The organism is Anatilimnocola aggregata (genome assembly GCF_007747655.1).
Lineage (GTDB): Bacteria > Planctomycetota > Planctomycetia > Pirellulales > Pirellulaceae > Anatilimnocola > Anatilimnocola aggregata.
In genome coordinates, this window is the sequence record NZ_CP036274.1 from 5,650,232 (window position 1) to 5,707,902 (window position 57,671).

General features: G+C 57.5%; 47 protein-coding genes (2 of these 47 running past the window's edge). 34 read left to right on the forward strand and 13 right to left on the reverse strand.

Features of this window, described 5'->3' with window-relative positions:
* The 8 genes from ETAA8_RS21125 to ETAA8_RS21160 form a co-directional block, all read left to right on the forward strand.
* Positions 1-17, forward strand: partial view of a hypothetical protein gene (locus tag ETAA8_RS21125; RefSeq protein WP_145092936.1) — the 3' end only. It extends 904 nt beyond the left edge of the window; only the last 17 of its 921 coding nucleotides appear in the window; its start codon lies beyond the left edge, outside the window; its stop codon occupies positions 15-17.
* 66 nt (positions 18-83) lie between these two features.
* Positions 84-557: a fasciclin domain-containing protein gene (locus ETAA8_RS21130; protein WP_202921151.1), complete on the forward strand. Its 474-nt coding sequence runs from the start codon at positions 84-86 to the stop codon at positions 555-557.
* Between the two features lie 84 nt (positions 558-641).
* Positions 642-851: a hypothetical protein gene (locus ETAA8_RS21135; RefSeq protein ID WP_145092939.1), complete on the forward strand. Its 210-nt coding sequence runs from the start codon at positions 642-644 to the stop codon at positions 849-851.
* 2 nt (positions 852-853) lie between these two features.
* Positions 854-1,102 carry a hypothetical protein gene (locus ETAA8_RS21140; protein WP_145092942.1) on the forward strand — a complete coding sequence of 83 codons (249 nt, stop codon included), beginning with the start codon at positions 854-856 and terminating at the stop codon, positions 1,100-1,102.
* A gap of 73 nt (positions 1,103-1,175) precedes the next feature.
* Positions 1,176-2,690 (forward strand): SDR family oxidoreductase, encoded by a 1,515-nt coding sequence (locus ETAA8_RS21145; protein ID WP_145092945.1) that lies wholly within the window; start codon positions 1,176-1,178, stop codon positions 2,688-2,690.
* Between the two features lie 194 nt (positions 2,691-2,884).
* A complete protein-coding gene (locus ETAA8_RS21150; RefSeq protein ID WP_202921152.1) occupies positions 2,885-3,631 on the forward strand; it encodes an SRPBCC family protein in 747 nt (248 codons plus the stop codon).
* A 9-nt stretch (positions 3,632-3,640) separates the two neighbouring features.
* A complete protein-coding gene (locus ETAA8_RS21155; protein WP_145092948.1) occupies positions 3,641-4,882 on the forward strand; it encodes an NAD(P)/FAD-dependent oxidoreductase in 1,242 nt (413 codons plus the stop codon).
* Positions 4,879-5,322, forward strand: a complete 444-nt coding sequence (locus tag ETAA8_RS21160; protein ID WP_145092951.1) for a hypothetical protein — start codon at positions 4,879-4,881, stop codon at positions 5,320-5,322. The genes ETAA8_RS21155 and ETAA8_RS21160 overlap by 4 nt, the downstream gene beginning before the upstream one ends.
* A 148-nt stretch (positions 5,323-5,470) precedes the next feature.
* Here ETAA8_RS21160 and ETAA8_RS21165 read toward each other — a convergent pair whose 3' ends face one another.
* The 3 genes from ETAA8_RS21165 to ETAA8_RS34820 all read right to left on the reverse strand — a co-directional run bounded on the left by ETAA8_RS21165 (position 5,471) and on the right by ETAA8_RS34820 (position 7,428).
* Complete coding sequence (locus ETAA8_RS21165; protein ID WP_145092953.1) at positions 5,471-6,550, reverse strand: NAD(P)/FAD-dependent oxidoreductase; 1,080 nt, start codon at positions 6,548-6,550, stop codon at positions 5,471-5,473.
* Positions 6,551-6,859: 309 nt separating this feature from the next.
* Positions 6,860-7,114 carry a hypothetical protein gene (locus ETAA8_RS21170; protein ID WP_145092956.1) on the reverse strand — a complete coding sequence of 85 codons (255 nt, stop codon included), beginning with the start codon at positions 7,112-7,114 and terminating at the stop codon, positions 6,860-6,862.
* On the reverse strand, positions 7,114-7,428 hold the full coding sequence (locus ETAA8_RS34820) for a hypothetical protein (RefSeq protein ID WP_202921154.1): 315 nt from the start codon (positions 7,426-7,428) through the stop codon (positions 7,114-7,116). The genes ETAA8_RS21170 and ETAA8_RS34820 overlap by 1 nt, the downstream gene beginning before the upstream one ends.
* 9 nt (positions 7,429-7,437) lie before the next feature.
* Between ETAA8_RS34820 and ETAA8_RS34825 the strand changes: the two genes are divergently transcribed.
* The 4 genes from ETAA8_RS34825 to ETAA8_RS21190 are packed head-to-tail and all read left to right on the forward strand — an operon-like array spanning position 7,438 to position 14,035.
* Positions 7,438-9,129: an amidohydrolase family protein gene (locus ETAA8_RS34825; protein ID WP_202921155.1), complete on the forward strand. Its 1,692-nt coding sequence runs from the start codon at positions 7,438-7,440 to the stop codon at positions 9,127-9,129.
* Positions 9,130-9,169: 40 nt separating this feature from the next.
* Complete coding sequence (locus ETAA8_RS21180; protein ID WP_145092959.1) at positions 9,170-11,641, forward strand: DUF1588 domain-containing protein; 2,472 nt, start codon at positions 9,170-9,172, stop codon at positions 11,639-11,641.
* Positions 11,642-11,657: 16 nt separating this feature from the next.
* Complete coding sequence (locus ETAA8_RS21185; RefSeq protein ID WP_145092962.1) at positions 11,658-13,067, forward strand: DUF1552 domain-containing protein; 1,410 nt, start codon at positions 11,658-11,660, stop codon at positions 13,065-13,067.
* Between the two features lie 17 nt (positions 13,068-13,084).
* Positions 13,085-14,035, forward strand: coding sequence for an amidohydrolase family protein (locus ETAA8_RS21190; protein ID WP_202921156.1), 951 nt, complete (start codon positions 13,085-13,087; stop codon positions 14,033-14,035).
* Between the two features lie 77 nt (positions 14,036-14,112).
* On the opposite strand, the gene ETAA8_RS21195 is transcribed toward ETAA8_RS21190, so the two are convergent.
* Together ETAA8_RS21195 and ETAA8_RS34830 are read right to left on the reverse strand one after the other, a co-directional pair.
* Positions 14,113-15,522: a transposase gene (locus ETAA8_RS21195; RefSeq protein ID WP_145090236.1), complete on the reverse strand. Its 1,410-nt coding sequence runs from the start codon at positions 15,520-15,522 to the stop codon at positions 14,113-14,115.
* A gap of 1,626 nt (positions 15,523-17,148) precedes the next feature.
* Entirely contained in the window at positions 17,149-17,292 is a 144-nt protein-coding gene (locus tag ETAA8_RS34830) for a hypothetical protein (protein WP_202921157.1), read from the reverse strand.
* 332 nt (positions 17,293-17,624) lie between these two features.
* Between ETAA8_RS34830 and ETAA8_RS21200 the strand changes: the two genes are divergently transcribed.
* The gene (locus tag ETAA8_RS21200; protein WP_145092968.1) at positions 17,625-17,975 is read left to right on the forward strand and encodes a RidA family protein; all 351 of its coding nucleotides are present in this window, start codon (positions 17,625-17,627) and stop codon (positions 17,973-17,975) included.
* 11 nt (positions 17,976-17,986) lie between these two features.
* On the opposite strand, the gene ETAA8_RS21205 is transcribed toward ETAA8_RS21200, so the two are convergent.
* From ETAA8_RS21205 to ETAA8_RS21215, 3 genes are all read right to left on the reverse strand, one after another.
* Positions 17,987-20,131: an SMP-30/gluconolactonase/LRE family protein gene (locus ETAA8_RS21205; protein ID WP_145092971.1), complete on the reverse strand. Its 2,145-nt coding sequence runs from the start codon at positions 20,129-20,131 to the stop codon at positions 17,987-17,989.
* A gap of 103 nt (positions 20,132-20,234) precedes the next feature.
* A complete protein-coding gene (locus tag ETAA8_RS21210) occupies positions 20,235-21,095 on the reverse strand; it encodes a purine-nucleoside phosphorylase (RefSeq protein WP_238397457.1) in 861 nt (286 codons plus the stop codon).
* Between the two features lie 89 nt (positions 21,096-21,184).
* The gene (locus ETAA8_RS21215; RefSeq protein ID WP_145092973.1) at positions 21,185-22,015 is read right to left on the reverse strand and encodes a purine-nucleoside phosphorylase; all 831 of its coding nucleotides are present in this window, start codon (positions 22,013-22,015) and stop codon (positions 21,185-21,187) included.
* Between the two features lie 168 nt (positions 22,016-22,183).
* Between ETAA8_RS21215 and ETAA8_RS21220 the strand changes: the two genes are divergently transcribed.
* From ETAA8_RS21220 to lepA, 8 genes are all read left to right on the forward strand, one after another.
* Positions 22,184-22,804, forward strand: a complete 621-nt coding sequence (locus ETAA8_RS21220; protein ID WP_145092976.1) for a sigma-70 family RNA polymerase sigma factor — start codon at positions 22,184-22,186, stop codon at positions 22,802-22,804.
* On the forward strand, positions 22,801-23,052 hold the full coding sequence (locus ETAA8_RS21225; protein WP_145092978.1) for an anti-sigma factor family protein: 252 nt from the start codon (positions 22,801-22,803) through the stop codon (positions 23,050-23,052). The genes ETAA8_RS21220 and ETAA8_RS21225 overlap by 4 nt, the downstream gene beginning before the upstream one ends.
* Positions 23,053-23,289: 237 nt before the next feature.
* Complete coding sequence (locus ETAA8_RS21230) at positions 23,290-23,895, forward strand: (2Fe-2S)-binding protein (protein WP_145092981.1); 606 nt, start codon at positions 23,290-23,292, stop codon at positions 23,893-23,895.
* A gap of 2 nt (positions 23,896-23,897) precedes the next feature.
* Entirely contained in the window at positions 23,898-26,114 is a 2,217-nt protein-coding gene (locus ETAA8_RS21235) for a xanthine dehydrogenase family protein molybdopterin-binding subunit (protein WP_145092984.1), read from the forward strand.
* Between the two features lie 49 nt (positions 26,115-26,163).
* On the forward strand, positions 26,164-27,153 hold the full coding sequence (locus tag ETAA8_RS21240) for an FAD binding domain-containing protein (protein WP_145092987.1): 990 nt from the start codon (positions 26,164-26,166) through the stop codon (positions 27,151-27,153).
* Positions 27,154-27,249: 96 nt separating this feature from the next.
* Positions 27,250-27,489 carry a hypothetical protein gene (locus tag ETAA8_RS21245; protein ID WP_145092990.1) on the forward strand — a complete coding sequence of 80 codons (240 nt, stop codon included), beginning with the start codon at positions 27,250-27,252 and terminating at the stop codon, positions 27,487-27,489.
* Between the two features lie 255 nt (positions 27,490-27,744).
* Entirely contained in the window at positions 27,745-28,785 is a 1,041-nt protein-coding gene (locus tag ETAA8_RS21250; protein WP_145092993.1) for an ROK family protein, read from the forward strand.
* 61 nt (positions 28,786-28,846) lie between these two features.
* Positions 28,847-30,655 carry a translation elongation factor 4 gene (gene lepA / locus ETAA8_RS21255; protein WP_145092996.1) on the forward strand — a complete coding sequence of 603 codons (1,809 nt, stop codon included), beginning with the start codon at positions 28,847-28,849 and terminating at the stop codon, positions 30,653-30,655.
* A gap of 94 nt (positions 30,656-30,749) precedes the next feature.
* On the opposite strand, the gene ETAA8_RS21260 is transcribed toward lepA, so the two are convergent.
* Positions 30,750-31,226, reverse strand: coding sequence for a VOC family protein (locus ETAA8_RS21260; protein ID WP_238397459.1), 477 nt, complete (start codon positions 31,224-31,226; stop codon positions 30,750-30,752).
* A gap of 245 nt (positions 31,227-31,471) precedes the next feature.
* Here ETAA8_RS21260 and ETAA8_RS21265 point away from each other — a divergent pair, with 245 nt between their 5' ends.
* The gene (locus ETAA8_RS21265; protein WP_145092999.1) at positions 31,472-32,560 is read left to right on the forward strand and encodes a catalase family protein; all 1,089 of its coding nucleotides are present in this window, start codon (positions 31,472-31,474) and stop codon (positions 32,558-32,560) included.
* Between the two features lie 70 nt (positions 32,561-32,630).
* Here the strand turns inward: ETAA8_RS21265 and ETAA8_RS21270 are convergent, their stop codons facing one another.
* A complete protein-coding gene (locus tag ETAA8_RS21270; protein ID WP_145093002.1) occupies positions 32,631-32,891 on the reverse strand; it encodes an EF-hand domain-containing protein in 261 nt (86 codons plus the stop codon).
* A 205-nt stretch (positions 32,892-33,096) separates the two neighbouring features.
* Here ETAA8_RS21270 and ETAA8_RS21275 point away from each other — a divergent pair, with 205 nt between their 5' ends.
* Positions 33,097-33,909, forward strand: a complete 813-nt coding sequence (locus ETAA8_RS21275) for a sialate O-acetylesterase (RefSeq protein ID WP_145093005.1) — start codon at positions 33,097-33,099, stop codon at positions 33,907-33,909.
* Positions 33,910-34,086: 177 nt separating this feature from the next.
* Here the strand turns inward: ETAA8_RS21275 and ETAA8_RS21280 are convergent, their stop codons facing one another.
* On the reverse strand, positions 34,087-34,515 hold the full coding sequence (locus ETAA8_RS21280) for a nuclear transport factor 2 family protein (RefSeq protein ID WP_202921158.1): 429 nt from the start codon (positions 34,513-34,515) through the stop codon (positions 34,087-34,089).
* A 530-nt stretch (positions 34,516-35,045) separates the two neighbouring features.
* On the opposite strand from ETAA8_RS21280, the gene ETAA8_RS35380 reads away from it, so the two are divergent.
* The 7 genes from ETAA8_RS35380 (at position 35,046) to ETAA8_RS21310 (ending at position 44,442) form a co-directional block, all read left to right on the forward strand.
* Entirely contained in the window at positions 35,046-35,387 is a 342-nt protein-coding gene (locus ETAA8_RS35380) for a hypothetical protein (protein WP_238397470.1), read from the forward strand.
* Between the two features lie 199 nt (positions 35,388-35,586).
* Positions 35,587-39,666 carry a PVC-type heme-binding CxxCH protein gene (locus ETAA8_RS21285; protein WP_145093010.1) on the forward strand — a complete coding sequence of 1,360 codons (4,080 nt, stop codon included), beginning with the start codon at positions 35,587-35,589 and terminating at the stop codon, positions 39,664-39,666.
* Positions 39,667-39,758: 92 nt separating this feature from the next.
* A complete protein-coding gene (locus ETAA8_RS21290; RefSeq protein ID WP_145093013.1) occupies positions 39,759-40,895 on the forward strand; it encodes a c-type cytochrome in 1,137 nt (378 codons plus the stop codon).
* Positions 40,896-40,904: 9 nt separating this feature from the next.
* The gene (locus ETAA8_RS21295) at positions 40,905-42,638 is read left to right on the forward strand and encodes a glycoside hydrolase family 88 protein (protein ID WP_145093015.1); all 1,734 of its coding nucleotides are present in this window, start codon (positions 40,905-40,907) and stop codon (positions 42,636-42,638) included.
* On the forward strand, positions 42,638-42,820 hold the full coding sequence (locus ETAA8_RS21300) for a hypothetical protein (protein ID WP_145093019.1): 183 nt from the start codon (positions 42,638-42,640) through the stop codon (positions 42,818-42,820). Before ETAA8_RS21295 ends, ETAA8_RS21300 begins: the two co-directional genes overlap by 1 nt.
* Before the next feature lie 127 nt (positions 42,821-42,947).
* The gene (locus tag ETAA8_RS21305) at positions 42,948-43,964 is read left to right on the forward strand and encodes a DUF1559 domain-containing protein (protein WP_145093022.1); all 1,017 of its coding nucleotides are present in this window, start codon (positions 42,948-42,950) and stop codon (positions 43,962-43,964) included.
* A 73-nt stretch (positions 43,965-44,037) separates the two neighbouring features.
* Complete coding sequence (locus ETAA8_RS21310; protein WP_145093024.1) at positions 44,038-44,442, forward strand: hypothetical protein; 405 nt, start codon at positions 44,038-44,040, stop codon at positions 44,440-44,442.
* Positions 44,443-44,475: 33 nt separating this feature from the next.
* Here ETAA8_RS21310 and ETAA8_RS21315 read toward each other — a convergent pair whose 3' ends face one another.
* Both ETAA8_RS21315 and ETAA8_RS21320 read right to left on the reverse strand, forming a co-directional pair.
* Complete coding sequence (locus ETAA8_RS21315) at positions 44,476-45,156, reverse strand: tetratricopeptide repeat protein (protein WP_145093027.1); 681 nt, start codon at positions 45,154-45,156, stop codon at positions 44,476-44,478.
* 72 nt (positions 45,157-45,228) lie between these two features.
* Positions 45,229-49,119 (reverse strand): hypothetical protein, encoded by a 3,891-nt coding sequence (locus ETAA8_RS21320; protein ID WP_145093030.1) that lies wholly within the window; start codon positions 49,117-49,119, stop codon positions 45,229-45,231.
* A 105-nt stretch (positions 49,120-49,224) separates the two neighbouring features.
* Here ETAA8_RS21320 and ETAA8_RS21325 point away from each other — a divergent pair, with 105 nt between their 5' ends.
* The 4 genes from ETAA8_RS21325 to ETAA8_RS21340 form a co-directional block, all read left to right on the forward strand.
* Complete coding sequence (locus tag ETAA8_RS21325) at positions 49,225-50,415, forward strand: DNA-binding transcriptional regulator (protein WP_145093032.1); 1,191 nt, start codon at positions 49,225-49,227, stop codon at positions 50,413-50,415.
* A gap of 122 nt (positions 50,416-50,537) precedes the next feature.
* A complete protein-coding gene (locus tag ETAA8_RS21330) occupies positions 50,538-55,568 on the forward strand; it encodes a hypothetical protein (RefSeq protein ID WP_145093034.1) in 5,031 nt (1,676 codons plus the stop codon).
* A gap of 45 nt (positions 55,569-55,613) precedes the next feature.
* Positions 55,614-56,654 (forward strand): sialidase family protein, encoded by a 1,041-nt coding sequence (locus ETAA8_RS21335; protein WP_145093037.1) that lies wholly within the window; start codon positions 55,614-55,616, stop codon positions 56,652-56,654.
* Positions 56,655-56,701: 47 nt separating this feature from the next.
* Positions 56,702-57,671: the 5' portion of a hypothetical protein gene (locus ETAA8_RS21340; RefSeq protein WP_202921159.1), read on the forward strand. The gene runs 341 nt beyond the window's last position; 970 of the gene's 1,311 nt are visible here — the first part of the coding sequence; its start codon is at positions 56,702-56,704; its stop codon lies beyond the right edge, outside the window.

The window sequence follows — 57,671 nt, forward strand, 5'->3', positions numbered from 1 at the left end:
ACTCGACCACCAACTAATCGCCCATTTCGGCAGATTTCAAATTATTCGGGTTAATTCAGGGCCCGCGTCTCGGGTTAGAAGACATGAACGATTTGGACGTTTTTTGTAAAGCGTTCAACGACTACCTATTTCTTCAAGGAATTAGCGAGATGCCAGACATCGTAGACACAGCAGTTGCCGCCGGCTCATTCAAGACCCTCGTGGCCGCGGTCAAGGCGGCGGATTTGGTGGACACGCTCAAGGGGGCGGGACCCTTTACGGTTTTTGCGCCCACCGACGCGGCCTTCGCGCAATTCCCGGCAGCGGTCATTCAGGACCTGCTCAAACCCGAAAACAAGGGGAAGCTCCAAGGCATTCTCACTTACCACGTCGTCCCCGGGAAAGTATTGGCGGCCGACGTGGTCAAACTGAAGGCCGCGAAGTCGGTCCAGGGACAAAATCTGAAAATTGACACTACGGACGGTGTGAAAGTGGATGACGCCAACGTAGTGAAGACGGACATCCAGTGCAGCAACGGGGTGATCCACGTGATCGACGCCGTCATGCTGCCCAAGTAGCCCTCCACCGTCATTGTTCGACTCCGGTCCACTTCTGAAGTGGACTGGAGTTTCATGTAATCAACAACTAACTGCGAGATACACATGCCCTCTGAGCACACGAATAACTGGCCTGATCTGGCGATCGGATTGTACGACCGTTTGACCGGCAGAAACGCCGAGATCGCCTACGAGTTTGTCGATATGCATGTGAAGATACCCAGCGGAACCGGTTCCAATGCCGAACACGCCGAATGGGTTCTCAGCGGTACCGTGAAAATTCAAACGGCGGGTAAGGCGCAGCGCCCAAACTGACCATGGCCGGTCGACTGGATGGTTTCCTGAACGGCCGGCCGGTTAGCCTCATCGCCCAGGACGGCAACGTCACTTTCAACTCCGACATGCGGAACCTATTCGGGCTGCGGCGGGGCTGGAAATCCATGGTGCAGCCGCTCCTCGCCATTCTGGGGCGCGAGGATATTCGACTGTCTGTCCGGGTAAGATGGCTGGGAGAGGTCGAGGTGTTCCCTCGGCCGCACTACCTGGTTCGTCTGTTTCTCCCGTGAACGCAGTTTCACCACGACGCTCACGGTCGTTGGTGGGAGTTCCAGTTCGGGACCGTCGGGGAGGAAATGTGGAATGCCGGGACTGATCTTGCTTACCGGCGGCACCGGTTACGTGGGCGGACGATTGTTATCGGTGCTGCAAAACCGAGGGGTGCGAGTGCGCTGTCTGACTCGCCGCCCCGAAGTTCTGAGCGACCGGACGAACGCGACCACCGAAATTGTCGCCGGCGATGTCTTGGATCGCGAATCCCTCGCTAGGGCACTCGCCGATGTCGATACGGCTTATTATTTCGTGCACTCGATGGGAGCGAGCCGAGACTTCGAGCAGCAGGATCGAGTCGCCGCTGCGAATTTCGCTCAAGTGGCGGCTGCCGCAGGCGTGCGGCGAATTATCTATTTGGGGGGCCTGGGAAATCCCGACGAAAAGCTTTCGAAGCACCTTCGCAGTCGTCAGGAAACGGGAGACGTGTTGCGCGAGCACCATCCTCAGGTGATCGAGTTCCGAGCTTCGATCGTGATCGGTTCGGGGAGTCTGTCGTTTGAAATGATCCGCTCGCTCGTCGAACGGCTGCCGATCATGATCTGCCCACGTTGGGTGCAAGTGAAGGCTCAACCGATCGCCATCGAAGACCTCTTGGCTTACCTCATCGCGGCTTTAGATCTGCCGTCTGGTTCATCCCTGGTTTACGAGATTGGCGGACCAGATCAAGTTTCCTATGGCGAGATCATGCAAGAGTACGCGCGACAGCGGGGACTCTCGCGCTGGATGATTCCCGTCCCGTTACTGACACCTTACCTCTCCAGTCTGTGGCTCGGTTTGGTCACGCCGCTCTATGCCCGGATCGGCCGAAAACTGGTGGAAAGCTTACGGAACCCCACGCTCATTTCGAACAATCTCGCTGCCAAGACATTTCCTGTCCGTCCGCGCTCGCTGCGCGAAGCCATCGCCCGGGCTCTGGTAAACGAGGATCGCGAGTTTGCGGAGACAAGTTGGTCGGACGCCCTGTCTTCGGCGGGCGCGCCACGCGACTGGGGAGGCACCCGCTTCGGTTCTCGCCTCGTTGATTCTCGCACGATCACGTTGAAGGTTCCGCCGGAACAGGCGTTCGCACCGATCCGTCGGATTGGCGGACGGACCGGTTGGTACTACGGGAACTGGCTGTGGTCGCTGCGCGGTTTCTTGGATTTGATCATCGGCGGCGTGGGTGTGCGCCGCGGGCGGCGCGATCCGGAGAATCTACATGTCGGCGATCCGCTCGACTTCTGGCGTGTCGAAGCCTGCGACCCGCCCCACCGTTTGCGACTGCAGGCGGAAATGAAACTGCCGGGCCGCGCCTGGCTCGAATTTGAGGTCACTCCCTGTGAGCAAGGGAGCACCATTCGCCAAACAGCGATTTTCGATCCTCTAGGACTCGCAGGGCTGCTGTATTGGTACGGCATCTATCCGCTTCACCAGTTCGTCTTCGCCGGCATGTTGCGAAATCTGGGCCGCGCCGCCGAATCGTCCGCTCTCGATTCAGCACCCCAGCGCGTCGTCGTGGGCGAGTCAGTCGCGCCGAAGACCCAAGCAGAGGAATCCTCGCCATGATCGAAAGCAAAGAGAGTGGCATGAGTTTCTCGCAAGAGTTGGCCCAATCGCCATGTTGGGCAAGTCGTTGGCTCTGGGCTGCAGGCATCTACAACCTAGCGTGGGGAGCACTTGCGATCGCGTGGCCCCACCTCTTATTCGACCTCACCGGTGCCGAACGGATCAATTACCCCGAAATCTGGCAGTGTGTGGGGATGATCGTCGGCGTTTACGGGATTGGTTATCTCATCGCGGCCAGTGATTCGCGCACGCATTGGCCGATCGTACTGGTTGGGCTGCTGGGAAAAGTATTCGGACCAATCGGGTTCTTGGTGGCGCTGCTGCGCGGGACATTTCCACCTCTCTTTGGATTGACGATTCTGACCAACGACCTGCTGTGGTGGATTCCGTTCATGATGATCCTGCTTGAGGCAGCGAAGCACTACAGAGCGACATCGCAGCCGACGGGAATTGCGCGTCAGCAGTTCGTTAAGCAGACCAAAATTAACGCTTCACCGGATGTGGTCTTTCGCTTTCACGAAAGCCCGGATGCTCTGCAACAGCTCATCCCACCGTGGGAGAACATAAAACTGGTCGAATCAGCCGGGTCCCTGCAGCCCAGCAGCCGGGTCGTCCTTCGCGGGAGTCTCGGAATCATGCCGATTCAGTGGGTCGCCATTCACACCGAATATGATCCGCCGCATCTTTTCGCGGACCTTCAGGAGTCAGGTCCGTTCGCCTATTGGTATCATCGCCATCGTTTCCTTGACGATGGTCAGGGCGGAACCCCGTTGAGGGATGAGGTCGAATATGCGGTTCCCTTGGGAGTGATTGGGCGGTGGCTCGGCGGCTGGCTTGTGCGCCGCAAACTGGAAGCCATGTTCGCCTACCGCCATGAGAAGACGCGAAGCTTGATCGAGTCCAGGGAATGGACGAGTGCGTTAGCAGCGAGCGAGAGGTGACAACTCAGTATGAATCATGATGTTTTGATCGTCGGGGCGGGGCTAGCCGGGTTGTGCTGTGCACGCAAATTGCAACATCATGGCATCCGCTGCCTGGTGCTGGAGGCTTCCGATGGTGTTGGGGGCCGGATCCGTACCGACAATGTGGATGGATTTCGCCTGGACCGAGGCTTTCAAGTCTTCTTGACCAGTTACCCGGAAGCCAAGGCGATTCTTGATTATGAGGCGTTGGACTTGAAGCCGTTCCTGCCCGGTGCTCTGGTTCGCTACGGTGGTCGATTTCACGAACTGACTGATCCCTGGCGACGACCGCTATCCGCCATTCGTTCGTTGTGGTCTCCGATAGGCTCCCTCGCCGACAAGTTACGGGTCGCGAGTTTTCGCTCAAGAGCATTGCGGGGCACCATTGAGGACCGTTTTCGCGACCCCGAAACCACATCCCTCCGGGCCCTTCAGGATGCGGGCTTCTCGGAGTCGATGATCGAGCGGTTCTTTCGCCCGTTTCTGGGCGGCATCTTTCTCGACTCCGAACTGCGGACCTCCAGCCGCATGCTGAACTTCGTGTTTCGCATGTTCTCCCTGGGAAATGCTTGTCTGCCTGCCGAGGGGATGGAAGCAATCCCACAACAGTTGGCGGCCGCGTTGCCGCCCGGTAGTATTCGGCTGGGAGCTAGGGTGGTGCGAGTGAAGCCTGGTTCGGTGACACTCTCCACCGGCGAAGAGCTCGGTGGCAAGTCCGTGTTGGTGGCGGTCGAAGGTCGCATGGCGGCAGAACTGCTGGGTGACTCCATTTCCCCGGTAGGACAAGGCACGACGTGCTTCTATTTTTCAGCATCGCGTCCGCCCATTGCCCAACCGCTGCTCGTCTTGAACGGCGATGGTCGCGGCCCAATCAACAATCTCTGTTTCCCCACCGTCGCCGCCCCTTCCTATGGCCCGGCCGACAAGTGCCTAGTCTCGGCGACGGTCGTGGGCACCGCGAACGATCCCGATCGCCTCTTGGCGGAGGTGCATGCACACTTGGGCGAGTGGTTCGGCTCCGCGGTCCAAGATTGGCTTCACTTACGGACGTATGCCATTCCTTACGCTCTGCCCGTTCAGACGCCACTCGCCTTAAACGTCCCAGAACGCTCCGTTCGTTGGCAGCCCGGAATTTACGTCTGCGGGGATCATCGCGACAACGCTTCCATCCAAGGAGCGATGGTCTCGGGACGTCGAGCCGCGGAAGCCGTGTTGAAGGATCTCAGATGAACGACCCAATCATCCGGCTCTTGTTCCTGGCCCACCTCGGATCATCCCTGTACATGCTGGGGCTCATTTGGTTTGTGCCGGTCGTGCACTACCCACTCTTTGCCAACGTCGGCAGTCAGGAGTTTTCTTCCTACGAACAGCGCCACACCGCTCTCACCACCTGGGTAGTCGGGCCCCCTATGCTGATTGAAGGGGCTACGGCGATGCTTCTGATTTGGTTCCACCCGCCGAGTGTCCCCGGGTGGTCCCTCTGGACGGGTATGGCGCTATTGGGAGTCATTTGGTTGTCGACGGCCTTCGTCCAGGTTCCCTGCCACGAAGTTTTGTCGCGTAGTTTTGACCCGCTTGTTCACCAGCGACTCGTCTGGACTAACTGGTTGCGCACCTTCGTTTGGAGCCTGCGTGGGATCTTGGTGTTGTGGATCGCCTGGTCATCGTAACGCTGAAACAACCGTCCCTATTCTTCTCCTTCCCGGCAACTCTTGGAGTGCCTGCGCGATTTGGTGGTTGCAAGCCCATGAATCGTCCGATCACATCTCTTTCGACTTGAATTGAGATCGGCCAATTCAACGGTTCGCAAGGTGATTCTTAACCCGGGATTTCATTCATTTCGAGCACTGCTGCGGCGAGTGCCAGGCCACTGAGGAAAGCCCCTTCCACACGAGGACCGCCACACCAGTCTCCACAGGCTCCCAATTTCAAATCGCCATCGAGCAAAAATCGTTGCGGCAGCGGCTCTTGAGGCAAAGCGTAACGCCAGCGATGGGCAATCACGAATTCGAGCGGTTGTGGAGCTTGCGCAATTGCTTGCCAAAATTCCGCTTCCAGAGTCTTGGCAATCGTCTCAACTGATTCCTCCAGGTGATCGCGTGACCACTTCGGCGAGGCATGCAGCACCCAGCAGTCGGCCGCATGACGCTCAGGCTTACTGGAGTTTCGCGCTATCCAACTCAGCGGCGAATCGTGGATAAACGCTGCGTCAAACGGAGTCTCTAGGCGCTCGCACATTTGTAGCAGCACCGCCCAGCAGGGATCCATCGTGACTTTTGACAGCGAGCTTTCGATCGCGGCAGATTTGTCGCCAAATAGCTTTGCCGTCTGGAGTGGCGGCGCTGTAGAAATCAGCAAATCGAACGGCCCATACTGAATGCCGAGGGTGTCCTGAACCTGCCAGGCACCATCCGAACGCCTGATGCTTTGAGCCGTGACGTTCGTGTGCACGTCTAGTCCTGTGGCCAGCGACTTCGCGATCGCATTCATTCCTGGGACGCCGACATAACGTTCTGTCGGCTCATGGAGATCGGTGACAATTCCCTGCTTCAAGGCTACGATCCGCCCTAGCCAGAGCTTGGCCGTACCCGCTTCGCACCACCGCTTCACCTGCGATCTGAATGCCGGATCGCGAACGGTGAAATGTTGGGCCCCGTGGTCGAAGGTGACTCCCGAATCGATCCGGCGAGTTGCCACGCGGCCGCCCACGCTGCGTGACTTTTCCAGCACTTTCACCTGGACACCTGAACTGCGCAACGTGTGAGCGCAGGCGAGCCCTGCAATTCCTGCTCCGATTATTCCGACGCTCCGGTTGTTGTTCACTTCTGAGTTTCCAAAGGTAGGTCGAATCGAAATCCATTTTACTATGCCGACCAATATTATGGACTTTTGAAACATCGAATGAGTTGATCTAGGAGTGGGTGACGCCAATCACGAGAAAGCAACCTCTTGTGTCAGCGGGCAGATTTTGAACAGCGCTGAACTCACGAAGAGTGCCGGAAAGGCAAAGAAAATGCCCTTCAATCTGTTGCGCGGAGGACTTTAATCTTCGAGCCGCCTTCGGCGGTGGCCGACTGGTCAGCACGCACCGCCCCCGAAAACCGTTCGGTGGTCTTGAAGTCCTCGTGACGGAGAACGACCTTATCCGATACTCCCGACCGGCTTCTTACCCGTTGATGGGAGGAAGAATCCGAGGCATCACATCGGTCAGAGTTCTTCGAACTGATCGAGATGCTGTTTTGGGGGGACGGCAAGGGAAACGAGCCGGTTGCAGTTCGGAAGCGGAAGGAATCTTGAAGCTGCGTTTATCCAGCTGGCGACCGAACTCGCAAAGGGCAGCCAGGCTCCGACGATGCGCAGTCGGCCCGAGGCAATCAGCTTATCGACGGCTCCGTTGAAGTTCTCGACGCCCCCATCGGCCACCAGCACGGGTTTATCGTTACTAACAACCTTCGCTGCCATCAGTCATAATCAGAGGCGCTCCGATCGGCGACCGGGCCAGTTCGTCGCGGCGCGGCCGCCGATTTGCTCACCAGCCCGTCCTTTCCCACCAACAGGTTCAAGCCGTGAACATCAATGCTCGATTCGCGTTGACTCTCGTCTTCGCTGGCATATCGGCGATAAACACCGCATTTCCCCTGCGTGCCGTCGAGATCCCCAAGCCCGTCGACAAGCAAGCGGATATGACCAAGCCCGTGCAGGTGTTCATTTTGCTGGGCCAATCCAACATGGTGGGCCTGGGCAAGATCGCAGGTGGCGAAGGATCTCTGGAACATGCGGTCAAGTTGAAGAAGAAATACTCTTACCTGGTGGATGACACCGACGCCTGGACTGAGCGCAAGGATGTGCGTTTTGTGCGGATGATGCAGGGAAAGGGGTTGATGAATAATGAGTGGATGGGCATCAAGACCGGTACCATTGGGCCGGAGTTCGGGATCGGACATGTGGTCGGCAATGCGGTCGATGCGCCCGTGATGATTCTCAAGAGTTGCATCGGCAACCGCGCTCTTGGCTGGCATCTTTTGCCTCCGGGAAGCGCGCGATTTGAAGAAGGGGAGAAAGTGTATGCCGGTTATCGAGATGCCCCAGATTCTTGGCCCAAAGGGACAGAACCAACACCGCCCGTCGTGAAAGAAGGGACTGTAACCCTGAAAGGTGATCAACTGGCAGGCTGGTATGCCGGCAAAGAGTACGACGACGACACGGCGGACGCCAAGACGGTGCTGGCGGATCTCGACAAGCACTACCCAGGGGCGAAGAGCTACGAAATTGCCGGCTTCTTTTTCTGGCAGGGTGAAAAGGATGCCGGCAATGCAGTCTGGGCAGCTCACTACGAAAAGAATCTCGTCCAGTTCATCAAACAGTTACGCAAGGACTTCCATGCGCCGAATGCAAAGTTCGTGCTGGCCACCATGGGCGAATCCGTGAAAGGGGTCGGGGGCAACGGCGGCAAGGTGCTGGAAGCCCACCTCGCGGTGGACGGCAACAGCGGTAAGTACCCCGAGTTCAAAGGCAATGTGGCTACGGTCTATTCCCACCCCATGGCTCAAGGCGGCAGCGGAAACGGTCACTATGGCGGCAAGGCCGAAGTCTATATGGACGTCGGCGAAGCGATGGGCCAAGCAATGGCGGAATTGTTAAAGGCAGCACAGATCGATACTCCGCAAATCCATCCTGTGGGTGGATACATTGACACCCATGTCCATGCCTTCGACTGTCGAAAGGATGGCTTGGATGTGGTCGACGCGTGGATGAAGCGCGTCAACGTGACCCAGTGCGTCGTTCACCCGCTTGATCACAAGGGGAGTCGGCCCAGCAACGATGCCGAGCGACAGGAGATGCTGGCGAACTATCGGAAATACAAAGGGCGCATCCATCGTTTCTGCATTATCTATCCGGATGAAGTGGAAACGGTGGAAGAAGCGATGAGAATCCTGGAGCGGGAAAAACAGGACGGGGCCATTGGCTTCGGCGAGCATTACGGAGTCGGGCTCATGTTCGACGACCCGAAGAATCTGCTGATTTATGATGCCTGTAGCCGGGTCGGCCTTCCGGTGATGTTTCACATCGATCAGAAGCGGAACATGGATGAACAGGGACTGCCGCGTCTTGAGAAGGTGCTGAACGCCTACCCCAAGTGCATCTTAATCGCCCATTCGTATTGGTGGCGTCAGTTGGGGAACGGGACCTGCGAACGGTTGCTGCAGAAATATCCGAATCTCTATGCGGACTTGTCGCCAGCCGCAGTCACCGCCCTTAGCAAGCAGGGTGATCAGGGACGCGAGTTCATCATCCGCAATGCGGATAAATTGCTATTCGGGACGGACGCGGGCTGGTGGTCGTTCAACAAGACTCCGGCCCCAGAAAAGGAGTGGACTTATTTCGAAGACTTGAATCTTCCCGCCGAGGTGAAGAACAAAATCTACCGCCAGAATGCGGCGAAGCTCCTGAAGCTTGAATTGCAATCGCCGCGGTAAGGCGATCTGGAACCACCACGGATTTCACTGCGCACTCTCAATGAAACTTACATCAACCATCCTGGTCCTGCTATTGATCGCCTCGGGTGTGTCAGCGTCGCGTGCAGATGCTGCGATACCGGACAAAGTCCAGACGCTGTTGGTCAAGTTTTGCGGCGAGTGTCACGGCGCGGAGACGCGCGAGGCGGGCGTACGACTTGATACGTTATCGTCGTTAGAGAAGGCACCGCTGCTCGATGTCCTGAATAAGGCGGAGTCACAGCTCTTCTTCCGCATGATGCCTCCCGAAGACGTGCCCCAGCCCACGCTGGAAGAGCGACATCTGCTGTTTACTTGGGTGCAAGGAGAACTCCGGAAGCACAAGGCCTCCGGACTCGACCAGAAAGCGCGGGCTCCCGAAGCCGGCAACTGGGTCGATCACCGTTCACTGTTTGACGGCAGCGTCAAGGAAAAGCCGTTCAGCCCGGCTCGCCGCTGGCTCGTCAGCCCGCAGATTTTCCAGCACCGGGTCTTTGATGTGTTCGACTTCGATGCCCGTGCCCGAGAGAGCAACAAACATGGCCTGCGCGGTGTGTCCAGCCCGGTTAATCTGCCCGAGCACTCGGGCGTGAGGGATTACGACCTCGCCACTTTGAACGGCGGCCATTTGCTCACAATGCTGGGCAACGCCGAGTGGATTTCCAAAAAGCAGATCCGCGCGGCCCGTGTGAAGAATGGGGAATTGAAGGCCGACGAGTTCGAAAACAAGTCCGATCGCTTTTCTCCCGTGACTCCGCCGACATTCGAGGCGGTCATCTTGAAGAAGTCACCGCCGACCGAGGACGAAATTCAAGCAGCCATCGTAACTCAGTTTGAACGCGTGCTCCGGCGTCCGCCGACCACCATCGAGTTGATGAGATATATCGACCTCACGTCCTCCGCGATTCAGATCGCCGGCAACACGGAGGGCTTGCGACAGATGCTGCAGGCCGTGCTGCTGGAATCAGAGTTCTTGTATCGCCTGGAGTTCGGCGACGGTCCAGCGGATGAGTTTGGTCGCCAGAAACTCACTCCTCACGAGGCCAGCTTTGCCATTGCCTATGCCCTGGGCGATCGCGGTCCAGACGCCGCGCTAACAGCGGCCGCCCGCGAGGGCCGGTTAGCATCGAAGCCAGACTACGAGCGCGAGGTGCGGCGGATGCTCGCCGATAAGACCTACAACAAGGGTTCCATTGATCCGGCACTCAGCATCGAGCATCACGGCGAGTATTACTCGAGTTCGCACCCCAAGATCATCCGTTTTTTCCGGGAGTTCTTTGGCTACCCGATGGCCGTTCGCGTTTTCAAAGACATTCAGCGCAGCGATGGAATCTATCGAGTGCCAGATCGGGGCACCTTCGGGACGCCTGGCTTTCTCGTTGTCGAAGCCGATCGGTTAGTGGCCAACGTAGTGGAGGCGGATCGCAACGTCTTTGAGACTCTGCTGACGACGGATCGCTTTTTCATGTATCACAACCTGGATAATGAAAAAGGAGCAAAGCTGATCGCGGGCTGGCAGAAAGTCTACGAGACGCTGAAAGACACCGACTGGCGAAATAATCCAGATCAGGTGGCGAAAGATCACGAAGCCTTGCTGAAGGAATATGTGGCTCCGAATGGTATCAAAGGCAAAGGTCGGGGCGTGCACGAGACTGACCTGTACCGACTGATGAATCTATTTGAAGATACGTTCGGACGCGGAGGTCGGCCCTTTACGACCTTTCCCTGGGCCCACGGAAATCGGCTGTGGCATTCGCCGATGTATAACCTGCCCAAGACTCCCGTTGAGGGAAGCTATGGGAAGGAAAGTGTCTTCGATTACAATCCCATCCAGCCGTTCCCGATGCCAAATCGCCGTGGAATCCTCACGCATCCCGCGTGGCTGATTGCGCATTCGGCGAATACCGCGACCGATCCTGTCCGGCGCGGCAAATGGATTCGCGAGAAGCTGCTCGCCGGGAGTGTGCCCGATGTGCCGATTACCGTCGATGCCAAGATACCTGATGATCCGCATAAAACCCTCGGCGAACGGCTGAGCGTGGTGACCAACAAACAGGAGTGCTGGAAATGCCATGTACGCATGAATCCGCTCGGCATTCCGTTTGAAATGTACGACGATTTCGGTCGCTTCCGCACCGAGGAGAGCCTGGAGCATCCGGACAACATCGTCGCCAAGTCCAAGATCAAGTACGGTAGCGACACCTATAAGACCGCCCCCTTTTCGACCAGTGGGAACATTACCGGCACCGGCGAACCGAACGTGGATGGCGAAGTGACGGACGCCTTCGAGTTGATTGATCGCTTGGCGAAATCCGAACGCGTTCGGCAGTCGATCATCCGTCATGCGTTTCGGTTTTACATGGGACGCAATGAGCTGCTCAGCGATTCGCAAACCTTGATCGAGGCCGATCAGGCCTATGTCCAAAGCGACGGCAGCTTCAACGCAGTCATCGTTTCATTATTAACTTCCGATTCATTCATGTACCGCAAATAGAAACGGACTCCAGGCCATGTTTGATAGACGAGATTTTCTGCGTGCCGCCACGTTGGCTACCGGCGGCACCATGCTAGCACCCTGGTTACAGAACGTTCTCGGTGCTCCCATCACCGGTCAGGCGCCGATGCGGTTCATCTTCATGCACAAGGGGAATGGCTTGTTTCCCGATGTGATGGCGCCGTCGTCACTCTCCGCCGCCGACGCCGCCAAGGAAAAGGGCAAACTGCCGTTCTCCGTCGATCTGAACCAGCACCAACTGCCCGACTGGATGCAGCCCGTCGCCGCGCATCAGAGCAACATGACCATCCTGCAAGGACTTTCCGGCATGATGTGTACCACAGGGCACCATACGTGGCAGTCCTCGCTCGGTGTTTACAAGGCCAACGAGCGGCTCAGTTCCATCAAATGGGCTACGGTCGATTTCGAGTTGGCCCGCCTCTTTCCCTCGCCGTTTGAGCACATCGAACTGGCCTGCTTCCCGGACGGTGGCGGCAATGCGCGCGGAAACATCGAAGGCATTGATGTGGGGTTCTCGGCCCGTGGAGCGGGGCTGCCGAATTACGCCTTCGGTTCGCCGAAAGTCGCACTGCATGAGCTTTTCAAATCCGTCGCCGTCGAAAAACAAGATCAGACCCGCTACGCCCTCGAACGGAAGCTGTTGGAATTCACTGCCGGCAGCCAAACAGAACTCGCCGCCAATCTCAGCGGCAGCGAGCGGGCGAAAGTGGCTAACTACGCGGATGCCATCGGTGATATCCGTCGGCGAAATGAAAAGGTAGACGGCATGGCCGATGCCATTCGCAAGAACCTGCCACAAATGGATCCCAAATACTTCGCCGACAAACTCTCCACGCTGGACCGGCAATGGGGCCACACTGAGATTCTGCTCTCGACGTTGATCTCGGGCATGACCAATGTTGTCGCATTTACGGTGGATGAACTCGGCACGCCCTACACCGGATTGCCCGGCATCGAGAACGACCCCGTCAACCTTCATGACGTCGGACACGGCAAGGGCGTCGGCAAACTCACGGCTCTCGATATTCGTGCCGCCGTGCGCACGCAGCATATGAAGCTGGTCGACACCATTATCTCCCGACTCAAAGCGGTGCCCGAAGCCGACGGGAACATGTTCGACAACACGATGCTGTTCTACTTTCCCGATAACGGCGAAACCCACCATAGCAACGGCAGCGAATGGCCGTTCCTAGTGTTCTCGGGACGCAATGCGAAGCTCAACATTGCCGGACGCTACATCCGCCTGCCCAAACACGGCGAAGCCGGCCATAAGACGCTCGGCAATTGGTATACGACGATCCTCAACGCGTACGGCAACCCGATCAAGCACTTCGGCGACTTCGACATGGCATTGGAAAGCAAGAAGCTCCAGCAACTGGGCGTCATTCCGGAGTTCCTCGTATGAGGAGCGGGACTCTAATAATGTTCCGTGGGCGGATCGTGCGACTGGCACTCGCATTGCTGTGGTGTCTGTCGCTTACTGGAAACGGCCGCGCAGGCGACGCCTCCGACATTCCGATCGTGGATTGCCACGTGCATCTCTGGGATACCGGTCGGCCGGAAGGTATCACGTGGATCTCGAAGGACAGCAAGGTTCTGAACCGATCCTTCCTCCCAATGCACCACGAACCGCTCGCGAAAGCCAACGGAGTCCAGGCCGTTGTCGTGGTGCAAGCCGGACAAAGCCTGCCGGACAATCAGTGGAATCTGGACGTTACCGCACACAATAAGCAGGTATATCGAGGAGTTGTCGGCAACCTCTCCAAGGTGATTGGAACCGATGATTTTCGGCCGTTGTTCGAGAAACTTTGCCAAGACGAGCGCTATGTCGGCTATCGCTTGTCGGGTCGCTACCAGGATAAGTTGACCGACGCCTTCTTTCGCGACCTCGCACTTACCGCGGACAAGGGCAGAACGCTCGATATCCTTGTGGGCCAATACACACTCGACGATGTCGCCGAAATCGCGAGACGTGTGCCGAAGCTCAAAATCATTCTCGATCACTTTGGCAATGTGCAACTGGATGGCCAGCCGCTCGATCCCCAGTGGGTTGGCAAAATGCGGACCGCGGCGAAGTTCCCGAATGTCTTTTGCAAAGTCTCCGCCCTCTATGGTCGGGTCAAACAGCAGCCCGCTTCTCGGGAGATCGGTTTTTACAAGCCCATTCTAGATCTGGCTTGGGAATGCTATGGAGAAGATCGCCTCGTGTTCGGCAGCGATTGGCCGGTCTCGGAAACTTCGGGCGACTACGCATCGGTGGTCTTGCTGACAAAAGCGTATTTCGATGACAAGGGGCGACAAGTCTCGAACAAGTTATTCCATGCGAACGCGGCGCGGTTTTACGGTGTTAAGGATATAAGCGACACACACTAACGATCACGCAGCTGCCCGTTACCATGATCTTGCAAGTCTGCGTCGGGCCGGGTGGCCCTCAACGCCGTGAACCCTTTTTAGGCAGCGGTCGTGAGGTAGCGGGCGCGATGGATTTGGGACTTGGTAGCGAGTAGGAACTCGGGAGAGCCAGCGGGCGGGTCGGGACGTTTTTTGCGAGGATAGTTGCGGCTGGATTTGTTGGCTCGCTCGTAGGTGTCGCGCACTGCTTGAGGGAGTTGGTGGGGGAGCGATTGTTGCCGAGCCAGCGGATGTCGATAGTCGCGCATCAGCCGCCGATACGTGCGCCAGACGCCCGCTAGGCTGAGTTGAGTAGGATCTAGTTGTACGCGCGTCGCTTGGACCTGAGCATCGAGCGCCATGCTCCATAGTCCCAGCAGCGACCACTCCAACTCCAAACGCGCATGCGCGGCATTGGTGCTGCGAAGTTTGCGGCGCTGATACGTTTGCTTCAAGTGGCGAAAGAAGAGTTCCACGCCCCAGCGACGACGGTAAACGTCGAGGACTTGTCCGCGCGATAATTCTTCTTCTCCGACGCTGGTGAGCAAGTAGACCGGATACTTTCCACCAGTGGCCACGACGAGGCGTAACACGAGCGGCGGCTGACTGCGACGGGCAGCACGATCGGGCCAGAGATACACCGTGCCAACGACTTCGCGGGAGAAGCCCAGCTTGTACAGCAGACGCACATTCGAACCGACTCGCACCAGGAAATGGCGACCACTGTTAACAACGGCGCGCAGACAATCGTAACCCACGAAGCCAGCATCGGCGGTGATCAGGGCATTGCTCGGAAGTTCGTCGAGCATCGCCAACCAATGCTCGCGCTCGCTACTGCCGGTCGGACCGATTCGCCACGACCAAGGCAGTCCTGTGCCGACGTGAAACAGCAGGGTCAACCACATTTGCGGGACGCTTGCCTTGCGCGAGTGAATCGCGGTGCGCGGTTTCTGGCGACGATTGCGTTTGAGTTTTCGTCCCTTACCATCGCGAACCGGAGCATGTGCCGCCTCGTGTGACTTGCTTCGCGGCACGTCGACTCGGCTGCCATCAATGCCGAAGAGGACCAGGCCATGAACTCGCCAAAGGGTGGGAAATGCACGCTGCATCTGCCGTCGAAACGTCACCTGCAATACGCCGACCAGCAGCACCGTCCAACGCAGCAGCAACTTCATGAAGGCTTGCACCGAACTGGCAAACTCCTGTTGCGGCGCAAACAGAAATTGAGCTAATCTGCGGGCAGCAAAGAAGCGGTCCCCCAGCGTGAGTTCATCCGACCAAGCCCAGAGCAACGCCGTGGCCGCCAATTGCCGTGGGCCCCACGTGCAGTCGTCACGAAACCGAATCGCACCCCAGTCCCCCTCGCCGAGCAATCGCTCCAGTGACTGCTTGAGCTGATCCGCTTGGAACTCGGCAACGACAACCTGACTTCGACCTTGCTGACTTCGACTAGGGTCTTGATGCGACATTCCCGAATCCTTTCGGGTGAGCGGTGAACGATCCTTTCGCGGTGAGAAACGAAAGCATCGCCACTAACCTCAATCGCATCAAGACTTTTTCACTCTCGCCAAAAAGGGTTCACGGCGTTGGGTGGCCCTGGCGGTTGCCCGCCAGGGCTCCCACAGACCCGGACGTGCGCACATTAGCGCATCCGGTTCTTCGACCGACAGGTTCGCCATCCGCGATGGTCCCCGAAGCTATCCGATCGAGTTACGGTGACATGTTGATCGAACCTCGATGTGTTCGACATGGTTCCCTCAATCAGGTCTGTCGGCCGACGCTTCGCTTTCCTCCACAGGGTCCTCCGGGGCAAGTTCCCCTGCTTCACGGGTACTATCAAAGCGCTACGACTTCCTGCCGCCCATCCCGCCGCACTTCGTTACCTTCGCTTGGTGGTACCTCAGCGATCACTCGTTGTTTTCGCTCCTGAGCGGACGAATGCACCGCCCAGGCCTGGAGTTGATAACCCGGTGTCTCCTGGCCGGGATCTAGCTGAGGGAACGACAGGATCTCGCAAGTTCCTGGGGAATCCCAATTGTCCGTTCGCCATGTTCAGTCGACGCCGGCGGGACTGCTCGCACCAGACCGTACAGTGCGGCAGCGTGGCCCCTGGTATGTGTACAGCAAGGGCTTCTGCGAAAGGCCTTTCGGCGCTCAATAGCATGGCTTTCGGACTGGCTGTCTACGCTTCGCAGTGCGGGTTACCCTCGCCCCACGCAAGACTCGCTTCCGGCCGTTGGTCAGACGCTACCGGACGGGTTTTCCACCCGCAGGATTCCGATGAAAGGTTTCAGATTTGCTTCCTACATCTCCTCCTCCTCTCCCAAGCTTCTTGTCGCAAACACATCGGCCGAGGGTACGAACTGGACCAGCCGAACTGGGCACTGCAGGCCTGAACTGGCGACATGGAGGAAAGTTAGCCGACCCGCACCATGATCTCCTGCGCTTTGCCAAAGTCGATCTCTTGGCATTGCCGTATTCGCGTTCCCGGCGAAACTTCGGAGCCAGCCGATTCGTTCAAGCTACCTCGTCTGATTCATACTCTACGGCTCCTGGAAAACGAGATGAACCCGCGACGTAAGGATGGAGAAGTACTGAGTTCCCGCAAAGAGTCTTTACCGTTTTTGTACCGTTTTTGTGCGAAGATACCGCCGAAAACCGCGGAAAAATGAGGGTGAATGAAAGGGATTGAAAGGCCCTGTTTTTAGGGCTAAATTGCCGGAAATCCCGGGGAAATCTCGCGAAAATCCAGGCTCCTTTTCCTTGGCTGAAAATCCATGTGTCGCCGGTTCAGTTCCGGCCTCTGAGTTATTCGCGTTGCATCTCGCAGTTCTGAGACCTTCGAACTTGTGGAAGTCGGTGTGGACTAATCAGAATGCGGAAGGCGTTCGCTGAGGACCCTGCTGCGGATTCAGCCACTTACATTACGCGATTTGCCCGAGCGCGCCCCACTGTAGCAATGTGTAGTTAATTTAACTAACGATCACAGAACCTGCCATGATTCCCAGCAATTCAATGCTCGTCACCAGCTGTTGAGATTGGACCGGATTTCTCCAGTTTTTCACACAGAGAACAGCTTTCAGACAGATTTCTTGCTACTTGTCGTCGGCCACGATCAGTAGCACGTTCGGCCGCTTGGTAACGGCAGCCGGCTCTTCCGCAGCGACCCAATTGCTCGCGAAACTGGCAATACCAACAACGATCAAGATCGATAGCAGTGAATCAGGCTGGCGGAACATAATGGACTCTGGACGTGAGTGAGAGAGGTGACCTTCGATCCGGCCGATAGTATCGACCGCCCGTGCGCACGGGTCAACTTGTCGACGTAAGTCGCTGTATAGCTAGGCTTCGCTTTGCCCTATTCGTTGATTATTTGTGGAGTTTATCAACACTTCCACTTGCCGTTCTCGAGGAATACTCACACAGGTGTTGATGAACTCCCCGGATTTATCAACACCCCACTGTTGCCTGCACAGCGAACTTACGTCCCAGCCCCTCGTCGATGCAACTTGAACTTCTGCCCCTTTCCCAGCACAATGCGAGGCCCCTAATCACTAGCAGGAGCGAAGACATGACAACCATTCGACGGATTGGCAATTCTGCACGCTGGTCCGATGTCGTGATCCATCGCGGCGTGGCGCAATGGGTCGAAGTTGCGGAAGATCCTTCGACCGATGCCCAGGGCCAAGCCGAGCAAGTGCTGCAGCAGATCAACGCCACCCTCGAACAGATCGGCAGCAATCGCGAGCAGATCTTGCAGGTCCTCGTCTATCTGCATGAGATGGCCGATGCGCCGGCGCTCAATGCGGCCTGGGATGCCTGGGTTCCCCCAGGACACGCGCCCATTCGCGCCTGCGTTCAAGCCGGACTATCCGGCAACTATCGGGTCGAGATGGTCATCTCAGCTGCAGTCGAAGAGTGAATGCGCGCCCTCTAATACTTGATCTGCACGTCAGGCAATATCGCTTGCAGCTTCTGTTTCGCGTCCTCACTGAATTTGCCTCCGCGCAAATCCAACGTGCGCAGATTCTTCAAGTCAGCCAGTACTGATAGCGAAGCGTCCGTCATGTTCGGTGAAATGAGCGTGACGTTCTCCAGCGTGTTGATCGTCACGAGCTGTTTCACTCCTTCATCACTGAAGTTCCCGTTGATGAGCATTAGCTTGCGGAGCTTCGGCAGCTGAGCAACTTGCTGGAGCGTCGCGTCGCTCGCTGCTTGATCGTAGACATCAAGTTCGTAAAGCTCATTAAGTTCGCCCAAGAACGGTAAAGCCTCCGAGGTTGTCTTCGGCCCATGAATATGCAACTGCCTGAGATTCTTCAGCCCAGCCAATTGCCGCAACCCTTCATCCGTGACATTGGTATGCACGATTTCCAGCCGCGTCAAACTGGGGAATTGGCCAATTGCTTTCAACCCTTCATCGCTGGCCGGCGAAGAATGGAGGTTGATCGACTCCAACTGCTTCAATCTGGTGAGGTACTTGAATCCGCTCCCCGTAATCTTCGAGGCACAGACTGTCATCCGTTTCATCTTTCTAAGTTTGCCGAGGTGCTCAAATCCTTCGTCACTCACGGCAGTCAGGCACAAGTTCAGTTTTTCTAGGTTTGGCAGAGTGCCGAGGTGAACCAAGCCAGCACTGGTCACAGCTGTTCCGCTTAGTTGTAGATTCCGCAAGAGTCGCTGCTGGCCGATGTTCTGCAAGAACTCATCCGTCACTCGATCGGTAAGCTTCTTCGGCGTCGGCTCTTTGTGTCCATCGGTTCGTTCGTTCAGATCAATCTCGACGATGCGTTGGAAAATCGTGAGCGCTCCGTCGCCGGTAATTGCGCGCAGCCACTGGGGCGCGACAACCTCACTCTTGACTTTGCCGCCAAGGCGTTTGATTTCGGCGATCAATTCCAAGTCGCTGGCGTGATTTGCAGCAGCCTGGTCCAACTCGCCAAGGTGACGATAGACCTCGCCGTGCAGTTGTTCATCTTTGATTTCGGCGGCAAGCCGACTCAGCTGCGCTAGGCGAGCATCGCGCGCTTGTATGGTCAATTCTTCCGAGTTGTACTTGAAAGCACCTGCCAGCTTGAGCATGTCGAGGAGAATCTTGGCGTCCGCGTGCGGTTGCAGCGGAACTACGTCGAGTGAACGAATCGCAGCATGCTTCGCCGGCAAATGCCCCCCAAAACCTTTTACGCCAACCTTTGCGTGAAACACACCCGGTGGATCGCCGGTCGTGCAAAAGATCTCGTCGTGATTCGGGCCGCAAAAGGCGATATTGCTGACAACCTTCGCGGGGACAGGCAAATAGGCAAGCGCCTTCGCCTCGGGGCTCAGCACGGTGATGCGACCCTGGCCCGACTCTGGCCGATGAAAATCGGCAACCCAAAGATTTCCCGCGGCATCGAACGCGCACCCATCGCCGCCACTCCCGCCGAGGTCGTAAAACACTTCCGACTTCCCGAGCAATTTCCCGGCAGGGGTGAGTGGATAGCGCAGAATCTTCTTCGACTGCGATTCGATCACGTAGAGGAAATTGCTGGCCGGATCGACATCGAGGCCATTGGGAAACGCGAGACCGCCGGCCACACGATCGACACGACCGTCGGCACTCAGGCGGTAAATGTTGCCGACTGGGTTCGCGGCCGAAGAGCCTTCCGGATCGCTCCAATAAAAGTTGCCGGCACCATCGAGTGTGAGGTCGTTCAAACCCCGCAATGGCTGCGTTTCGTGCTGCTCGGCCAGTACCACCACCGAGCCATTCTCAGTCACTTCGAGAATGGCCTTGTGCTTATTGTCGGCAACGAACAGGCTGCCGGTTCGTGGATTGAGAATTGTTCCCGCGGGATTGATTTCGAGATACTTGTGAACCTGCTGCTTCGCGTCGACCCGCAGCAGGGCTCCGCTGCAAAAGAAGACTTCACCATTTCGCCAAGTGGGACCCTCGGAATATCCCGGCGCAGCGGCGTACTTTTTAAATGTGACCTTCGCTAGTTTGTCGGCGAGTTCGCCAGTAGGTTCTTGCGCACGACCAGTTGTTAACGCTAACAACCAACAGCAGGTAGGCAGCGAAACCAAGGAGAGCTTCATCGGGGCCTCAGCAGGTGAGTGTGGCGCACTTAGCCCGACGCGTTAGCGAGGGAGAACTGCGCGAAACCGTTGGTACGAGATTCTCCCTCGCTGACGCGTCGGGCTAGTTGGCTAGGCCTTCGTCTCGAATCGCGGCCAGCACGCCATGGACGAGTGCCCGCACTTTGTGTTGCACTTTTTGCGCGACCTTCACGACGTGCTCGGCATCAACCTCTTCACGCACGATGGCATCGGGCCGGGCAATGTTGGTAACGGTTGAAATGCCGAACACACGCAAGCCACAACTGGCAGCCACGAGGACTTCGGGCACGGTCGACATGCCCACCACATCTCCCATGCGGCGAAACATGCGATATTCCGCGCGCGTTTCGTAGCTCGGTCCCGTAACTGCCACATACACGCCACGTTGACAGGCAAAACCGAGTTCGCGGGCAGCCTTCAGACCGGCATCGACCAGCTTGGGACAATAGAGACGCGCTTGCACGCGCGGCATGCGATCTGTCTGGCCGGTTGAGAACGGCGCCAGACCTTCGAGAAACATCAGCTGAATGTGATCTTCGATAATCATCACATCGCCGACTTCAAACAGAGGATTCACACCCCCGGCCGCATTCGAAACGATCAGCGTCTTGGCTCCCAGCGATTGCATCACGCGGACCGGCAACGTCGCCTGCTCGACGGGATATCCTTCGTACAAGTGACAGCGCCCTTGCATGACGATGACCGGAACGTCGTCAATGCGCCCACAGATAAAGTTACCTTTGTGAGCCAGCGCGGTCGAATGCGGAAAGTGAGGAATCTCGCGATAAGGAATTATCTGCTCGGCAGCGATTTCGTCGGCTAAATCGCCGAGCCCAGTACCGAGGATGATCGCAACTTCTGGCGTGCAGGTCCAACGCGCGCGAACGACCGCCAGGGCATCTTGCAGCATGCGATCTCGGTCGTGGTGAATGATCGCGTTCATAATCTAATTGGCCCACTCTTGCCGTGGCATAGGCTTCCAGCCTGTGAACCGACTGGAAAGACATGACAGGCAGGCTGCCTGTCCCACGGTTACGAAACTTGCTCTTGAGCCAGCACACCCATTACGAGCGCGCGAAGCTTGGGTTCTGCGGCATTGGCGGTGGCGATGATCTTGGGTACATCGGCCGGCTCGAGCGCATCGGGAAAACACATATCGGTAATGATCGAAAAGCCGACGACCTTGAGCCCGGCATGGACGGCGACGATCACTTCTGGCACGGTCGACATCCCCACGACATCGGCACCAATCAACCGGAGGAAGCGATACTCGGCCCGCGTTTCGAGATTCGGTCCCGATACGGCTACAAACACACCCTTGTGAGCGACAATGTTTTGCTTGCGAGCCACTTCGAGCGCGCGATCGACCAGTTGGCGGTCGTAGGGCTGGCTCATATCGGGGAAGCGCGGCCCCAGGCGGTCATCGTTCACCCCAATCAGCGGATTGCCACCCATCAAGTTGATGTGATCGTCGATCACCATGATGTCGCCGCATTGATAATACGGATTCATGCCTCCGCAAGCGTTCGAGACCACGAGCAGTTTCGCACCCAGCGACTTGAACACCCGCACCGGCAGGGTGATAGTGTCGAGAGGATACCCCTCATACATGTGAAAGCGGCCTTCCATCGCCATGACGGGCAGACCGCCAAGGGTGCCGCATATCAAGCGACCGCGATGGCTAATGGCCGTGCTGCGAGGGAAGTGCGGGATTTCGCTGTAGTCGATGGCCACATCCTGCTGCATCTGCTCAACGAGACTACCGAGCCCTGTTCCCAGGATAATGCCCGCGTGGGGCTGCTTGTTCCACTTGGAACGGATGAATGCCGATGCTTCTTCAATCTTGGCGAACAAACCCTGCATGACAGCCTCGCGCGACGTCGAATCGTAACTGTTGACTACGGGCCAAGCGTACCGCAAGCGTCCAAGCGAGAGCAAGTGGCTGGCGAGGAATCTACGACTGCTGGATACGCAAACAAGTGCGGCAGAGCGCCTTGTTCCTGCGTTCCGGCCTCGGCTACCTTATAAACCATGACCACGTTTCAACCTGCCGAATCCGCTCCCCTTGGCGAAAGCCAACTCGTGCAGCAGTTGCAGGCGGGGGACGGCGGCGCCTTCGAGCAATTAGTGCGCGAGCATGGCCCACGCTTGCTCGCGGTGGCTCGCCGGTATGTCGACAGCGACGCCGATTGCCAGGATGTGCTGCAGGACGCGCTACTCTCGGCGTTTCGGTCGATCGGTCTGTTCAACGGACAGTCGCAGTTAGGAACCTGGCTGCATCGCATTACTGTTAACGCCGCTCTGATGAAGTTGCGATCGCAGAGACGCCGACCTGAACGCTCCATCGAGGCTCTGTTGCCGAAATTCATTGAAGACGGTCATCGACTATGGCCGGGAGGCCCCTGGAAGGACGGAAAAACGCACGATCCGCTGCTAGCCCGCGAAACGTGCGAACTGGTTCGCAATTGCATCGATCAGTTGCCTGAGTCCTACCGCGTGATTCTGCTGCTCCGCGATCTGGAGGAACGATCGGCAGAAGAAACCGCGGAACTACTGCAATTGAGCCCAGCCAACGTCAAGACCCGACTCCACCGAGCGCGACTCGCGCTGCGCGAACTCTTGGACCCGCATTTTCAAGGACCGCCCTCGTGACTTGCCAAGAGATTATTGAATTTCTAATGGACTATGTCGACGGCGAACTCCCCGCTGATCAACAGGCGATCTTCGCGCATCACCTTGAGATTTGCGCCGAATGTATGGACTATCTCCACAGCTATCAACAAACCGTGACGCTCGCTAAAGAGACCGGTTCGACCGAGTCGGCAGCCACACACAACTTTGCCCCAATTCCCGAAGAGTTGGTCAGGGCGATTCTCGCCGCGCGTGCTTCCGCCAAGTGATTGTCGGCTGAAAAACTGGCGACTAATTTCCCAATTCATCAGTCCCCTTTGTTGCATCGCGCGCGCCCAGCCGTAATAATCACCCGCGCTGCGGTCGGCCTGCCTTCAGTTGATTGGGACGAAGCATCGCGGAGATGCAAATCGCCCGTGGGAGAATCCTGCGGTCGATATTCTTCGTCCAGGCCGAGCCAGCAGCGCTACCGGCGCGAGCACGCGCGCCTTACAAGGAATCAATGCATGTCCCCAAGCACGAAGACTCCGGAACGGTCCGGAGGGTTCAGTCGGCGCGACTTCTTGCATGGCAGCGGCGCGGTGGCCGCAGCCGCCACGCTGCAAACCTCAGCGACAGCCTTCGCCCAACAGGCGACAGGTGCCGCGGTTGTCTCCGGCGAAACCACGATAGAGCTTTCGGTGAACGGCACAAAGCATAAAGTGAAAGTCGAGCCTCGCACGACGCTGCTCGATGTTTTGCGCTTTCAACTCGACCTGACCGGTGCCAAACCGATTTGCACCGATGGCAGCAGCGGCGGCGCGACCATCCTTGTCGATGGCAAGCCAATGCAGGCCAACATCATGCTGGCGATGCAAGCAGTGGGGAAAGAAATTGCCACGGTCGAAAGCCTGGCCAAAGACAGGGTTCCCGCTGCATTCACAGCCTGCGACGCCCAGCAATGCGGCTTTTGCACACCCGGCTTCGTTGTCGCCGTGAAGGCGTTTCTCGATAAGAATCCCAAGGCCACGGAAGAACAGATTCGCAGCGGTCTCAACGGCAACATTTGCCGCTGTGGCACCTATGTGAATGTGGTTCAGGCCGCCGTGAAACTCGTGAAGGGAGACGCATAGTTATGGCTGACGAAATTTATTACTGGCCGTCACGCGACAAGGCCCAACAACTGGGCAAGCGACACGTGCGGCTCGATGGCATGCCCAAGTCGACCGGCGCTGCCAAGTACACCTACGACATCAATCTGAAAAATCAACTCATCGCCCGCGCTCTCGGCTGCCCCCACGCGCACTGCAAGATCAAGTCGATCAATCTGGACGGGGCGAAGAAAGTGAAAGGCGTCGTTCACGTCGAGGCGCTCCGCAAGGAAGGCGAAGAGATCGAGTGGCAGGGTGAAATGCTCGCCGTCGTCGCTGCCGAAAGCGAAGTCGCAGCCGCCGAAGGCGTGAATGCCATCAAGATCGAGTACGAAATGCTCGAGTCGTTCACCAGCGAAGACGACCTCGAAACTGCGAAGAAGCTCGGTCGTACCGTGAAAGGTGGCGGCAAGGCAGTGACGGTGAAGGAACCGGGCGACGACGACGATGAAGACGAATTCGTCGACAAGGAAATTGCCCGCTTGCTGAAAGAGTCGGCCTACGTCGTCGAAGGTAGCTACGGCATTGATGCCATTACCCACTGCTGCTTGGAACCACACGGTTCGACGGTCGAGTGGCAAGGCAACAAGTTGATGGTTCACCTGTCGACCCAGAACGTTTCGGGCACCGATGAGGGTTTTGCCAAAGACCTGAACATCACCTCCGACGATGTTGAAGTTCACTGCGACTACATCGGTGGTGGCTTCGGCAGTAAGTTCGCTCCCGATCTGTGGGGCATTGCCGCCGCCCGCATCAGCAAGGCAACCGGTCGTCCCGTTAAGTTCATGCTCACGCGACTTCAGGAACAGCAGTTGGGTGGCAATCGTCCCAGCGGCTATCTCAAGGTGAAGCTCGGGGCCGACAAGGACGGTGTGATTCAGGTTTGGGATTCGGAACATTGGGGCAGCGCAGGGGCAATCCCCGGTGGTGTTAGCCATACGGTCGTTCCGTATGTCTTCGCGCCGAAGAATTATCGCCGGCTGCAGACGAATTTGAAGACGAACACGGCTCAGTCGCGCGCCTGGCGTGCTCCGAATCATCCGCAATCCTGCGCGATGACTCAGACCGCTATCGACGACCTGGCTCGCAAGATGGGGGCCAATAGTTACGACATCTTCCTGAAGAACCTCGGGACCGACGATGCTCCTGGCATCGGCGGAGCCAAGCCTTCGGTTTACAAAGCCGAAATGGAAATCGCTGCCAAGCTGATGGACTGGAGTGCCAAGTGGCATCCGCACGGCAAGGGCAAGAAGCAAGGCTCGGTGGTGGAAGGGCTTGGAATGGCCATCCACACTTGGGGTGGCAAGGCGAACAGCTCGAATTGCCTCCTAAAGATTTACCCAGACGGCGGCGTCGAGACAACCTGCGGCACGCAGGACCTCGGCGTCGGCACGCGAACCGTGCTGGCTGTGGTGTTGGCCGAAACGTTTGGTCTCCCTTACGAAAGCATCAAGGTGAACATCGGTTCGTCCAAGATGCCCGTCAGCGGTCCTTCGGGTGGCAGCACGACCGTAGGGGGCGTTTGCGAATCGCATCGCCGCGCCGGTCAAGATGCCTTCCGCCAGATTGCCGAACTCGTCGGCAAGAAGCTGGGTGTCGATCCCGCCACGCTGGAAGCGGTGAAGGGGCGTGTGCAGGTTGCCGGCAAGCCTGACAAAGGTCTGTCGTGGAAAGAAGCCTGCACACTGATTGGGATGCGTCCGCTGGAAGTGACTGGCTCGTACAAGATCGATACCCCCAGCCCGCTGTCGAGTCAGCAGGTCGGCGGCGTGCAAATGGCCCATGTGGCTGTCGATACCGATACGGGTATCGTCAAGCTGAAGAAATTCGTCGCCGTGCAAGACATCGGCCTCGTTGTCTGCCGCCAGCAAGCAGAGAGCCAAATTTACGGCTCGGCAGTGATGGGTATCGCGTATGCGTTGTTCGAACAGCGGATTACCGATCCCAAGACCGGTGCCTTCGTGAATGCCGAACTCGCGCAGTACAAGCTGCCGCGCATCGGTGACATTGGCGAAGTGGTGTGTGAATTTTATGAACCAGACGATCAGCGTTCGCGCGGCGTGATTGGCATCGGCGAACCGCCGGTCATCTCGCCCGGAGCGGCGATCAGCAATGCGGTCTGCAATGCTTTGGGCATTCGCGTTCCGGTCCTTCCCATCACGCCGCAACGCGTGCTGGAAGCTCTGAAGGCCAAAGCGTAAGCCGGTTCAACTTACTCACCACACAAAACCATCATGGAATCGTTAAGTCATGAAAAACTTTGAATATGCGTCGCCGCGGACTGAAGCTGAGGTGCTTTCGCTTCTCAGTTCTCAGGCCGGGCATACGGAAATCCTCGCGGGCGGCACCGACCTGATCGGCCTGATGCAGGCTCAGATCGTTCGCCCCGAGCGCGTCGTCAACATCCTGGAAGTCCCGTCACTGAAGACGATCGAGCAGCTCGATAACGGCGTGCTCGCGGTCGGTGCAGTAGTCACGCTCGATGTGCTGCTCGATCATCCCTACCTCACTCCTTACCCCGCGCTAAAGCAGGCGATCGAAGGGATCGCCAGCATGCAACTGCAATGTCAGGGAACGCTAGGCGGGGAAGTGCTGCAGCGGCCGCAATGCTGGTTCTTCCGCCAAGGGCGAGGTTTGCTCGCCGGTGGTGGAAAGTTGGCAGCCGAGGGTGACAATCGCTTCCACGCGATTTTCGGCAACCACGGCGCTGCCAAGTTCGTGAGCAACTCGCGACTGGCTCCCGCGCTCGTCGCGCTGAACGCTCAGGTGCGAGTGATCGGACCGGGCGAGGCTGACGAAAAGCTGATGTCGGCCGAGCAACTCTATCGCGCTCCGCGACATGAAGCAGAACGTGAGCACACGCTGTTGCCGAATCAGTTGGTCACTCATCTGCTGATTCCCGCTTCGACCGGCTTCAACGCCACGTACGAAGTGCGGCATGGTGCGGGCCCTGATTATCCGCTGGCTTCGGCCGCTGTTTCGTTGCAGATCGAAGGGGGCATCGTACAAGATGCTCGCATCGTCCTCGGCCACGTGGCTCCCACGCCGTGGTTGTCGCTCGATGCGGCTGCTGAACTCGTGGGCAAGCCGGTGACGGAAGAGACCGCTGCCGCTGCTGGAGCTGCTGCCGTGGTCGCTGCCTCGCCACTTTCCAACAACGAATACAAGGTCCAACTGACAAAGATCGCCGTGAAACGGGCAATCCTGCGCGCTGCTGGCCTGGAAACGGGTGGGCTCTAAGTAGCCGCTGGATCAATGCCTGGAGTCGCGGCCACACCTTGGCCGCGACCCGCCAACCTCCGATTCGAGCCAACAACCATCCTTTGGGGATCGATCATGCCCTTCGAAAAATCTTACGACGAAGCACCGAAAGTCGCGACTCCGCCCTGTGTGTACTTGCGTAACAAAGCCATGTATGTGCGCGGAACCGTGGGTGACGCTGAACGGTTTCCGGATGAGTCCGGCGCTGGCTATTGCTGGTGCAACATGACGCAGCACGTGCTCGGGCCCGATAGCCAGCATGTGACCCGCGCCGATTGTGTTCCCACTCGCGAATGCTACCGCGAGACGTACTAACGGCATCCTTGCAGCGTGGGCTTTAGCCCACGTCTAAGTAGCGGGACTTCTAAAAATCACGTGGGCCAAAGTCCACGTTACAAAGATTGCTGCCTGCCGTGCGATGGTTTCACCGCTCCACGGCGGGCTGCGTCATTTCTTGGCGATTGTTATCGACCTTTGGCATCCCGCTTGCTCCTCGTGCGTGGGTAGCAGTCTAGGGCGAGGGTTTCTATACTTTCGCTAACGCAGTTTCAGCAGCATGGATGGGTGGCAATGTCGACGGCACATGTCAAAACAGTTTCTCCCGCGGAAGCCAAGCGTCCGCTATTCTTGGGGATCGATGTCGGGGGGACGAACATCAAGCTAGGCGTGGTCGATGACTTGGGGCGCACCCTCACGTTGACCAAAGTCCCGACGCACGAAGAAGAAGGGCCCGAAGCGGCCCTGCAGCGCTGTCGCACGGCGACCGATGCCATGATGCGGGCCATGGACCTTGGCCGCAGCGATCTTTCGGCCATTGGGCTGGCGACTCCTGGAACCATGGATATTCCCAGCGGGATGCTGGTCGAACCCCACAATTTGCCGCATTGGTATCATTTCCCCATTCGAGATCGCGTCGGCCAGATCTGGGGCCTGCCCACTTCTTATGCGAACGATGCCAACGCAGCCGCCTATGGCGAGTTCTGGGTCGGCGGCGGCCAGCAGTATCACAGCATCATCATGCTCACGCTGGGAACCGGTGTGGGGGGCGGAATCATCATTGGCGACCTGTCGATCGATGGCGAAAACAGCTGCGGCAGCGAATGCGGCCACATCATTATCGACTGCAACCCCACCGCCCGCATGTGCGGCTGTGGCAAGCGCGGCCATCTGGAAGCTTATTGCAGTGCCACGGGCCTGCTCGCTCACACGGGGGCTCTACTCGAAAAAGGGCCGAAAACCACCCTGCTAGACCGCATTTCCGAGGCTGACCCCCTGACCCCCAAAATGATCGCTGAAGAAGCCGAACGGGGCGATAAATTCTCGCTCGACCTAATCGACGAACTTGCGATGTATCTTGGGTTTGGAGTCGTCAGCTTGATCCATACCATCGATCCGGCCGTGGTTTTGCTCGGGGGAGCGATGAATTTCGGCGGCTCCGACCATCCGTTGGGACGTCGCTTTTTAGAACGCGTCCGGAGCATCGTTCGCGATCACGCCTTCCCCATTCCCGCCCAGCGCACTACCATCGATTTTGCACTTCTGGAGGGGGAAGCCGGTTATATCGGCGCCGCCGGGATTGCACGCCTGGCGTGGCACCAAAAGAAGAAGTGATTCTGCTTCGCTAGCTGCCGCGCCGCACGCTGTCTTGATACTCCGATCGGTCTCGCCATTTATGCCCGAAATTGCCAACAAGTTCATCCGCAACTTTTGCATCATCGCCCACATCGATCACGGCAAGAGCACCCTCGCCGACCGGCTGTTGGAGTTTACCGGTACCGTCACGCGCCGCGAGATGAAGGAGCAATTGCTCGACGATATGCAACTCGAGCGCGACCGCGGCATTACGATCAAGGCGCGGGCCGTGCGAATGATGTACATGTACGAGGGGAACGAGTATGAGATGAACCTCATCGATACTCCCGGCCACGTCGACTTTCACTACGAAGTTTCCCGCTCGCTTGCCTGCTGCGAAGGGGCCATCCTCGTCGTGGATGCGGCCCAAGGGGTTGAGGCGCAAACGCTGGCGAATGCGTTCGCGGCGATGAACTCGAACCTGACCATCGTGCCGATCATCAACAAGATCGACCTCGTTAACGCCCGCATCGAGGAAGTACTGCTCGAAATGGAGCAGACGCTGGCAATCGATTCTTCGGAAGTGCTCAAGGTCAGTGCCAAGACGGGCGTCGGCATCGAAGGTCTCTGCGCCGCCCTCATTCAGCGCATTCCGGAACCGAAGGGCGATCCCGAAGCAATCCTGCAGGCGATGGTCTTCGACTCGCACTACGACGACTATCGCGGCGCCATCACTTACATCCGCGTAATCAATGGCCGACTCTCGCGCGGCATGAAGATTCGATTCCTCCGCACCAATAGCACGCACGAAATCCTCGAACTGGGGCAGTTCACTCCCCAGCGAACCGCGTGCAACGTGCTGCTGGCTGGCGAAGTCGGTTACATCATCTGCAATATCAAGTCGCTCAAGCTCGTCCACATTGGCGATACGGTCACGATCGCTGGCGACAATGGCGCGCCGGCGCTCGAAGGTTATAAGCCGCCCAAACGCATGGTCTATTGCGGGCTCTATCCCTCCGATGGTCAGGAGTTTACCGAGCTTCGCGACGCACTCGAAAAATTGGCGATGAATGACCCCAGCTTCGAGTTCGAGCCCGAAACGAGCGACGCGCTGGGCTTCGGTTTTCGCTGCGGCTTCCTCGGACTGTTGCATATGGAAATCGTGCAGCAGCGGCTGGAGCAAGAGTCGAATATCGACTTGATCCAGACCGCTCCCAACGTGACCTACGAAATTCTCAATAAGAACGGCGAGACCTTCCAAATTCACAAGCCGCAGGATGTGCCCGACTCCGGCCAGATCGAAGAGTTCCGTCAGCCGATCGTCCGCGTCAACCTGATTCAACCGGCCGAGTTCATCGGCAACGTCATGAAGCTCTGCCAGGATCGCCGGGGCGTTCTGGTCAGGCAAGAGTATCTCTCACCCCAGCGGACCATGATTGTCTATGACATTCCGCTGGCCGAAGTGATCTACGATCTGCACGACAAGCTGAAGAGCGCCACGCGCGGCTACGGCACAATGGACTACGAAGTCATCGGCTATCAACCGGCCGACCTCGTGAAGCTCGACATTCTCGTCAATGCCGTGCGCGTTGATGCGCTTTCGGTCATTTGCCATCGTTACGACGCCGAGCGCCGTGGCCGCGGCGTCTGCAAACGGCTGAAGGACGAAATAGATCGCCACATGTTCGAGGTCGCTATTCAGGCGGCCATCGGCGGCCGGATCATCGCCCGCGAATCGAAGCCTGCCATGCGGAAGAACGTTACGGCCAAGTGCTACGGCGGCGATATCAGCCGCAAGAAAAAGCTCTGGGCCAAGCAAAAAGAAGGCAAGAAGCGGATGAAGGCCATCGGCCAGGTCGAGATCCCGCAAAAAGCCTTCCTCGCCGTCCTCGATACCGGCGAAGAATAACACTCTTATGCTTCGTCGTGAGCCTTCGTTTCGCCGGAACAGGATACTCTACTGACCCGGCAATTCTGCCAGCGCGCTCCAAGCAGAGGGCAACCTATGGTTGCGGGCCGCAGGCACCTTTCATGGCTTCCATCAATTCTTCGGGCGTGACGTCGAACTGGTGATGCGCGATCGACCAATTGTGGCCAAAGGGGTCGGCGACGATGCCGTAGCGATCGCCCCAGAATGCATCGCCAACGGGCATCACTGGCGTAGCGCCAGCAGCGACCGCTTGGGCGTAGGTTTTGTCGGCATCTTCGACCGACAAGTGAATGGTGACCGGTGTCCCCTTCAGCAATTTCGGCCCGAGACACTTCCATTCCGGATTTTCATCGACCAGAAACACCTTTGAGTCGCCAATGCGAACACAGCCATGCATCAAGCGGCCGCCAGGCCCCGGCAGTCGCATCTCTTCGACCGCGCCGAAGGCCTGCTTATAGAATTCAATCGCCTCAGCAGCCCCGTCCACGACAAGGTGCGGTGTAACGGTGTGCATTCCTGCGGCGATTCGTTGGGTAGCTGCTTTGGGCACGGTTCGATTTCCTCATTAAGGGTTGTCAATGAATGGCTAAACTGCTGCCGCAATTGTGCTGGCAGTTGCCTCAGTTTGACCAGTAGTCGGTCGGCAACTAGCCGAATCGACATCAGACAAGATTATTTTGGGAAACGTCGAGACGAGCGTCAGCACGGGATATCTGGCCTGCTGCACACTGCGATTGGTATACACTGAAGAGAGACGACACCCCTTTCAATCAACACTTCCTCTCAGGCGGTTCCATGAGCCACGAAATCGAGCACAGGCCGCTGGTGTGGACCGAAGCGGTGGAATCGGTCCCGGCCGACGAAGCGGCCGATATTCAGCAAGTGCTCGCGGCGATGCGTAAAGTGCTCGAGCACGGCTATCAGCAGAGCGGTCAGTTGCGCCGCGATGTTCATGTAAAATCACACGGCTGCGCGCTTGGGACTTTACAAGTTCTTCCCAATCTCCCGGCTGAATTGGCTCAAGGGATTTTCTCGCGCGAGCAGACATTCGAAGCCGTAGTGCGATTTTCGAATGCCGCCAGTCAACCGCAGCCCGACTACGTGCCCGATGGTCGCGGGCTAGCGCTGAAAGTGCTCGGTGTAAATGGTGAGTCCTTGCTGCCGGAAGGTAACAATCTCGCGACCGGCGGCACCGCCACCCAAGACTTCGTCATGGTGAATCATCCAGTCTTCATCGCCCGGAATGTGAAGGACTTCTTGCGAATCGAGCAAACCCTCGCTGACACTGCCGACAACAAGCTCGAAACGCTCAAGGGCGCGCTCACCGGCGGGGACTGGAATCCGCTGAACTGGCATTGGCGCGAAGCGCTCACTGCTGCACAAATCGTTGGTAAGTTGCCGGCGCATCCGGCCAGCCTGACTTACTTCAGCATGGCCCCGATTCGCTATGGCGATTACATCGCCAAGTATCGCGCGCGGTCGGCCGGCGAGGTTGCCGGTACGATTCTCGCCCTCATGAATCAACTGGGTCAGCAAGCCGATGCGTTCCGGGTCATGCTCAAAGAAACGCTCCGATCGCAGCACATCCTGTTCGAGTTTCAAGTGCAATTGTGCACTTCAGCCGAGCGCATGCCCATCGAAGATGCGACGATTGAATGGCCAGAAAGCGAATCCCCCTATCGCACGGTGGCCTTGCTGCTTTTGCCGCGGCAAGAAATCGCGACCGCTGAACAGCGAGTGACTTGCGACCAGCTTTCGTTCAACGTCTGGCATGCAATTCGCGCACATCAACCGCTCGGCGGCATCAATCGCCTCAGACGCGAAGCCTATCCACTTTCCGCAGCGTGGCGGAAAGGGGAAATGAAATCACCGAACGCTGATTAAGCAATCGTCAGCCGGGGCACAGCACGCATGCCGGCCCCGACAAATTTCAACATGGCAGTAGTAGCAACGTCTACTTCGCCTTCTTTTTCGGGGCGAATTCTTCCATGCTCAGCGACCCGTCACCGTCTTTGTCCTTTTTCTTGAAGCCTTCTTCGGCCTTGGTGGCCTTGTCGCCAGTCCGCTTGCCGATGAATTCTTCCTTGCTGATCTTGCCGTCGCTGTTCTTGTCCATCTTCTTGAACTGTTCGGCTGGATCGGCCTTCTTGTCTTGAGCCATCAACGCTGGCGTGCAGAGACCGAGAACAAACAGCAATGCGAAAAACTTCTTCATTACACATCTCCGAAAAGTATGAATCATTTGCCCATGGAGTCGAACCCCACGTAAACTAGATGCACGAGCTTGCGAATTATGCGCGGGGCAAACAATTAACTTTGTTCCAGCAAATTTGCGGGGCAATTTGTCGCGATTCGTGCTTCACCCATGTTTCGATTCATGAACGCATTCAACTATCTGCATGAGATCTCAAAGGACAACGATGATTACACGCTGCAAGTTCCTCAGTCTGTCCCTATTTGGCCTGGCACTCTCGCTAGCTCCAATTTCCTGGGCTGCCGATGAAGTCAAGCTGCCCGCCAAGGACAAATTTCATCTCTTCCTGCTCGTCGGGCAGTCGAACATGGCTGGTCGTGGCAAAGTCGAAGCGGAAGACCAGAAACCCCACGAGCGGGTGCTGATGCTCAACAAAGAGGGTGCCTGGGTGCCCGCAGCCGATCCGCTTCACTTCGACAAATCATCCGCGGGCGTGGGCCTGGGTAAGACCTTCGGCAAGGTAATCGCCGACGCCAATCCCGAGATCACCGTCGGGCTCATCCCCTGCGCCGTGGGCGGTTCCCCCATCGACTCTTGGAAGCCGGGCGTGTTCTACAAGGCGACCAACAGCCATCCGTGGGACGACGCCATCCGCCGCGCAAAACTGGCTCAAGAAAAAGGAGTGCTGAAAGGAATGCTCTGGCATCAGGGCGAATCGGACTCTTCTGCCAAGTCAGCCCCTGCCTATGGAGACAAACTGCAAAAGCTGGTGGGCGCGTTTCGCCAAGAGCTACAGGCTGACGTCCCGTTCTTGGTTGGCCAACTCGGCCAGTACGACGATGTCCCCTGGGACGACAATCGCAAGATTGTCGACCAGGCTCACCGCGACCTGGCCAAGCAAGTCAAGCAGGCCGCCTTCGTCCCCTCCGACGGTCTCAAGCATAAGGGGGACAAAGTCCACTTCGATTCGGCCGGCCTCCGCGAATTCGGCAAGCGCTATGCCGATGCTTATCTCAAGCTGGCGAAGGCCAATCCCTAGGAGGCCTTGGCCACAAAATCGTCACTCCATTTTCATCGTAAGTGTCCAACATGGAACCTGTTAATTGAACACCAATCGTTCGAAAACCCGAGAGTTACGCACTTCACTGTCCAATTAAGGCACCCTTATTTGAACACCCCCTGCTGCGGTTTGCAGTGACAAGCCAAGGGCTGTGGGTCAGTTTGCTTCGGAAGTATTGGCCCCAGCCCATTCGAGAGCCTGCCGCTTGTCGACGAAGGTGTGAAACTGAATGACCTTGCCGTTGCGAAAGGTATAGACATCCACGGTCTCCCCTTCGCGCCGCTCCGTCTCCGTTTTCAGTCTCACTCGCACGTAAATGAACGCGATGACCCGTTCCCCAGCGACGATGAACCGCTGCGGCTCGCAACTTCCTTCGGCCCAGGTGCCGCGCCCCTGCGCTACGTGCGCCGTCACTGCTGCGAGCCCATGATGGGACCCGCCTCCTGGAAAGTCGAAGTGTTCGATCCGCTCGATCTGCGGGTCAAACAGCTTCATAAATGCGGGAATATCGTTCCGGTTGAGGGCGGCATAGGCCTCCCGGAGCGCTTGTGTCTCAGCCGCCATCGACGGCGTCGGATTGTCCATATTTCTCTCTCGCAGCCCTTCGCTAAAACCGCACAGAACTACAACTGAAATGACGCAGCCAGCACTAGACGCTTGATTCCCTGTCGGTGGCAGCAATCGCGGCTTGTATGCCTGATGATCCATTTGGGCCACTACTGTTATTACGCCGAAGGCGTGGCACAACTATAGCCCAGGGTCGCGGTACCCCGCGCACCCTGGGTAGTATGACAGATTCGTCGCCTGAACCCTGAAAGGGTTCCACACGGATTGGCGACAATTTGTGCAACCCTTTCAGGGTTGGGCTCTTCTCGCAATTCGCGCCCCAGGGTGCGCGGAGTACCGCGACCCTGGGCTAGTTTGTTCAACCGCTTCGCGGTGCAAAGCAGCTTCGGATAGTTTCACCCACGTTGAACAAATCTCGGGCAAAAATCCATGTTGGTGTGAATGGTCAACTCGCCCTCCTCGCCGACCAGAATTCTCGCTTAAATGAACCCATTAACGCCGCTCCATCACACTGGCGGAGCATTTTCGTGCGCGGCTAGAATGGCGGGATGAGCCAAGCATTTCGAACAAAACGCGCCGAGTATGCTGAGGCCATAGATGGCCAGCTTCCCACGGCACTTCAGCGAGAAATGCTCGGTGCGATGACCATGGATGCCTTTCTGTGCATTCAAAATTGCTGTGATGATTCCGAAGCCGTTTTTGCAGTCGCCGACGCGTTTCACAACCTTCCGGCGATTAGTTTCTCGTCGCATTTCCGATGGTCTTATGTACTGATGATGTTGGAGAATCTGGAACAGGTTCAGCCCACAATCGGTGGACACTACTTGGCAGAATTCGACAAGGTCATTGGCTCTTGTTCGACGAGTCAGAAAGCTCCGTCGCACCCGTGACCAAACTTGCCCCTCAAATTAGCCCACCTCACGCCTCTCCACCGATTTGACGACCGCCGTTTCGCTGGGTATTGTGACGGATTCCTACCGGGTTAGTTCAGCGCGGGCGAAGCGATGCGATTGTTGCTTCCCGCTAACCTCTGCATTGTCGTTTGCCGGCCAACCCAGCCGGTGGCATGTTTCTCCTGGAGTTTTCCTTATGTCGTGGTTGGTCAAACCTCTCTCCGTGTTGCTGCTCGGCCTCCTGCTGCCAGCAGTCGCACTCGGTGCCGATGACACCGGCTTTACTTCTCTCTTCGATGGCAAGTCGCTCGACGGCTGGGACGGCAATCCCGACTTCTGGAGCGTGCAGGACGGTGTCATCACCGGCCAAACCACCAAAGAGAAGCCCACCAAGGGGAACACCTTCCTCGTTTATCGCAAGGGCGACGTCGCCGACTTCGAACTGAAGTTGCAATTCAAGATCGTCGGCGGCAACAGCGGCGTGCAATATCGGAGCGAAGAAGTCGCCAAGCATGTCATCAAGGGATATCAAGCCGACTTCGATGCTGCTGGCAATTGGGCCGGCACGCTGTACGAAGAAAAGGGTCGCGGCGTGCTCGCCAAGCGTGGCAGCAAGGTGGTCGTGAAGGCCGATGGCAAGAAGGAAGACGCGGGCAAGACTGCGGAAGAGAAAGTCATCGTCGCCTCGATCAAAAAGGAAGACTGGAACGACTACACGATCATCGCCGACGGCAATCACATCGTTCACAAGTTGAACGGCATTGTCACCGTCGACCTGACCGACGAACAAGAATCGGCTCGTAAAATGTCCGGCCTCCTCGCGCTGCAGTTGCACGCTGGCCCGCCGATGACCGTGCAGTTCCGCAACATTCAAATCAAGCAACTTAAGAGCGCCGACAAGAAGCCCCTCGAACAGAAGAACGGTGGCGGCGGCGATGATGAAGCCAAGAAGGAAGATTCCAAAACCAAGAAGATCATCTTCCTCGCCGGTGGACCGAGCCACGGCTACGGCTCGCACGACCACCTCGCCGGCTGCAAGCTGCTCGCGGCTCAGCTCGAAAAGAGCCTGGGCTACAAGACGGAAGTCCACTATCGCACCTGGCCCGCCGAACTCTCCGCTTACGACGGTGCCGACTGCGTCGTGATGTACAGCGACGGTGGCGGCGGCCATCCCGTGAAGAAAATCATGGAGACGATGGAGAAGGTCGCCAAGCGCGGCACCGGCATTGTTTGCATTCACTACGCGGTCGAAATCCCCAAGGGCAGCGAGGGTGGCGATAACTTCCTCGATTGGACCGGCGGCTATTTCGAAGCTCACTGGTCGGTCAACCCACACTGGGTCGGCAAGTTCGACAAGTTCCCAGATCATCCGATTTGCCGCGGAGTTCAGCCGTTTGCTGCGGATGACGAATGGTACTACCACATGCGATTTCGGCCCGACATGAAGAATGTCACGCCGATTCTCTCCGCTCTTCCTCCCAAAGAAACCCTGACGCGGGGCGATGGCCCGCACAGCGGCAATCCCGACGTCCGCCGCGATGTTCTGGAGAAGAAAGAAATCCAACACATGGCCTGGGCTGGCGAACGCGATGGTGGCGGTCGTGGCTTCGGCTTCACCGGTGGCCATAATCACTGGAATTGGGGTGACGACAACTTCCGCAAGATCGTGCTGAACGCGATCGTTTGGTCCGCCCATGGCGAAGTGCCAAAGAATGGCGTCACCGGCGAAGAAGTCACTTTCGAGCAGCTGAACGAAAACCAGGATGATACTCGTCCTGCCAATTTCAACGGCAAGCAGATCATCGAGAAGTTCAATTTGAAGTCGACGGGCAAAGAACTTCCTCCCGCCAAACCGGCACTGCCCAAGACGAGCGCTGCACCTGCACCAAAGAGCAACGTGACGCCGCTGTTCGAGAGCAAGATTGTCTCACAAGCAACACCCGGTCATGCGATTGATATCGATGTCGATCTCAAGGGTGCTAAGAAGGTGTATCTCGTTGCTGCCGATGGTGGCGATGGTTTTGGCTGCGATTGGGTCGCTTGGGCCGAGCCACGTTTCGTCGGCACTGCTGGCGAAAAGAAGCTGACCGACCTCAAGCCCATCGTGGCTTCCAGCGGTCACGGAAGCGTGCAGATGAATAAGAACAGTTCCGGTGGTCCGCTGAAGATCAACGGCCAATCCGTCGAGTACGGTATTGGCTGTCACGCCATCTCGGTCATTGGCTTCGATGTTCCCGAAGGTTACACCCGGCTGAAGACCCGCGCTGGACTCGACGACGGCGGCATCAAGCAAGGTTGCGGTTCCACCGTTGACTTCGCCATTTTCGATCAGGCTCCCGGCAACATCAAAGCCTCGGCTCCTGGCACTGCTGGTGCTACGGCTGCGAATCGCGATCCAGCGGAAGCTGTCAACGGTCTCGAAGTCGCGGAAGGGCTGGAAGCCAAGCTCTTTTCGAGCGAACCCCAAATCTCGAACGTTACGAACATCGATATCGATCATCTCGGCCGCGTGTGGGTGGCTGAAGTGAAGAACTATCGCAAATGGAAGGGCAGCCGCCCGGAAGGGGATCGCATTCTCGTGCTCGAAGATACCAACGAAGATGGTGTCGCCGATAAGCAGACTGTGTTCTACCAGGGGAACGACATCGACTCGATTCACGGCCTCTGCGTGCTCGGTAATCGCGTCATCGTATCGGCTGGCGACAAGGTGATGAACTTCTATGTCGACAACGACGACCTCAAGAGCGACCGCAAGGATGTGATGTTCAGCGGCATCTCGGGGACGCAGCACGACCACGGCATTCATGCCTTCATCTTTGGACCCGACGGCAAGCTGTACTTCAACTTTGGCAACTCCGGCAAGAGCTTGAAGGACAAAGACGGAAAGGTGATCGTCGATGCCGCGGGCAATCCCGTGACCGATGCTCGCAAGCCCTATCAAGAAGGGATGGTCTTCCGCTGCGATCTCGATGGCAGCAATCTGGAAACGCTGGGCTGGAACTTCCGTAACAACTGGGAAGTGACCATCGACTCACTCGGCACCATCTGGCAAAGCGACAACGACGACGATGGCAACAAGGGTGTTCGCATCAACTTTGTGATGGAATACGGCAACTACGGCTACAAAGACGAATTCACCGGCGCGGGTTGGCAAGCCAAGCGGGAGAATATCGAAGCCGAGATTCCTCGCCGCCACTGGCACTTGAACGATCCAGGCGTGGTACCGAACTTGATCCTCACCGGCCAAGGCTCGCCAACCGGTATTTGCGTGTATGAAGGTAACCTGCTCCCCAAGGTGTTTCACAACCAGGTGATTCACTGCGACGCCGGCCCGAACGTATGCCGCGCGTATGTCGCGACGAAAGACGCCTCCGGTTACACCGCCGAAATCGTCAATGTCCTCTTTGGCAAGCGCGATAACTGGTTCCGTCCTTCGGACGTTTGCGTCGCTCCTGATGGCTCGCTGTTCGTGGCCGACTGGTACGATCCGGGCGTCGGTGGCCACAACCAGCAAGATGTCGACCGCGGTCGCATCTTCCGCCTGGCTCCTGCCGGCACGAAGTACAAGACTCCCAAGTACGACTTCAAGACTCCGATCGGTCAGCTTGAAGCGCTCGCCAGCCCGGCACTGAGCGTTCGTTATCTCGCGTATCAGGCAATACAAAAGAGTGGCGAAGCAGCCGCCCCGGCGCTGATCAAGTTCGCCCAAGACAATGCCAAGGACAATCCGCGCCTGCAAGCACGGGCCCTGTGGGCACTCGGCAAGTTGCCGAACCAAGGGAATGTGGCCGTGAAGGAAGCTTTGCAGAGCGGCAATCCGGATATTCGCATCGTCGGCATTCGGCTGTCCCGCGAATTGGGCCAGGATGTCGGCTCGCTCGCCTCGTTGGCGAAGGACTCGGCTCCGGAAGTTCGTCGCGAATTGGCGATTTCGACCCGCCACAGCAAGTCGCCTGAAGCGGCTGCTATTTGGGCCGAACTTGCCGCCCAGCATGACGGCAAGGATCGCTGGTATCTCGAAGCGCTCGGCATTGGTGCCGACAAGCAATGGGATGCCTACCTTGACGCCTACCTGAAGAAAGTCGACGGCAAGTGGGATACCGCTGCCGGGCGTGATATTGTGTGGCGCAGCCGGGCGAAGCAAACTCCGGCCCTACTCGCCAAGATCATCACCGCCGACTCGACCAAGGAAGAAGAACAACCTCGCTACCTGCGAGCGCTCGACTTCCTCTCCGGTCCCGAGAAGGAAGCGGCACTCAAGGCCATCCTGGAATAGTTTGCCGCTGCTAGGTAAAGTTGTAGTGCCCCTGGTGAATTCGGTGGATTGACCAGGGGCCTGTTGTTTACCCACCTGAACTTGGTTTGCCGATGTACCTGCTCCATCCCGCCCGCCTGCTCGTCGCTACTCTGCTCTGTTTATCTCTGGCACCGTTGGTTGCGCAAGAAGTGACCGACGCCACCCGGGCCAAAGACTCCCGACGTGTGAAGGCGCTGCTGCGGCTCGAGAATGTCGATCTGGAAACGTTGCCCGAAGCCAAAGCTTCTTTAATGCGGCATCTCGAAACCATTCACGGCACCGATGAGTTTTTGGAACTTGTCCGCCGCTTCAAGCTGAAAGCTGCGAACCCCGAATTGATTCGCCTGGCGATCGAGAAGGGTGACGAAACGATCGGCGTGGAAGCCGTGAAGACGCTGTTCGATTTTGGTGCGAACGACGCGATTGAAAAAGAACTGAATGGCAAGGACGATGCCCGCGCCGTGAAATTGGCAGCCGCCATGGGACTGGCCGGTGATCCCCGCGGCAATGAGCTGCTTCTCTCCGTTATTGGCAACAGCGAACGCAGCGTACCGGTTCGTTCAGCCGCGGTGACCGCCATCGGTCGCAACAAAGCGGGCCAAGAACAACTCTTAAAGCTCGTCGAAGCGGGCACGCTCGCGAAGGAACTGAACTTCGCTGCTGCCAACGTCCTGCTTTCGTCAACCGACGCCGCGATCAAAACTGCCGCTGGTAAACATCTCACTTTGCCCGCTACCGCGGACAGCAAACCGCTGCCGACCGTAGCGGAGTTGGTGAAGCGGACCGGTGACGTCGCCGCGGGCAAACAAGTCTTCGGCACGATTGGCACCTGCATCAAGTGCCACAAAGTGCGCGGCGAGGGGAAAGATGTCGGTCCCGATCTTTCCGAAATCGGCAGCAAGCTCTCCAAGGAGGCGTTCTACGTTTCCATTCTCGATCCCAGCGCTGGCATCAGCCACAACTTCGAGACCTACACGCTGTTGCTCGCTGATGGCACTGTCCAAAACGGCATTCTGGTAAGCCAAACCGATGCCGACATTCAGATCAAAACGGCGGACGCCATTGTGAAACAGTTCCCGCGCGATGAAGTCGAAGATTTTAAGAAGTCGACTGTCAGTTTGATGCCCGCCGACTTGCAAAAAGCTCTCACCGCGCAAAACCTGGTCGATGTAGTCGAGTATCTCACGACGCTGAAGAAGCAGAACTAAAGGTCCGCTATGACGGCTTTGCTCATTCGTTCGTTGCTGTTCTCGCTGGTTCTCTTGAACGCGGCCTCGCTTGCTTGCGCACAACCAGCGACGCCGAAACGGTGGAAGCAGGCAGCCATTGGTGTCACGCGCGCGGGAACGGAGATTCCCGTTTGGCTGAACTCCGGCGCAGGGAATCCGAAATCCCAGCGAAATCGAATGGTGGTGATTGGCGGACACGATGGCTCCACCGCTTCGACAAACTTCGTGCAACAGTTGGTCGAGCGTGCCAATACCTCCAAGCCAAATCCCAACAACGGCACCGCGTTCATTCCCAAAGTCTTTCCCGATGGCTTGTCGACCGATTTGGCCCTCACGGCTGGCAAAGGCTATCCGCCGGGCAAGGGCTTTTACGATGACGCCGCTCAGCCTGAGCCTCGCTATCTGTGGCGCTGGGTGGGCATGTACGGAGCGACGTTGGTCGTTGATGTCCGCGCGGGAAAAACGCCTGGCTACTGGGCTTCGGAACATGCCGATGCTGATCAACTGGCAAAGTTGCTGGCAGCAACACCATTCACGAACAAAATCGAAGCGCCTCCTGCAGATGATTTCGTTCGCCAGTTGGCCGAAAAAGGCGTGGAAGATGTTGGCCGAGTGCCGACGCTCTTACTCCACGTTTCCTCGCCCGTCGCAGCGCCTGAAGTCGAGGCGATTGCCAAATTGCTTGCAAGCTTCACGCCCAGCAAATCACCCGCGTGGGACGAAATCATCTGGCGCGAGCGGCGCACACCCGAACAAATTGCCGCCAGCCTGGCAACTGTCTATGGCCACGACCTCAAGCAGGTTGCTTACATTCCCGCACTGGCGGTGATTGGTCGCCAGCGGATTGCGGTGGAACTCAACGATCAGAAGGAACAAGAATCACTGAAGCAATTGCTCGCGCCGTTTCTCGAGGGAGAAAAGAGTCCCGTTCCGAAATCGGGCAGCGAGCATGCGGGGCACTTGCTGTTCGCGGAACTAGCCAAGCGAAGTGAAGGAAAGGATCGTGAGCGCTGGATCGAACTTTGCCGCGCGGCAGCGGATCAAATCTTTGATAAAGATGGCAAGCCACTGAAACTTATGCCCTCTCACAACGAGATGAGCGACGCCGTGTTCATGGCGACGCCCATCTTGTGCGCGACCGGCAAGCTGACGGGCGAGCAAAAGTATTTTGACGCGGCCGTCGGTCATTTTCGCAGCATGAAAAAGCTGTGCGTGCGCGAGGACGGCATCTATCGGCACTCGCCACTCGACGAGGCCGCTTGGGGCCGAGGTAATGGTTTCCCAGCACTCGGTCTGGCTTGGGCGCTGAGCGAGTTTCCGGAAGATCATCCGGCACACGGCGAATTGAAGAAGGAATTTCAGAATCACATTGCCGCACTGTTGAAGCATCAGGACTCGTTCGGCTGCTGGCACCAGGTGATCGACAAGCCGGGGAGCTACCGGGAATTCAGCAGCACTTGTATGATCGGTTGGGCGCTTAAGCGGGGCATTGATCGGGGCTGGCTCGACAAGGGAACGCACCAGCCGGCGCTCGATCAGGCGTGGCTTGCGGCCAAGCATCGCATTGGTCCCAAGGGCAAAGTTGTCGATATCTGCACCGGGACCGGCAAGATGCGATCGCTGCGAGACTATTACGATCGTCCCGCCATTTGGGGTGTCGATGCCCGCGGCGGCGCGATGGCACTCATGTTCTCAACCGAAATGATGGACGGAACCAAGTAATGTCGCAGTCACCTGGCAGCCGTTGGTCGCGGTGGAACGACCGGCTGAAGATCATCGCTCTCGGTCTCACACTCGGCATCGCCGCGCGGTGGGTAACGCGTGCCTGGCAAGCCAGCGCAGCGCCAGCCAGGCCCGCAGCGGTCGAGGCACCGAGCGATCCCGCCGTTACTTCCGGCCAATAAGCCAGTGCACGGATTGCGGCTTCGCGCAACGGCGATCGCCGCCGTTAAACTTGTTCGAACGCCCAGGCAAGGCTAACTTACAGAGGTCGCGGTTACCTCTCTCTTGTCTGACCGTAAGGCTTGCTTAATGCCATCTCTTCGCCATCAGCGGGGCTTCACCCTCGTTGAGCTTCTGGTCGTCATCGCCATCATCGGCGTGCTCGTGGCGCTCTTGCTGCCAGCAGTACAAGCAGCCCGCGAAGCTGCCAGGCGAACGCAGTGCGCGAATCATCTAAAGCAACTGGCGCTCGGTATGCAGAATCACCACGATACTCTGCTGCGATTGCCACCAGGTGGTGCCGAAGATCAGGCTCCGTTTGGGGTGGAAGCAAGTCCCGCCGGCAAATGGGGCAGTAGCTGGTTCGTCTATATTCTGCCCTATATCGAGCAGCAGTCGCTGTACGAGAAATGGCAGTTCACTGGGAGTTCCGGTGCGTTCAACACCAACAACAACACGGTAGCGACTGGCGTCGTGATCAAGATTTTTTTCTGCCCTTCGTCGCCACTGCAAGTCAAAGCACCGAACCGACAAACCGGCTCGACGTTCGCTACCTACGTCGGACTGAGTGGCGCGGTGGATGGCCTGATTCCTGGATTTTCAGAAACTCGGATAAACGCTTTGCCCAATGCAGGAATCGTTAGCGGAGGGGGCGTGTTGATTCCGAACGGCCAACTCAAACTTTCTGCCATCACGGATGGCACTAGCAACACGATGGCGATTAGCGAGCATGGAAACTTTCTGATCGATACGGCAGGCAAGCGGCAGGAGTGGCGGGCATCGCAAACTTGGGGTTGGTACTTGGGAGTAAAATCCACGGGCATACCGCCAAACTTTGACAACGCCCATGGAGACAATCGCCAGCCTAATTTGACCAGCATTCGCTATCCGATTAACCACGCGCCCGCGGGTGGTTGGCCGAATGATGTAACCGGCACTGGGGTTGGACTCAACGGCAATTTCACTGGTGGGAATGTGCCGATCAATTCGCCTCATCCAGGTGGGGTACAGGCCGCATTTGCCGATGGTTCGGTTCGCTTTTTGGCGAATAATTCCACGCTGGCAGCCTTAGCGCAGTTGGCAACACGCGATGATGGTGTGCCGTAAGCGCATCGCTCCAGGCAAGCTGCGCGTTTATTTTTCAGATCGACTCTGCCTCGCTCGCTGTCTTAAAGCTCGTATGATTCGCCAAATCAGCCCAGTTGGATTGCTGTTACTGTTGTGCGTCACCACATTCGGCCTGCAAGGCTGTGCCAAGCCGGGACCATCGCAATATTCTGTCAGTGGAAAAGTGACCTTGGATGGCCAACCGCTCAGTGAGGGGACCGTCTACTTGAAGGTCATTGAAACGGGAGCACTGGTGACATTGCCAGTAAAGAACGGCACATTTCAAGGAAAGTCGACGGAAGGGAATTGGCGTGTGGAAGTTGTTGCCTATCGAATCACGCCTATTCCCGGCGATAGGATGGGTAGCGAAACGGCAGAACTATTGATCGCACCGCGTTTTAATTCGCAAAGCACTCTGACGGCTGTCGTCACTCCCGCCGGCCCGAACGAATTTGTGTTCGAAGTGACGAGCAAGTAGGCGAGTCGTGTTCGAGTGTAAACAGCTCACCACTCACTTCTTGATCTTCGCCAGGCGAGCAGAAATCTCTTGAGCAGCCTTCGTCGCTGCATCCTTCTGCTCTGGCGTCAACTGCTCAGTCAGCTTGGTTAGTTGAGCCTGACTGGCCGTGTTGCCACCAGCAACCGCGACAGTTGCCCAAGCATGAGCCAGCACTGGGTCTTTCGGTACGCCGCGCCCCACCGCATACAGCCCGCTAAGAATTCGCTGCGAATTGACGTCGTTTTGCTCCGCTGCCTTGCGATACCATTCGGCCGAAGTTGCGTCGTCCTTGGTCACACCCTTGCCGGTGCTGTACATGTATCCCAGGTTGTAATGCGCGTGAGCGCTATTTTGTGCCGCGGCCTTGTTGAACCACTTGATCGCCTCCGTGTAATCACGTTCCACGCCCCGGGCGTTGGTATACATCACACCCAGCATGCTTTGGCCGCGGGGATCGTTCTTCTCGGCAGCCTGACGATACCACTTCACCGCCTCGGCATCGTTCTTGGCAACGCCCGCGCCCTTCGCGAGCATTCCTCCCAACTTGTACTGGGCGTTTACATCCCCCGCCTCAGCCTTGGCTTTCATCTCCTGATATTCACGCACCTCATCGGCAGTCGGCTCAGCAGCTGCTGCCAGCGAGGTGTATCCAACAAGAGTAACAACCAAACACAAGGTGAGGTAACGATTCACGGTATGGCCCTTTGAAGTTTGCCCGCCGGTAAAAACAGCAAAGGCAATCTTACCGGCTGACGCGTTGCCTTGCTATTTCGCTCGTGTCGCTTCAATTGTCTCGACTCTGCCGTCGACCATATTCTTGTGAATCAGCAGGAGACGATGGCGGCCAGCGGACAATTTGAGATTGCCGGCCAGTTCGGTCACGACTTCTTCCACAGCGGTTCGGGGCTTCAGCCCGGCCGAGGCACTGGCCAGTTCCAGCGGCACTTCCTTTTCGGCGCGAACTACCGGAACCAAGGGGGCGGCATCCGCGCCATCCACTTGCAAACCAATCTCCATAGCTTTGCGCTGCTTCGGCACCAGCTTCTCACGCAGGTCGATGATGTCTTCCCACTGAGCCTGCCAACAAGGTCGACGATCTGAGTAGCGGAAGGTCCCACTGACCGTCAGCCGGTAGGTGCCCGCTTCCTTCACCTCAACCATTAATTGAATCGCATCGCTAAAACGTAAGTCAGGCACGAGCATGCCAGCTGTCGCCGATTCGGCGAAGCCCTTGTCGTCACGCACAAAGATCGTGAACTGTTTGGGATCGAACTTCGCGGGAATCTCAATCACCGACGCTTCCTCACGCGGCTGACGAACCACCTGATCCGCTGTGGGAATTTGAGTTCCGGCAAGTGATGGGCTGAATGGCTGCGGCGCGATGGTAGTTTGTACTCCTGTCGCTGTTAGTTCTCCTGCAGCATTCGGAGCGGCATCAGTACCAACATGGTGCTGCCGCCACAGTTGGCTGCGGGCTGCTTCAATCGCCGGCGTCAAACGATCGGCAGGCAGTTGCTTCAAACCCGCAACCCCCGCCTCCAAACTTGCCAGATCATGGGCCCGCAGTACCAGCGTAGTTACTCGGGGCGCAAAGGCCCACGGAATCGCCTCAAGCACGGCGCGTCCTGTTCCTGGATATTCTTCAGTCACACGTGGCCACAGTAGGCCGGCAGCGGCCAGAGTCTCCGCTGGAGGCGAATCCGCTTTCGCGGTCGTTACGTCGAGCAAAATCACCGGCTTGCCGAATCGCCAGCCACTGAGCGCGCTGAACCAATCGTTGTGATTGGTTGTTTCCCGTTTGATCTTGCCGAAGACTTCACCCTTGTCGACTAACGCATTCTCAGCCGCTTTCTCCGGAGCGAGTTGATAGGCCAAGGTATATGTTCCCACTTGTGGTCGGCGCAGAATCTCGACCTCGACGCCGCGGGCCGCCAGCGTGGCCTTCACTTTCTCAGCAATCGGCAACAAAGCAGCTTCATGTTCCGATTCAAACAGCGGCAACACAAACCTTGTCTTGGCAGCAAAGGCCTTTTCAATCACATCGCGACGGCGTACGACGAGCGACTCGGCGCTTGTGTCAATCGCCAACGTCTCACCACTCGCCGCAGTGATTTCAATTGGCAATTTCACGGTGGTGCCGTCGAGTTGCGACCTTACGCTCACCAGCCACTTCCCCGCCGCAATGTTGCCAGGAAGAGGCAGATCGAAACGAAGCAAGCCATCTCGACTGGTCGAACGATAGAGTTCAGCGACGGCATTGCCACTGGGATCTTGCCAGGTGATACAAACGGGAATTACCGCTGCCAGGGTTTCTCCCTTGGCATCGACCAAGCGACCTTGCAATGTGAGTGGGTCGCCCGCTGCGATCTTCTGGCGAGCACGCACCTCGAGTTTTTCCACCTTACGGGGCAGTACGGCGAAGACCCGCGCGGTGGACTGGGCCAGGTCGCAATCGAAGGGGGCGACATCGCCGAGCAAACGTTCTGAGGTGCAATCGTAGAGCACGCCAGTTGCGCCAACTGCGGGTAGCAACTTCTCACGCACTTGATACCAATCGGCCTGCGACTGAATGTGCGAGTCGTTCACGGCAATCACGTATTTTGCATCTCGCCCGCCGTCGACTTGCAACAACGAGAGCGAACTTGTTTCTCCTTCGATTGACGTTAACAGCCCGCGTCCTTTCGCTCCAAACGCTTTTACTAACGAAGGCGCAACCTCCGCGTGCCAACGAGCGAACATCAGCGCATCGTTATCGCCCTTCGGTGTATTAGGCGCGCCCCAGTTGTGTGGCTTGCCCAGCCGCGTGAACGAAAATCCGTAACCAAGCTTCTGCGCGTCTTGAATGGCAACGGTGGAGTTGTCGTCAATCACTATTCGCCCGCCAGCCTGCGAATACGATTCGAGCGACTTCACCACACCGGCGGGAAACGGAAACGTTTGCCCGGCAATCAGCAATGCGGGTTCCTTGATCTTGCCCCCGGACTTCAGCAATTCTTCTTCGGTGACAAAGCGCGGTGTGTAGCCCTGTCGCGTGAGACTGACAAACGTCTGATAGGGAGTCGTGCCGAAACCGAGGGCCAGATGCTGCCGCTGGTACTGGCTCTTCGAAAACAAGATGCCAACGCCATGATCGCCGCGCCCTTCGACCGCGAGACAAGCAAAGCGATCGAGAAACTCACGGCCCGCCACCACATCCGCTCCGCCAACTTTCCCTTCGATCTCCGTCCAGTTAGCGTGCTTGTTCATGCCTGTCAGAACATTGCTGAAACCTTCGAGCGCGAAACCGATGCCCGTCACGCCCCACGGCAAACCGTGCGCTGCCACTCGAGTGAACTTGCCGGGCGTGCTGGCCCGACCATGTACGGGGCCGAACGCGTTGCTAAGCCACGTGGGCTTGCCGTTGCGATGCATATCGAGCAGGCCAGCCGTGAAGAGCCACTGATAGGCATAATCTGGCCCACCAACCTGGTCGTTCCAGGTGCTTTGATATTGGAAGTCGAGCGTTTCATAAGCGGAAGGAAAGTACTGCCCGTACCGAACCGGGCTGTGGTCGACCTGCACGCTAGCCGAGTTACGCAGCGTGGGATCAAGCTCGCGCAGGTTCTTGCTCAACTCGCCGTAGGCTTCTCGATACATACCCATAAGATAAGCCGACCACTGATCGAGTCGCTCCTCGAACGCGATTCGTTCCTGTTCCGGCATCGGCTTGGTGTATTCGGCAATTTCGTTCAGCCAGTGCCGCGTCGGCAAATCGATGAGCGTGGCGAACTCCGGCCGGTTGATGGAGAGGAGGTAAGCGATGTATTCCGCTTCGGTGACCGGTTCCAGTTTGGTCCGGCGTCGAAACTCATCCTGCGTGTGCTGATCGATTCGCTTGAGATAGTGCCGCAACGCTTCCGTCTTGTGACCCCAACCCCAATAGGTCATCAACCCCCGACGATTGCCGATGGCATAGCCGGTAGTATCCCACCCCAGCATGAAGCCGCCAAAGTTCGGATACTTGCCGTTCGCCTGCGCACCAAGAATGATCCGCTGGCTCATGCCAGCCAGTTCTTCAGGATGATTTCCTACGGGAAAGAAACTGGTGGGGCGCGTATCAGGATTGGGTAGCACCAATGTGCCGCTGCGAGCGGCTACGTCCATGTAAGGAAGCTCAAGTACATCGGCCTTGCCCATCGGCACAATGGCAGTCAGTCGCAAATCCTGCAGAATCTTCGCTTGCCCGTTCCAGTGCACTAGATCAAAGGCTTGACGCTCATCGGGAGTCATCTTTGGCTGCTGCGGATACTGCGGCCGGCGCGGTTCCGACTCATCCTGCATCGAGCCAGCCGAACGACGCAGCGTCGAGACAATGAATACTCTCTGTCCCGTGGCTTCGCCATTCAACTTGAGCTGGTATTCTCCCGGAGCGAAGCGAGACGAATCAATCAGAACTGTCTGCGCGGGCCCTTGATACAGCAGCAAGGTGCCCGCGGCAGATACCAGCTCCAACTTTGCCTGCTCGGTCTTCTTCCACGCCACGGGAATGAACTCGCCAACGAAGTAAGCCGTCCGCTCCAGCGGCAGCTGAACATCGGCAGCCTGGGTGATCGAGACCAACTGGCAACAGATGCAAAACAAGAACGAACCAAGGGTAACTCGACGAAGCATGCGCATGGGAGAGAACCACGGGGAGTGAAGTGTCATTTTGTAGCGTTAATCTACTTGCGAACCGATTTCTTTGCATTCATACTTTGCGTAAAAGTATTACGGTTTTGCAACATGGCCAGTTCCACACCAAGCAAGACGAATCGCCGCCCGCTGCAAGTCGCAGTGCTGGTCGAGACTTCGTACGTCTTCGGTCGCCGCGTACTGGCCGGAATCGTGAAGTATCAGCGGCAACATGCGCCCTGGGCGATGCTTTTTCGTCCGCATGCGCGCGGTGATGCACCTCCCAGTTGGCTCAAACGCTGGCGTGGCGATGGCATCATTGCCCGCTGTTACGATCAACGGATGGCCGATGCTTTGCGGGCCACTGGGTTGCCCGTGGTCGACCTGCCTTACAACCGCGAGGGGCACGGCTTGCCGATGCTGCTGATCGACAATCGGCCCATTGTCGCAGCAGCGTTCTCGCATTTGTGGGAACGAAGTTTCCGCAGCTTCGCTTACTGCGGCCTTCCTACCGGTGGCAATTCAACGATGGAGGATCGCTGCCGGCTATTCGTTGTTGAGGCGGCCAAACGTGACTGTGCGGTCGATGTCTTCGCTGCCTCAGCGCGCCATACAACTGCGGGAACCTGGGGCTTCGACAAAGAGCAGCTTGCGCGTTGGCTACGACGCTTGCCCAAGCCGGTCGCGGTGATGGCCTGCCACGATCCGCGCGGCCAGCAAGTACTCGAAGCCTGCCAACATGCCGGGCTGAGTGTGCCAGAGGAAGTTGCCGTGCTGGGCGTCGACAATGACGAACTGATGTGCGACCTCTGCCATCCGCCGCTCAGCAGTGTGGAAGTCGATCAACGCGCAGCTGGCTATCGCGCGGCAGAATGTCTCGAGCGAATGATGGCGGGTGGTAAACCTCCGCGTGGCGCGCCATACGTCGACGCTCCCCTACGAATCGTTTCGCGTCAATCGACCGATGTGCTCGCCATTGATGATCCTGAAGTTGCTGCAGCGCTCAGGATCATTCGCGAGCAGGCGCGCGGGCCAATGTCTGTCAGTGATCTGCTGAAGGCGGTTCCCGTTTCCCGCAGCATGCTCGAACGGCGCATGAAGCAAGCTATTGGCCGTACTCCCAAAGCAGAAATTCTGCGCTCGCAACTGGATTGGATCAAAGAATTGCTTACTACCACTGACCTGCCGCTCGCCGATATCGGCCAGCGGCTCGGTTCGGCTCACCACCAACACCTGGCGACTCTGTTCAAATCGAAAACCGGCATGACCCCTGGCGAGTATCGCAAGCGATACCGCCGCTAGACGATTGATTCCTGGCCACTCAATTTTGCCTCTCACCCATCCTTCCCCATAAAGCCCTTCCCATGTGCGTGAACCTGCCCGAGAATCCGCTCCTGATATCGCGATGCTTGAAGATGATGTTGATGTTGCTCGCGACCTCTTCCAGTTTTACTGGTAATGCCTGGTCCGCTGAGCGACTAGCAAGTGCGATATCAGCAGATGTTATTGACTGGGAGCGCTGCGTCGCCTTTGCCGATGGCCAGGAACAACCGGCTCCTGGGCAGGAACTTCTCGCACCTTGGCTGGGGCTTTCAACACCTCCAACTGGTAACCTGCTGCCCTGGAGCACCGGACCTGCGGCCGCCGAAACTCGCCATTTTCGGATTGTTTTCAAACAGCCAGTCGAGGTTGGCACTCTCTGCGCGTCCACCGAGTTTGTGGCCCTGCTCAGGGATGATTCTGAACTTCCAGGAGTCATCAACGATGAGAGCCAATGGCGAGCTCTTGCACCTGGAATGGTGCGGCCGCTGGATTTGGGAACGAAGGTCAGAGCCATTCGCATCACGATCAAGCGGCACAATTTGCCGTGGGAGAATCCGCGTACAGCGTCTGTATTTCCCGGTCTACGGTTATTCACCGATCGCTACTACAATCCGGCTGAATTTGGTTATCGCGATTGGTCGCGACCAGCGGTCAAAAAAGGTACACCTGCCGAATTGCAGTGGTTGGGCTATTGGCCCGAGCCACAACTTGTAGCGGGCATACTCATCGATCGGCCGGGAGCTTCCGTAATTTCGATCAGTGCGGTTTCAGCCAAACAAGAGGTTCATCCGCGACTTGCTCAAGACAACGATTGGCAGCCCATTGCTATTGCGGGAAGCAATTCCACTTTTCAACCGCAGACTTCACTGACCACCCGTGCCGTGCGCTTGCGCATTCCGGTTCCGACCGAAGCATCCATTCAGCAGCGCCCGCCGAGTGTTGCCGTGCTCGTCAGTTTGCCAGATGACGCCAATACTCCGACTTCCAAGTCATATTCCCACGTACCGGCTTCTCCTGTCACACTCAAATACGACATGCCGCTGGATGGTTTCGCAGCGATTCGCATTGAGGACGAGAAAGGACAGCATGTTCGCCGGCTGATTGCCGAAGTCGAGCGCGAGCGCGGCAGCGCACAAGAGAACTGGGATCTGCTCGACGATCAGGGGAAGCCCGTTGCGCCCGGCAAATACCACTTTGTGGGTCTCGCCCGGCCGCCGTTCAAGTTGACCTATGAGATGACTGTCTACAACGCGGGCAATCCGCCTTGGATGGCACCGGTTCCCGGTGGGGGCTGGTGGATGGCCGATCATGGTCCACCGTGCAGCACGTGTGCAGTGGGGGACGTGATGTTTTTTGGTGCTGGTGGTGCTGAGTTCGGCGTGCCATTGATTGCCACGGATCGCGAGGGGCGAAAACTCTGGCACGACTTGCATCAGGGGGCCCAACGCCTGGTGAGCGACGGCCGGTATGCCTATGTCGTGAACGACGGCGAGGTGATTCGCATCGACCCGCAAAATAAGTTTGCCAAGTTGCCGCTGCACAAGTTTGCTTACTCCACCGAAGTGCCTGGCCACGCCAAGGCCTGGCTCACAGGCGACCACAGTGGAGCTGCCGTTTTCGGGAATGCGCTTTGCATTAGCTATAGCGCCCCTGCGCCACCTTGGATTCGCTCTGCCTTTCACTCGGGGCAAGTGAACATCGCTCACTGCCAGCCCAGTCCGATACCCCACAAGACCCATGTGACTGATCTGACACCCAATGAGCACATCTTCTCGACCTTTCAAGCCGCGCCCAGCTCAGTGACGGGATCGTTCGGACCAACGTCTAAGAAAGGCCCTCTCAAAGACAGTCTACTCCTCACGCTCAAGGATGAAGTGCCGGTCGGGAGTGTCGTCGTGCCAAGCGGAGACGTTGAAGTCTATGCGCTCAAGTCCGGCGTCAAATTACCCGAACAGTTCATTCCCCAGGTCACGCAGCAGGATCCCACGCAGCCAGCAGTTCCAGCCACATCGCTGGCCGACGATCTGCAACAAGATCTCCAAGGCAAGTTCGATCCCGAGATGTGGTTACCGCTGCGTAGTAAGTCAGCTGATCGACCAGGAATTGCAACTTCTGCCCAAGGAATGAAAACCAAGGCACTCATCTTTCACAGCCCTAAGCAAGAACGCCTCGAATACAGCCTGGTGCTGGATCGCCGCTATCGCAACGCAACAGAAAGCGCCGTATTCTTGCCGCTAGAAGGAATGGGCACTGCCACTGCTGCCTGGCAATTCAACCGCGCGGTCGACCAGCCTCTTTCGTATGGCAATCCAGCCGTCGCTGGATATATCTGGAAAGAGCCCGCTCAGGTGCGCGGCTTTCTCATGACTCGCCCAACTCCCTGGGCTGGCTTTGCGATCGATGTATGGAATGGGCCAGCCGACGCCAGCATTGATGCCGCCGCCTTCAAGAACGACGAACATTGGCAGCAAGTCCACCTTCATCGTCAAGTGCGTAACGACATTAAGTGGAGTTGGCACACCCCGCGCGTGGTGCAGGGTGATTTCGGTTCTACTCTTTCCATCCGTGCGCTCCGCGTGCGCGTCATCGATCCACCGCAAGGTCCTGGTGCCAAAGCGGGCCCCGTCAATGGTGGTTTCGAAAGCTTGCTCCTGTTCGAACCACAGGGGAACGATGCCGAACTGCCGGTCAATCTCGCTCAGCGGATTACGGTACTTGATTTGCCTTCAACAGGTGAAACAACGGCCAAGTTACGTGAGCACTTGCCTGTGACTCAACCTGGCGCTCTCGCCTTCGATGCTCAAGGAAAACTGTACGTCGCTTGCGAGGCAGGAATCTGTCGCTTGCCCACTCTCGATGCAGCTGGCGCAGCAACGCGAGAAGTTGTCGTTGCTCCCAGCGAGGCAGGTCGTCCTCGCGCGCTGGCGTTCGATGCAGCCGGCCTTTTGTGGGGCATCGATGGTAAGAGCGGAGTCGTGCGGGCGTACGATGTCACCACTGGCAAGCGAGTGCGCGAACTCGGCAAAGCAGGCCCGAAGACCGGCCTCTACAATCCCCAGGAGTTGACTGCACCTGCGGCCATGAGCATCGATGCGCAGGGCAAACTCTGGCTTGTCGAGCAACACTTCCAACCCAAGCGAATCAGTCGCTGGTCGACGGAGGGTCAGGTTGAAAAGGAGCTCTTCGGTCCGACTCACTACGGCGGCGGTGGAATGCTCGACCCACGCGATAAATCGGTCATCAACCATTTAGGGATGAAATTCCGCATCGACTACGCCACTCGCACCTGGAAGCTCGAGAGCCGATTGGCTCAATACTCGGGTGGTAACTACCTGCCCGATCGTGTGACCTATGTGCAAGATCGGCGGTTCCTGGTCGGCGATCGTCCGGTGGTAACACCGTTTGGTGACGCCGGACCAACGGCCGTCATTTGCGAAGAAGTGAATGGCGAAGCCGTGACGCGTGTAGCTGCCGGCCTGCTTGGCGATTGGCGTGAACTTCCCAAGAATGCCGCGCTCAAGAAGTCGGTCGAGAAACTCGATCCGAGCAAGACGGTCTTTATTTGGAGCGATCAGAATGCCGATCGGCAGGTCCAACCGGCCGAGGTCCGGTTACTTCCGAAGCTTCCGGTTTATCGCGCGCCCCATATCGGTGACGATCTTTCGCTTAATTTTCCCGACCAGCGCGGCGGTGCTCGAATTCGGCTCTCGAAGCTGGTCGCGGGGCCAAACGGAGCGTCGATTCCCGACTATACCGATGCAGCCATAGAACCAATGCCCGGACTGACCGGCGAATCGATGGTTACACCCGCAGGCGAAACGTTTGTGATGAATCATAAACTGCTCGACTCCCAAGGTAAGCAACTTTGGACTTATCCCGATCGCTATATGGGAGTGCAAGCCTCGAATATGGTTCCCTGGGGTTTTCTCGGCCGTCCCGCAGGAACGGTTGCTGGCAGCATTGGCCCCATCGGTCATTTCAAGATTGGCGACGAGACCATCTTCTGCGTCGGCGGCAACAGCGGCGATTATTACGCCTTCACGCTCGACGGACTGCTCGCCGGGGCGATCTTGGGCGGGCCGAAGGGTTACGGACGACGATACTTCTCAATGCCGGAATGCGAACCTGGCAAAACCGATTTGTCCGACCTTCGTAAAACGGTCGAAGATTTTCACGGACACGTCACCAAGGCTGAGGATGGCAAGGTTTATGCGATTGCCGGCAAGAATCATGTCACCCTGATGCGCGTCGATGGCTTCGAACAATTGCAGCGGTTCTCTGGCGACATCACGGTTACTAGTGAGGATCTTCCTCGCACTCGCGACTGGACCGCTCGCAAATCGCAGATCGAGCGTTTTCTCGATGTCGAAGGGCCCAAGCGCTACACGGTCCTGTTTGCTGCGAAGAAGCCGACGATTAATGGCGACTTTCTAACCGATTGGCCAGCTGGCGAACCGTTGACGATTCGACAGACTCTGTCGGCCACCGGTGGAGTTGCCGAACAATGGCAAGCGCGGCTCGCGTTCGACAAAGACAATCTGTATATCGGCGGTACGGCCATTGATAGTTCCCCGCTGGTGAATTCAGCTGAAGATGCAGAGACGCTCTTTCAGTCTGGCGATGCCTTCGATCTGCATCTGGGGCTCGATCCGAAAGCACCAGCCGAACGAACCGAAGCCGCCGTTGGTGACGTGCGGTTGCTCGTGACATATCGGGGCGATCGACCCACGGTCATGCTCTACCGCTATGTAAAGTCGCCCGGTTCACCACCGCAGCGGATATTTCAATCACCGGTCGGTGAGACGGCAGTCGCAGAAATTCGAGAGATCAAAGAAGCCGAAGTGGCCGTAGTGCGCAACGATCGCCGTTGGACACTCGAAGCGGCCATTCCGTGGAGATCCCTGGGCATGGTTGCACCCACCAGCGCGCAGGTGCTGCGCGGAGATGTCGGGGCGCTCGAATCCGATCCGAATGGACGCACAACCATTGCCCGCCACTACTGGGCGAATAAGCGGCAAGTGTTCGTCGGCGACCAGCCCACCGAAGCCCGATTGCTGCCGAGCACTTGGGGAGAATTTGAATTTCCTGCTTCCAAAGAGCTCGATTCCCTGCTCGACTTGGACCTGAAGTAAGATAAAACACCCACCCCACACTTCCCTGCCTCGCTGGAGTTACTGATGTCTCACCTGTTTCAGGCAGTCCGTTTCCCCACAGTGCTGGCATTAGCTTTAGCGGTAACGCATTTAAGTAGTGCGTCACTAAGCGGTGAAGATCAGCCCATCCTCATTGCCAAAGCTGTGTCAGGGCACGTTCATCCTTCGATTGGTCGAACTAAGGATGGCACGCTGATTGTGGTCTACAAGGGAGCCAACGTGCTGATGCGAAGTCGTTCGCTCGATGGCGGACAAACTTGGGAAGAGCCGGTTGCCATCGCCACGTCGGCCAAACGGCCCGACTCGATTCGCGAAGTCAAAATTTTCGAAGTTTATCCTGGTACGGTCGACGTTTTGCCAGACGATCGAGTGCTCGTCACCTGGAACTACATCGCCGACGACAAAGCCAAAGACGGCTACTACGAGCGAGCTTTGCTCTATTCGATCAGTGCTGACCGAGGACTTACGTGGAGCGATCAGGCTCTGATTGGCCCCGTCGACGGTAAGCATTTGGGGGCAGTGCGGCACAACGTCCTGCCGTGGAGTGATGGCCGCTGGTTGCTGCCGCTGCGCGTTGGTCCGCCCCGCTTGTTCGATCCTAAAACGGGCGAGCTAACCACCTTTTCGATTATGGGTCCCGATGGCAACCAAAGGTCTTTTCAGCAAATCGTCCGCACCCCCAAGGGAACATTGCTGGCCATGTGCCCGGTGATGTACCGTTCGACGGACGAAGGAAAGACCTGGCAACTGGCCGAAGGTTTTCGTTCGGTTACCGACACCGACACAGCCGAAGGACGCTACTTGACGGTGCTCAACGACGGACGTTTGCTAGTCACGTTTGGCGTGGGGACGGCCAATCTGGGGCTGAGTTATAATTTCTCGGCTGACGATGGCGTCACTTGGAACAACGAACAGACGGTGGTCTTGCTCCCCGAACGAAAGATCGCGGCCCGCTATTATTCCGCGCGTACGATTCAACTCGACGATAAGTATGTCGGAACCGTGTTCGTAAGCGGCGGCGTCTCCTACCTGCGAGTCCCCATCGACAGCGTGGCCAAAAAGTAACCTCCAATACTCGACAACTCTGATTGCCGGAACAAGGAACTCACTCCATGCCCTGTCTGCTGCGATCGGCTCCACTTTTTGCCTGCATTGCCTTCGCCAATCTTGCCACGCAAGTCTTCGCTGCGGAACCGTTTCAATTCCGCGTCGAGTCGAACTTGCGGGCAGCGGTTGCTAAGGTCGATATCACTCCTGCTCCCGATACACCCGTGGTCGGTCACATTCGACCGACGAGCGGTGTTCGCGATCCACTCCGCGCTGGAATTTTGCTGCTGACCAACGAGCAAACGCGCGCCGCAATTGTCACGCTCGATTTAATTAGTTCGAACAGCGAAATGGTGGCAGTGCTGCGCGATGTCATCGCCGCGAACACCGAAACACCACGCGAGAACATCATGGTCGCCACCTCGCACAACCATTCTGGCCCGGGCTGGTCGCGCGAGTCGCCTTGGGGCCGAGAGATGGTTGCCAAAATTGCAACTGCGTCAGCTGCTGCAGCCAAAGAATTGCGTCCGGTGACCATTGGTTATGGTGAGGATCGCATCGACTTCAACATCAACCGCCGCAAAGTAATCAACGGCCGCGCGGTAGTGCGACTCGATCCCGATGGCCCGTGCGATCACCGCGTAAAGGTGCTCCGCTTTGACGACGGCCAATCGCTAGAGCCCATGAGCCTGCTGATGCATGCAGTCTGCCATCCGTGCGTCTTTACCTGGGGCGACAAGCTCACGCCGCCCCATCCCAACGGTTTTCCGTTCATTAGCGCCGACTTTCCTGGCGAAGCGCAGACGTTTGTTGAGACCGTGTACGGCCCCAAGACGCGGGCGATGTTCCTGCAAGGTTGCGCGGGCGATATTCGACCGAACCTGCCCGGCGTACCGTATCGCTGCGGCGACGAAGCTGACATCAAGTGGACAGGTCGGAGTTTAGGTTGCGCCGTTGTTCGCGCGGCAGATCGAAGTGTGGTGCGCGAAGAGCTTGCCAAGCGGAAAACGATTTACCCGCTTAAGTGTGCCACGA

Excerpts from the sequence above, each read along its gene's own strand:
- ETAA8_RS35380 (WP_238397470.1), top strand. The coding sequence starts at position 35,046 with ATGAGCCAAGCATTTCGAACAAAACGCGCCGAGTATGCTGAGGCCATA.
- ETAA8_RS21280 (WP_202921158.1), bottom strand. The coding sequence starts at position 34,515 with ATGGACAATCCGACGCCGTCGATGGCGGCTGAGACACAAGCGCTCCGG.
- ETAA8_RS21145 (WP_145092945.1), top strand. The coding sequence starts at position 1,176 with ATGCCGGGACTGATCTTGCTTACCGGCGGCACCGGTTACGTGGGCGGA.
- ETAA8_RS21140 (WP_145092942.1), top strand. The coding sequence starts at position 854 with ATGGCCGGTCGACTGGATGGTTTCCTGAACGGCCGGCCGGTTAGCCTC.
- ETAA8_RS21290 (WP_145093013.1), top strand. The coding sequence starts at position 39,759 with ATGTACCTGCTCCATCCCGCCCGCCTGCTCGTCGCTACTCTGCTCTGT.
- ETAA8_RS21215 (WP_145092973.1), bottom strand. The coding sequence starts at position 22,015 with ATGCAGGGTTTGTTCGCCAAGATTGAAGAAGCATCGGCATTCATCCGT.
- ETAA8_RS21195 (WP_145090236.1), bottom strand. The coding sequence starts at position 15,522 with ATGTCGCATCAAGACCCTAGTCGAAGTCAGCAAGGTCGAAGTCAGGTT.
- ETAA8_RS21295 (WP_145093015.1), top strand. The coding sequence starts at position 40,905 with ATGACGGCTTTGCTCATTCGTTCGTTGCTGTTCTCGCTGGTTCTCTTG.
- ETAA8_RS21165 (WP_145092953.1), bottom strand. The coding sequence starts at position 6,550 with ATGTTTCAAAAGTCCATAATATTGGTCGGCATAGTAAAATGGATTTCG.
- ETAA8_RS34820 (WP_202921154.1), bottom strand. The coding sequence starts at position 7,428 with ATGTTCCAGAGATCCTTCGCCACCTGCGATCTTGCCCAGGCCCACCAT.
- ETAA8_RS21235 (WP_145092984.1), top strand. The coding sequence starts at position 23,898 with ATGGCTGACGAAATTTATTACTGGCCGTCACGCGACAAGGCCCAACAA.
- ETAA8_RS21270 (WP_145093002.1), bottom strand. The coding sequence starts at position 32,891 with ATGAAGAAGTTTTTCGCATTGCTGTTTGTTCTCGGTCTCTGCACGCCA.
- ETAA8_RS21230 (WP_145092981.1), top strand. The coding sequence starts at position 23,290 with ATGTCCCCAAGCACGAAGACTCCGGAACGGTCCGGAGGGTTCAGTCGG.
- ETAA8_RS21325 (WP_145093032.1), top strand. The coding sequence starts at position 49,225 with ATGGCCAGTTCCACACCAAGCAAGACGAATCGCCGCCCGCTGCAAGTC.
- ETAA8_RS34830 (WP_202921157.1), bottom strand. The coding sequence starts at position 17,292 with ATGTTCCGCCAGCCTGATTCACTGCTATCGATCTTGATCGTTGTTGGT.
- ETAA8_RS21245 (WP_145092990.1), top strand. The coding sequence starts at position 27,250 with ATGCCCTTCGAAAAATCTTACGACGAAGCACCGAAAGTCGCGACTCCG.
- ETAA8_RS21170 (WP_145092956.1), bottom strand. The coding sequence starts at position 7,114 with ATGGCAGCGAAGGTTGTTAGTAACGATAAACCCGTGCTGGTGGCCGAT.
- ETAA8_RS21185 (WP_145092962.1), top strand. The coding sequence starts at position 11,658 with ATGTTTGATAGACGAGATTTTCTGCGTGCCGCCACGTTGGCTACCGGC.
- ETAA8_RS21210 (WP_238397457.1), bottom strand. The coding sequence starts at position 21,095 with ATGAACGCGATCATTCACCACGACCGAGATCGCATGCTGCAAGATGCC.
- lepA (WP_145092996.1), top strand. The coding sequence starts at position 28,847 with ATGCCCGAAATTGCCAACAAGTTCATCCGCAACTTTTGCATCATCGCC.
- ETAA8_RS21305 (WP_145093022.1), top strand. The coding sequence starts at position 42,948 with ATGCCATCTCTTCGCCATCAGCGGGGCTTCACCCTCGTTGAGCTTCTG.
- ETAA8_RS21300 (WP_145093019.1), top strand. The coding sequence starts at position 42,638 with ATGTCGCAGTCACCTGGCAGCCGTTGGTCGCGGTGGAACGACCGGCTG.
- ETAA8_RS21160 (WP_145092951.1), top strand. The coding sequence starts at position 4,879 with ATGAACGACCCAATCATCCGGCTCTTGTTCCTGGCCCACCTCGGATCA.
- ETAA8_RS21190 (WP_202921156.1), top strand. The coding sequence starts at position 13,085 with ATGTTCCGTGGGCGGATCGTGCGACTGGCACTCGCATTGCTGTGGTGT.
- ETAA8_RS21205 (WP_145092971.1), bottom strand. The coding sequence starts at position 20,131 with ATGAAGCTCTCCTTGGTTTCGCTGCCTACCTGCTGTTGGTTGTTAGCG.
- ETAA8_RS21265 (WP_145092999.1), top strand. The coding sequence starts at position 31,472 with ATGAGCCACGAAATCGAGCACAGGCCGCTGGTGTGGACCGAAGCGGTG.
- ETAA8_RS21330 (WP_145093034.1), top strand. The coding sequence starts at position 50,538 with ATGTTGCTCGCGACCTCTTCCAGTTTTACTGGTAATGCCTGGTCCGCT.
- ETAA8_RS21310 (WP_145093024.1), top strand. The coding sequence starts at position 44,038 with ATGATTCGCCAAATCAGCCCAGTTGGATTGCTGTTACTGTTGTGCGTC.
- ETAA8_RS21220 (WP_145092976.1), top strand. The coding sequence starts at position 22,184 with ATGACCACGTTTCAACCTGCCGAATCCGCTCCCCTTGGCGAAAGCCAA.
- ETAA8_RS21320 (WP_145093030.1), bottom strand. The coding sequence starts at position 49,119 with ATGCGCATGCTTCGTCGAGTTACCCTTGGTTCGTTCTTGTTTTGCATC.
- ETAA8_RS21240 (WP_145092987.1), top strand. The coding sequence starts at position 26,164 with ATGAAAAACTTTGAATATGCGTCGCCGCGGACTGAAGCTGAGGTGCTT.
- ETAA8_RS21250 (WP_145092993.1), top strand. The coding sequence starts at position 27,745 with ATGTCGACGGCACATGTCAAAACAGTTTCTCCCGCGGAAGCCAAGCGT.
- ETAA8_RS21135 (WP_145092939.1), top strand. The coding sequence starts at position 642 with ATGCCCTCTGAGCACACGAATAACTGGCCTGATCTGGCGATCGGATTG.
- ETAA8_RS21200 (WP_145092968.1), top strand. The coding sequence starts at position 17,625 with ATGACAACCATTCGACGGATTGGCAATTCTGCACGCTGGTCCGATGTC.
- ETAA8_RS21285 (WP_145093010.1), top strand. The coding sequence starts at position 35,587 with ATGTCGTGGTTGGTCAAACCTCTCTCCGTGTTGCTGCTCGGCCTCCTG.
- ETAA8_RS21155 (WP_145092948.1), top strand. The coding sequence starts at position 3,641 with ATGAATCATGATGTTTTGATCGTCGGGGCGGGGCTAGCCGGGTTGTGC.
- ETAA8_RS21150 (WP_202921152.1), top strand. The coding sequence starts at position 2,885 with ATGATCGTCGGCGTTTACGGGATTGGTTATCTCATCGCGGCCAGTGAT.
- ETAA8_RS21275 (WP_145093005.1), top strand. The coding sequence starts at position 33,097 with ATGATTACACGCTGCAAGTTCCTCAGTCTGTCCCTATTTGGCCTGGCA.
- ETAA8_RS21180 (WP_145092959.1), top strand. The coding sequence starts at position 9,170 with ATGAAACTTACATCAACCATCCTGGTCCTGCTATTGATCGCCTCGGGT.
- ETAA8_RS21130 (WP_202921151.1), top strand. The coding sequence starts at position 84 with ATGAACGATTTGGACGTTTTTTGTAAAGCGTTCAACGACTACCTATTT.
- ETAA8_RS21335 (WP_145093037.1), top strand. The coding sequence starts at position 55,614 with ATGTCTCACCTGTTTCAGGCAGTCCGTTTCCCCACAGTGCTGGCATTA.